Below are 41,599 nucleotides of genomic sequence, written 5' to 3'. Positions count from 1 at the left end.
GCGATGTCGGCTAGCCGTACGAAAGCCTGGAAAGGGTATTACGAAGAACAAAGAGCGCGGGGTTTCAGCACCACTCAGGCGCTGGTGATGCTGGCGCGCAAGCTTGCTCGGGTGGTATTCGCCTTGCTGAAAGGTCAAAGCGAATATCAGCCAAAAGCCAGTTGAGGGCTTTCCCTCAACCATAGAATCTCCCACAGTGTTTGATGCAGACCGGAAAATGGCATAACCGTCATGTCGTTCTAATACTAAGGTCGTCTGGAACCAGTTCCGTAGCCGCATAGAGTGGATAACGTTCCAACTTCATCTGTGCTGCGAGGATAAAAACAATGAACGACAGCATTTACCTCTCGATTCAAAACAGCCCACGCTTCAAGGAGCTGGTTAGTAAGCGAGAAAGGTTCGCCTGGATTCTTTCGGCGATCATGCTTGGGCTTTACTCCGGATTCATCCTTTTGATTGCTTACGGGCCGCATATTCTGGGGGCGAAAATCAGCCCCGAGTCTTCGATTACCTGGGGGATACCCATTGGTGTCGGGCTGATTCTCTCGGCCTTTATCCTGACGGCAATCTACGTACGACGCGCCAATGGCGAATTCGACGACCTGAACAATGCGATTCTCAAGGAGGCTCAGCAATGATCCGGCGTCTAATGGCTCTATTGAGCATCGCAGCCTTTGCACCTGGCGCCTGGGCAGGTGAAGCCCTGACCGGCGAAGTGCAAAAACAACCGCTCAACGTTTCCGCGATCCTGATGTTCGTCGCGTTCGTTGGTCTGACCCTGTGCATCACCTACTGGGCTTCCAAGCGCAATAATTCGGCAGCCGACTATTATGCGGCGGGTGGCAAGATCACCGGCCTCCAGAACGGTCTGGCAATCGCCGGCGACTATATGTCGGCGGCGTCCTTCCTGGGTATTTCCGCCCTGGTGTTCACTTCTGGCTACGACGGCCTGATCTACTCGATCGGGTTTCTGGTGGGCTGGCCGATCATTCTGTTCCTGATCGCCGAGCGCCTGCGTAACCTGGGTAAATACACCTTTGCCGACGTGGCGTCCTACCGCCTTGGGCAAACCCAGATCCGCACGCTGTCCGCTTGCGGTTCGCTGGTGGTGGTGGCGTTCTACCTGATCGCGCAAATGGTCGGTGCCGGCAAGCTGATCCAGCTGCTGTTCGGTCTCGACTACTACGTTGCGGTGATCCTGGTCGGTATCCTGATGTGCATGTACGTGTTGTTCGGCGGCATGCTGGCGACCACTTGGGTGCAGATCATCAAGGCCGTGTTGCTGCTGTCCGGTGCTTCGTTCATGGCGCTGATGGTCATGAAGCACGTCAACTTCGACTTCAGCTTGCTGTTTTCCGAGGCGATCAAGGTTCACCCTAAAGGTGAAGCGATCATGAGCCCGGGCGGCCTGGTGAAAGATCCGGTCTCGGCATTCTCGCTTGGCCTGGCACTGATGTTCGGTACCGCTGGCCTGCCGCACATTCTGATGCGCTTCTTCACCGTGAGTGACGCGAAAGAAGCTCGCAAGAGCGTGCTGTATGCAACCGGCTTCATCGGCTACTTCTACATCCTGACGTTCATCATCGGCTTCGGCGCGATCTTGCTGGTCAGCACCAACCCTGCCTTTAAAGATGCGGCTGGCGCGCTGTTGGGCGGCAACAACATGGCGGCGGTGCACCTGGCTAACGCGGTGGGTGGCAGTATCTTCCTGGGCTTCATCTCGGCAGTCGCGTTCGCAACCATTCTGGCTGTGGTGGCTGGTTTGACGCTGGCCGGTGCTACGGCGGTGTCTCACGACCTTTATGCCAGCGTGATCAAGAAAGGCAAGGCCAACGACAAGGATGAGATTCGCGTTTCGAAAATCACCACCGTCTGCCTGGGTGTGTTGGCAATCGGCTTGGGCATTCTGTTCGAAAGCCAGAACATCGCGTTCATGGTGGGCCTGGCGTTCTCCATCGCGGCGAGCTGTAACTTCCCGGTGCTGCTGCTTTCCATGTACTGGAAGAAGTTGACCACGCGTGGTGCGATGATCGGCGGTTGGTTGGGTCTGATCAGTGCCGTTGGCTTGATGGTCCTTGGGCCAACCATTTGGGTGCAGATCCTGCATCACGAGAAGGCTATCTTCCCGTATGAGTACCCGGCGCTGTTCTCCATGGCCATTGCGTTTATAGGGATCTGGTTCTTCTCGATCACTGACAAGTCGACGGCCGGTGTTAATGAGCGTGCGTTGTTCTTCCCGCAGTTTGTTCGTTCGCAGACGGGGTTGGGGGCGAGTGGGGCGGTTGCTCACTAAGGCTTCAGGCTTGGCTATATAAGCTGCGTTAAACAGAAATGCCCCGGTCGAGAGATTGGGGCATTTTTTATTGGGCGGTTATCGGACCCTGTGGGAGCGGGCTTGCTCGCGAAGGCTGTTTCGCGGCTGGTCGAGATTTTTGATGGTGTACATATCCGTTTCTGCGGTAACGGCTGATTATGGTTTCGCTTTTACAGCGACTCGCTTTTTCAAACGCCAAAAAGTAAGCAAAAGGCTTCGCCCCGGCGTACGGCACTTCGCTAAAGCTCAGTGTTCCCTCGCTACGGTGTCCATCAGGGGGGCATCGCCTACGGTCTGCTTCGCGACGACCTCCTCTCGATGTGTGCGGCTTCGTCGCACGGCGCTACGCGCCTAACCCCCCTGATGAACACCTCTGCTCGGCCTGCCGAAGGGGCGAAAGATCAAAAGCAGGGTCAACATCAAAAGCCAAAGCCAAAGCCAAAGCCAAAGCCAAAGCCAGATCAACAACCTGTCGCTCACTGATCGTTCCCTCGCGTGAGAACGATCAGGTTCATCGCACAAACAAAAACGGCCTCTATATAAATAGAGGCCGTTTCCGGTGCAACTTTAAGACGTTATCGCAAGACAGGTCTTATTTGCGGTCTTCCAGCTTGGTGATGTCACGCGACTCGTAGCCGGTGTACAGCTGGCGCGGACGGCCAATCTTGTACGGGCTGGAGAGCATTTCTTTCCAGTGGGAGATCCAGCCGACGGTCCGCGCCAAAGCGAAGATGACGGTGAACATGCTGGTTGGAATGCCGATCGCCTTGAGGATGATCCCCGAGTAGAAGTCGACGTTCGGGTACAGCGAGCGTTCGATGAAGTACGGGTCGGTCAGGGCGATCTCTTCCAGGCGCATGGCCAGTTCGAGTTGCGGATCGTTGGTAATGCCCAGTTCTTTCAGCACTTCGTCGCAGGTCTGCTTCATGACTGTTGCGCGTGGGTCGCGGTTTTTGTAAACCCGGTGACCAAAGCCCATCAGTTTGAACGGATCGTTCTTGTCCTTGGCCTTGGCGATGTACTTGTCGATGTTCGACACATCGCCAATTTCATCAAGCATGGTCAGAACAGCTTCGTTCGCGCCGCCGTGGGCAGGGCCCCACAGTGCAGCGATGCCGGCGGCGATACAGGCGAACGGGTTGGCACCCGAAGAGCCGGCCAGGCGTACGGTGGAAGTCGATGCGTTCTGCTCGTGGTCGGCATGGAGAATGAAGATCTTGTCCATGGCGTTGGCGAGTACCGGGCTGATCGGTTTGATCTCGCACGGGGTGTTGAACATCATGTGCAGGAAGTTTTCCGCGTACGTCAGGTCGTTGCGCGGGTACATCATGGGTTGCCCCATCGAGTACTTGTAAACCATCGCTGCCAGGGTGGGCATCTTGGCAACCAGACGGATCGCGGAGATTTCGCGATGCTGCGGGTTATTGATGTCCAGGGAGTCGTGGTAGAAGGCCGATAGGGCGCCGACTACGCCGCACATGACGGCCATCGGGTGGGCGTCGCGACGGAAGCCGTTGAAGAAGGTCTTCAGCTGCTCGTGAACCATGGTGTGGTTCTTCACGGTGCTGACGAACTGGGCCTTCTGTTCTGCGGTCGGCAATTCGCCGTTGAGCAGCAGATAGCAGGTTTCCAGGTAGTCCGACTTTTCAGCCAACTGTTCGATCGGGTAGCCGCGGTGCAGCAGGATGCCGTTGTCGCCGTCGATATAGGTGATCTTCGACTCGCAGGAAGCTGTCGACATGAAACCAGGGTCAAAGGTGAAACGGCCCGTGGCCGTCAGGCCCCGAACATCGATAACATCGGGACCAACGGTGCCGGTTAAAATGGGCAGCTCGACGGGGGCTGCGCCCTCGATGATCAACTGCGCTTTTTTGTCAGCCATGTGGCCTCCTATTTATGCTTGAAATCATCAGACAGACCCCCCACGCAGGGCCCGCACCACTATAGTGAGATAAATTTGAATGTCAATTTGCCTAAAGTCTTGCTCCAGAAGGCTTTAACCGGACTTTTTCCTCGAAATTGACTGCCATTTACGCCTTTTATACGACTTGTGCAATGAGCTATTAGGGGAAGGCGATTGCGTTGTCATTAGTAGCCTAACTGTCTATACTCGGCCTCCGACCGCCAGGGGCTTTTGGGCCTGCTTTACTGGGGGTCGCACTCCCTGGGTGGTGGGTACCTGACCAGTGCACTCCCCAACAACTTTGCCCTGATTGTTAGGGGCTCTTCAGTGTGAAAAAAAGCCGTGAATAGCCAACGACCTGTAAACCTAGACCTAAGGACCATCAAACTCCCAGTCACTGCTTACACGTCCATTCTTCACCGAATCTCCGGAATCATCCTCTTTGTCAGCCTGGCCATCATGCTTTATGCATTGGACAAGTCGCTCGACTCGGAAGAAGGCTTCGGTCAGGTGAAAGCGTGTCTGACCAGTCCGCTAGCCAAGCTAGTGACATGGGGCATCCTGTCCGCCTTGCTGTATCACTTGGTTGCCGGTGTGCGCCATTTGATGATGGACATGGGCATCGGCGAGTCGCTTGAGGGCGGCAAACTGGGCTCGAAAATCGTTATCGCCTTTTCCGTGGTGGTAATCGTTCTGGCAGGAGTTTGGATATGGTAACTAACGTCACGAACCTGTCGCGTTCGGGCCTCTATGACTGGATGGCACAACGTGTGTCTGCGGTCGTTCTCGCGGCTTATTTCATCTTCCTGATCGGATACGTCGTTGCCCATCCTGGCATCGGCTACGCCCAATGGCATGAACTGTTCGCAAGCAACTGGATGCGTATTTTCAGTCTCCTGGCCCTCGTTGCCCTCGGCGCTCACGCCTGGGTCGGCATGTGGACCATCGCGACCGACTACCTGACGCCAATGGCGTTCGGCAAGTCCGCGACTGCAATACGTTTCCTTTTCCAGGCGGTATGCGGCGTTGCGATGTTCGCTTACTTCGTCTGGGGTGTGCAGATTCTCTGGGGTATCTGATTCATGTCTACTACAGTTAATACGCTTTCGTTCGACGCCATCATTATTGGCGGCGGCGGTGCTGGTATGCGCGCTGCTCTGCAGCTGGCACAAGGTGGTCACAAGACCGCCGTAGTTACCAAGGTTTTCCCGACTCGTTCGCACACTGTATCCGCCCAGGGTGGCATCACCTGCGCCATCGCCTCGGCAGATCCGAACGATGACTGGCGCTGGCACATGTACGATACCGTCAAGGGTTCCGACTATATCGGTGACCAGGACGCTATCGAATACATGTGTTCCGTAGGCCCGGAAGCGGTCTTCGAACTCGAGCACATGGGCTTGCCTTTCTCCCGTACCGAACAAGGCCGCATCTATCAGCGCCCGTTCGGCGGTCAGTCGAAAGACTTCGGTAAAGGTGGCCAGGCTGCCCGTACGTGCGCCGCTGCCGACCGTACCGGTCACGCACTGCTGCACACCCTGTACCAGGCCAACCTGAAGGCCGGCACTGTATTCCTCAACGAATACTACGGTGTCGACCTGGTGAAGAACGAAGATGGTGCCTTTGTCGGCATGATCGTCATCTGCATCGAAACCGGCGAAACTTCCTACGTCCGCGCTAACGCCACTGTACTGGCGACTGGCGGTGCAGGTCGTATCTACTCGTCCACCACCAATGCCCTGATCAACACCGGTGACGGCGTCGGCATGGCTCTGCGTGCTGGCGTGCCGGTACAAGACATTGAAATGTGGCAGTTCCACCCGACCGGCATCGCCGGCGCCGGTGTACTGGTGACTGAAGGTTGCCGCGGTGAAGGCGGTTACCTGATCAACAAGCACGGCGAGCGTTTCATGGAGCGTTATGCTCCGAACGCCAAAGACCTTGCTGGTCGTGACGTTGTAGCCCGTTCGATGGTTAAAGAAATCATCGCCGGCAACGGTTGCGGTCCGGATGGCGACCACGTAATGCTGAAACTCGATCACCTCGGTGAAGAAGTTCTGCACAGCCGTCTGCCAGGCATCATGGAACTGTCCAAGACCTTCGCCCACGTCGATCCAGCTGTGTCGCCGATTCCGGTCGTTCCAACCTGCCACTATATGATGGGCGGCGTGCCGACCAACATCCACGGTCAGGCAATCACTCAGGATGCCGACGGCGTTGACCAGATCATCCCGGGCCTGTTCGCAGTAGGCGAAGTGGCTTGCGTATCGGTTCACGGTGCCAACCGTCTGGGCGGCAACTCGCTGCTCGACCTGGTGGTATTCGGTCGTGCTGCCGGCCTGTTCCTGGAACAGACCCTCAAAGAAGGCGTCGACTACACCCGCGCTCGTCAGTCCGACATCGACGCTGCCCTGGCACGTCTCGATGGCCTGAACTCGCGTACCGAGGGCGAAGACGTCGCCACCCTGCGTAAAGAGCTGCAAAGCTGCATGCAGAACTACTTCGGTGTATTCCGTACCGGCGAATACATGCAGAAGGGTATTGCTCAGTTGGCTGATCTGCGTGGCCGTATCGCCAACGTCAAGATCAACGACAAGAGCCAGGCGTTCAACACCGCTCGTATCGAAGCTCTGGAACTGCAGAACCTGCTGGAAGTGGCCGAAGCTACCGCCATCGCTGCAGAGATCCGCAAAGAGTCCCGCGGCGCTCACGCCCGTGAAGACTACGAAGATCGCGACGACGAAAACTGGCTGTGCCACACCCTGTACTTCCCGGGTGACAAGCGCGTAACCAAGCGTGCTGTGAACTTCTCGCCGAAGACTGTTCCGACTTTTGAACCTAAGATTCGGACTTATTAAGGGTGGCCGCCATGTTGCAAGTCAGTGTTTATCGCTACAACCCTGATCAGGACGCTGCGCCGTTCATGCAGGAATTTACGGTCGATACCGGTGGTAAAGACCTGATGGTGCTGGACGTGCTGGCCCTGATCAAAGAGCAGGACGAAGGTTTCTCCTATCGTCGCTCTTGCCGTGAAGGTGTTTGCGGTTCCGACGGCATGAACATCAACGGCAAAAACGGTCTGGCGTGCGTCACGCCGCTGTCCGCTGTCGTAAAAGGTAACAAGCTGATCGTTCGTCCTCTGCCAGGTTTGCCGGTAATCCGTGACCTGGTCGTCGATATGAGCATCTTCTACAAGCAATACGAAAAGGTTAAGCCATACCTGCAGAACGACACGCCGGCTCCGGCCATCGAACGTCTGCAGTCCCCTGAAGAGCGTGAAAAGCTCGACGGTCTGTACGAGTGCATCCTGTGCGCTTGCTGCTCGACCTCTTGCCCGTCCTTCTGGTGGAACCCGGACAAGTTCCTGGGTCCAGCTGCTCTGCTGCAAGCGTATCGCTTCCTGGCAGACAGCCGCGACACCAAGACTGCCGAGCGTCTGGCTTCACTGGATGACCCGTTCAGCGTATTCCGCTGCCGCGGGATCATGAACTGCGTCAACGTCTGCCCGAAAGGCCTGAACCCGACTAAGGCCATCGGTCACGTACGTAACATGCTGCTGCAAAGCGGCGTGTGATTCAGCTGTAGTATCCGCAAGACCGCTGTACCCGTAGATGCTACGGCGCAGGCTTCAACCGGCGCCGTAGTTTTAACCTGAGCAGCAGCTTATAAGGCTGCGGCTCTTATTTTGAAGAAATGAGACAAGCAGGGGCATCCGGGCTGGTACCCGGACTATCAGCGTGATCCTAAGTGGCTTGTTTTAGTCGCTGCATTCGGACTTCTGCAAGCGTGCTCGGTGTCGACGCCGGTGGTGTTCCCCTAACCGAGGGTGACCAAGCATGCAAGAAAGCGTGATGCAGCGCATGTGGAACAGCGCCTACCTATCCGGTAGTAACGCTGCCTATGTGGAAGAGCTCTACGAGCTCTACCTGCACGACCCTAACGCTGTGCCAGAAGAGTGGCGCACCTACTTCCAGAAGTTGCCTGCTGACGGCAACACTGCCACCGATGTTTCGCACTCCACAATTCGCGATCATTTCGTCTTGCTGGCAAAGAACCAGCGCCGCGCCCAACCGGTTTCCGCCGGCAGCGTGAGCAGTGAGCACGAGAAGAAGCAAGTTGAAGTGCTGCGATTGATCCAGGCCTACCGTATGCGTGGCCACCAGGCAGCCCAGCTTGACCCGCTGGGGCTGTGGCAGCGTCCTGCACCTGCAGACCTGTCGATCAATCATTACGGCTTGACCAATGCCGATCTTGATACGACCTTCCGTGCCGGCGACCTGTTCATCGGCAAAGAGGAGGCGAGCCTACGCGAAATTCACGAAGCGTTGCAGCAGACATATTGCCGCACCATCGGCGCTGAATTTACGCACATCACCGATTCCGAGCAGCGCCAGTGGTTCCAGCAGCGTCTGGAAAGCGTGCGCGGCCGTCCGACGTACTCCGCCGACATCAAGAGCCACCTGCTCGAGCGTGTTACCGCCGGCGAAGGTCTGGAAAAATACCTGGGTACCAAATACCCGGGTACCAAGCGTTTCGGTCTGGAAGGCGGCGAGAGCCTGATTCCGATGCTCGACGAGCTGATCCAGCGTTCCGGTTCCTACGGCACCAAGGAAATCGTTATCGGCATGGCCCACCGTGGTCGTTTGAACGTGCTGGTCAACACCTTCGGCAAGAACCCGCGCGAGCTGTTCGACGAGTTTGAAGGCAAGAAGAAGGTCGAGCTGGGTTCCGGTGACGTTAAATATCACCAGGGCTTCTCGTCCAACGTGATGACCACCGGCGGTGAAGTTCACCTGGCCATGGCGTTCAACCCGTCCCACCTGGAAATCGTTTCCCCAGTGGTCGAGGGTTCGGTTCGCGCCCGTCAGGATCGTCGTAACGACCCTACCGGCGAGAAGGTTCTGCCGATCTCCATCCACGGTGACGCTGCAATCGCAGGTCAGGGCGTGGTCATGGAAACCTTCCAGATGTCGCAGACCCGCGGTTTCAAGACCGGCGGCACCGTGCACATCGTAATCAACAACCAGGTTGGTTTCACCATCAGCAACCCGCTGGACGCGCGCTCCACCGAGTACGCGACCGACGTTGCGAAAATGATCCAGGCGCCGATCCTCCATGTGAATGGCGATGATCCGGAAGCTGTATTGTTCGTGACCCAGTTGGCCATCGACTACCGCATGCAGTTCAAGCGCGACGTGGTCATCGACATGTTCTGCTACCGTCGTCGCGGCCACAACGAGGCCGACGAGCCAAGCGGCACCCAGCCCATGATGTATCAGCAGATCGCCAAGCAGCGCACGACCCGTGAACTGTATGCCGATCATCTGACCCAGAGCGGTGTGCTGGACGCAGAGCGTGTTCAGGCGAAGATCGACGAATACCGCAACGCGCTGGACAACGGTCTGCATGTTGTAAAAAGCCTGGTCAAAGAGCCGAACAAAGAGTTGTTCGTGGACTGGCGTCCGTATCTGGGCCACGCCTGGACCGCGCGTCACGACACTCGCTTCGATCTGAAAACCTTGCAGGAACTGTCCGCCAAGCTGCTGGAGATTCCGGAAGGCTTCGTGGTTCAGCGCCAGGTCTCGAAAATCTACGAAGACCGTCAGAAAATGCAAGCCGGCGGCCTGCCGATCAACTGGGGTTACGCCGAAACCATGGCGTACGCGACCCTGGCGTTCGAAGGTCACCCGATTCGCATGACGGGTCAGGACATCGGTCGCGGTACGTTCTCGCACCGTCACGCTGTCTTGCACAACCAGAAAGACGCGGGTACCTACATCCCGCTGCAAAACCTGTACAAGGGCCAGCCACGTTTCGACCTGTACGATTCGTTCCTGTCCGAAGAAGCCGTGCTGGCGTTCGAATACGGTTACTCGACCACCACGCCTGAGGCGCTGGTGATCTGGGAAGCCCAGTTCGGCGACTTCGCCAACGGTGCCCAGGTGGTTATCGACCAGTTCATCACCAGTGGCGAGCACAAGTGGGGCCGTCTCTGCGGTCTGACCATGCTGCTGCCGCACGGTTATGAAGGTCAGGGTCCGGAGCACTCTTCGGCTCGTCTGGAGCGTTACCTGCAGCTGTGCGCCGAGCACAATATTCAGGTCGCCGTCCCGACTACGCCTGCTCAGATCTACCACTTGCTGCGTCGTCAGGTGATTCGCCCGCTGCGCAAGCCGTTGATCGTCCTGACTCCTAAGTCGCTGTTGCGTCACAAACTGGCCATCTCGACCCTGGAAGATCTGGCCGAAGGTTCGTTCCAGACCGTTATCCCGGAAATCGATACCCTGGACCCGAAAAAGGTCGAGCGCATTGTTCTGTGTAGCGGCAAGGTCTACTACGACCTGCTGGAAAAACGCCGTGCCGAAGGTCGTGATGACATCGCCATCGTGCGTATCGAGCAGCTGTACCCATTCCCTGAGGACGACTTGAAAGAAGTCCTGGCTCCTTACACCAACGCCAAGCATGCCGTTTGGTGTCAGGAAGAGCCGATGAACCAGGGTGCCTGGTACTGCAGCCAACACCACTTGCGTCGTAGCATCAGTACGCTCAATAAGTCTCTCGTACTCGAGTACGCGGGCCGTGAGGCTTCTGCTGCACCTGCTTGTGGTTATGCATCGATGCACGCTGAGCAGCAGGAAAAACTGCTGCAAGACGCCTTTACTGTTTAACGCCTTCGCGCACCTGAAACCGAATTTAAGGACCCACAGATAATGGCTATCGAAATCAAAGCCCCCACTTTCCCGGAATCGGTTGCCGATGGCACCGTTGCCACCTGGCACAAAAAGCCGGGCGACGCCGTCAAGCGCGATGACCTGATCGTCGACATCGAAACTGACAAAGTCGTACTGGAAGTGTTGGCCACCGCTGACGGCGTACTGGGCGCTATCGTCAAGAACGAAGGCGACACCGTTCTGTCCGACGAAGTCCTGGGCTCCATCGAAGCGGGCGGCGCTGCTGCCGCTCCAGCTGCTGCCGCTGCTCCGGCCGCTGCACAAGCTGCTGCTCCTGCCGCTGAAGGCGAAGATGATCCTGTTGCTGCACCGGCTGCTCGCAAGCTGGCTGAAGAAAACGGTATCAACATCGCTTCCGTTGCCGGCACTGGCAAAGGCGGTCGTGTGACCAAGGAAGACGTTGTTGCCGCTGTAGCTGCCAAGAAAGCTGCTCCGGCAGCCGCACCTGCCAAGGCTGCTGCGCCTGCTGGTGCTGCTCCAGTGTTCGCTGCCGGCGATCGCATCGAGAAGCGCGTACCGATGACCCGCGTGCGGGCCACCGTTGCCAAGCGTCTGGTTGAAGCTCAATCGAACATGGCAATGCTGACCACTTTCAACGAAGTCGACATGACCGAAGTCATGGCCCTGCGTTCGAAGTACAAGGACCTGTTCGAGAAGTCCCACAATGGCGTGCGCCTGGGCTTCATGTCGTTCTTCGTCAAGGCTGCCACCGAAGCGCTGAAACGCTTCCCGGCTGTCAACGCGTCGATCGACGGTGCTGACATCGTTTATCACGGCTACGCTGACGTCGGTGTTGCTGTTTCCAGCGACCGCGGCCTGGTTGTTCCGGTTCTGCGTAACGCCGAACTGATGAGCCTGGCTGAAATCGAAGGCGGCATTGCCACCTTCGGCAAGAAGGCTCGTGACGGCAAACTGTCGATGGACGAGATGACCGGCGGTACGTTCACCATCACCAACGGTGGTACTTTCGGTTCGATGATGTCGACGCCGATCGTCAACCCGCCTCAAGCGGCCATCCTGGGCATGCACAACATTCTGCAGCGTCCTATGGCGATCAACGGTCAGGTTGTTATCCGTCCGATGATGTACCTGGCTCTGTCCTACGATCACCGTCTGATCGATGGCAAAGAAGCTGTGACCTTCCTGGTTACCATCAAGAACCTGCTGGAAGACCCGGCTCGTTTGCTGCTGGATATCTGATTTCGTTGCACGGGCCATCCAGTGATGGACGGCCCTCCTGTAATGACCAGCTTCGTCCCACGACGGTCCTCAAAAGGGGCCGTCCGGTTTGATTCGAGAAGGAATGACACATGACTCAGAAATTCGACCTGGTAGTGATTGGCGCGGGCCCTGGCGGTTACGTGGCTGCCATTAAAGCAGCGCAACTGGGCCTCTCCACTGCCTGCATCGAGAAATACACCGACAAGGAAGGCAAACTGGCCCTCGGCGGTACTTGCCTGAACGTCGGCTGCATTCCATCCAAGGCGCTGCTGGACAGCTCCTGGAAGTTCCACGAAGCCCAGGACGGTTTCGCGATCCACGGTATCAATCACGCTGGCGTGACCATGGACGTACCAGCAATGGTCGGCCGTAAAGCCAACATCGTCAAAGGCCTGACTTCGGGTGTTGCCACCCTGTTCAAAGCCAACGGTGTGACCTCGATCCAGGGCCACGGCAAACTGCTGGCCGGCAAGAAAGTCGAAGTCACCAAGCCAGACGGCTCGGTAGAAATCATTGAAGCCGAGAACGTGATTCTGGCTCCGGGCTCGCGTCCGATCGACATTCCGCCAGCTCCCGTTGACCAGAATGTGATCGTCGATTCGACTGGCGCGCTGGAATTCCAATCCGTACCTAAACGTCTGGGCGTGATCGGCGCTGGCGTGATCGGTCTGGAACTGGGTTCGGTCTGGTCCCGTCTGGGCGCAGAAGTCACCGTTCTTGAAGCGCTGGACACCTTCCTGATGGCCGCAGACGCTGCCGTTTCCAAGGAAGCGCTGAAAACCCTGACCAAACAAGGTCTGGACATCAAGCTGGGCGCTCGTGTTACCGGTTCCAAAGTGAACGGCAACGAAGTAGTCGTGAACTACACCGATGCCAACGGCGAACAGAACATCACTTTTGACAAGCTGATCGTAGCCGTTGGTCGCCGTCCGGTGACCACTGATCTGCTGTCCGCTGATTGCGGCGTGACCCTGGACGAGCGCGGTTTCGTGCACGTTGACGATCACTGCGCCACCACCGTACCGGGCGTTTACGCGATCGGCGACGTGGTTCGCGGCATGATGCTGGCACACAAGGCTTCGGAAGAGGGCATCATGGTCGTCGAGCGCATCAAGGGCCACAAAGCCCAGATGAACTATGATTTGATCCCTTCGGTTATTTATACTCACCCGGAAATCGCGTGGGTCGGTAAAACCGAGCAGACCTTGAAGGCTGAAGGCGTTGAAGTTAACGTTGGCACCTTCCCGTTCGCAGCCAGTGGCCGTGCCATGGCAGCCAACGACACCGGCGGTTTCGTGAAAGTCATCGCTGATGCCAAGACTGACCGCGTATTGGGCGTCCACGTGATTGGCCCGAGCGCTGCAGAACTGGTTCAGCAGGGCGCGATCGGTATGGAATTCGGCACCAGCGCTGAAGACCTGGGCATGATGGTTTTCTCCCATCCGACCCTGTCCGAAGCCTTGCACGAAGCAGCTCTGGCTGTGAATGGCGGCGCCATCCACATTGCCAACCGCAAGAAGCGTTAAGACAAGACAATAAGAAACCACGGCGGAAGGCCCGTCGTGAGCCTTGCGTGCAAGACTCACCGCGGAATGTCCGCCGGACGCAGCCTTGCGTAGTCTCGCCGGTTATCCGGAACACCTACGCAAGCAGCAGTCACAGGTGGTGCGGCACTTGAACAAGTGCAGCACCGAATGCGCAGTACCTAACGAAGACGGTAATAAGCATGAATCTTCACGAGTATCAGGGTAAGCAGCTGTTCGCTGAATACGGCCTGCCAGTATCCCAGGGTTTCGCCGTAGACACCCCGGAAGCAGCAGCAGAAGCGTGCGACAAAATCGGCGGGACCGAATGGGTTGTCAAAGCCCAGGTTCACGCAGGTGGTCGCGGTAAAGCGGGCGGCGTTAAGCTGGTTCGCAGCAAAGAAGACGCCAAAGCATTCGCTCAACAGTGGTTGGGCAAGCGTCTGGTGACTTACCAGACTGATGCCAATGGTCAGCCAGTCACCAAGATCCTGGTTGAATCGTGCACTGATATCGCTAAAGAGCTGTACCTGGGCGCTGTCGTTGACCGTTCGAGCCGTCGCATCGTGTTCATGGCTTCCACCGAAGGTGGCGTGGACATCGAGAAAATCGCTCACGACACCCCTGAGAAAATCCTCAAGGCCACTATCGATCCACTGGTTGGCGCTCAGCCATTCCAGGGTCGCGAGCTGGCATTCCAGCTGGGTCTGGAAGGCAAGCAAGTTGCTCAGTTCGCCAAGATCTTCGTAGGTCTGGCCAAGCTGTTCAAGGATCACGACCTGGCTCTGCTGGAAGTGAACCCGCTGGTGATCAAGGCTGATGGCGATCTGCATTGCCTCGACGCCAAGATCAACATCGACGCCAACGCCATGTACCGTCAGCCTAAGCTGAAGACTTTCCACGATCCGTCGCAAGACGATCCGCGCGAAGCGCACGCTGCCAAGTTCGAACTGAACTACGTAGCGCTGGAAGGCAACATCGGTTGCATGGTCAACGGTGCTGGCCTGGCCATGGGTACCATGGACATCGTCAACCTGCATGGCGGCAAACCAGCCAACTTCCTCGACGTGGGCGGCGGTGCTACCAAAGAACGCGTTACCGAAGCGTTCAAGATCATCCTGTCCGACACTAACGTCGCTGCAGTATTGGTCAACATCTTCGGCGGCATCGTTCGTTGCGACATGATTGCCGAAGGCATCATCGGCGCAGTGAAAGAAGTCGGCGTGAAAATCCCGGTTGTTGTTCGCCTTGAAGGCAACAACGCTGAGCTGGGCGCTAAAGTACTGGCAGAAAGCGGTTTGAACATCATCGCTGCTACCAGCCTGACCGACGCTGCTCAACAAGTTGTCAAAGCTGCGGAGGGCAAATAATGAGCGTCCTGATCAATAAAGACACCAAAGTTATCTGCCAGGGTATTACCGGTTCGCAAGGTAGTTTCCACACCCAGCAAGCCATCGAATACGGCACCAAGATGGTGGGTGGCGTAACTCCAGGCAAAGGCGGCACCGAGCACCTGGGTCTGCCAGTGTTCAACACCGTGAAAGACGCTGTAGCTGCCACTGGCGCCACCGCCAGCGTGATCTACGTTCCAGCTCCTTTCTGCAAGGACTCCATCCTGGAAGCAGCATTCGGCGGCATCAAGCTGATCGTTTGCATCACTGAAGGCATTCCTACCCTGGACATGCTGGATGCCAAGGTCAAGTGCGACGAGCTGGGCGTAGTCCTGATCGGTCCTAACTGCCCAGGCGTGATCACTCCAGGCGAATGCAAGATCGGCATCATGCCAGGTCACATTCACTTGCCAGGCAAGGTCGGTATCGTTTCCCGTTCCGGCACCCTGACCTACGAAGCTGTCAAGCAAACTACTGACGCCGGTTTCGGTCAGTCGACTTGCGTCGGCATCGGCGGTGACCCGATCCCAGGCTCGAACTTCATCGACATCCTGAAGCTGTTCCAGGAAGACCCGAAGACCGAAGCGATCGTAATGATCGGCGAGATCGGCGGTTCGGCTGAAGAAGAAGCGGCTGCCTACATCAAGGCACACGTGACCAAGCCGGTTGTTTCCTACATCGCTGGTGTGACTGCCCCTGCGGGCAAGCGCATGGGCCATGCTGGCGCAATCATCTCTGGCGGCAAAGGCACTGCAGACGAGAAATTCGCTGCTCTGCAAGACGCAGGCGTTAAAACCGTGCGTTCGCTGGCAGACATCGGCAAGGCCCTGGCCGAGCTGACTGGCTGGGCTGTCAAGTAAGCCTCGCGCTTAGCTGACGCTCCACCCAACAAAGGCCACCTTCGGGTGGCCTTTGTCGTTTCCGGGATTTGTACCGGGCTCTTGTGGTGAGGGGATTTATCCCCGTTCGACTGCGCAGCAGTCGTCAAGTCAAGCAATGCAGTGAGCCTGATGTACTGCATTTGATTTGAGGGGGGGCGCTTCGCGACCCAACGGGGATAAATCCCCTCGCCACAGGGTTCTTTGTAGGAAAATTAGATATGTAAACGCGACACGGAAATGTCGCGTATCGGATAGATCGCACCCTAACAGTGCGTTTGTCGGGCAAATTCGTTAGGCTAGCAGCCATTTTTGCGTCCGCGACCCACAAGGTTGCTACGCGCTAAACGGGTCAGTCCTATACGGACCGACAGCATTTCCCTCACCCTCAGGGAAATCCCTCTCTAAATTCCGATTCAGTAGTGTGGTATTTCCTTAATGAAAGTGTTGAAAGGCCAGGACATCCTGGCACTTGGTTTTATGACGTTTGCCCTGTTTGTCGGGGCTGGCAACATCATCTTCCCGCCTATCGTCGGTCTGCAGTCCGGTCCAAACGTCTGGATGGCGGCGCTGGGCTTTCTGATCACCGCAGTCGGTCTGCCGGTGATCACCGTTGTCGCCCTGGCCAAGGTCGGTGGCGCCATGGATGCCTTGAGCAGCCCGATCGGGAAAGTCGCCGGTGGCCTGTTGGCGGCCGCGTGCTACCTCGCTGTCGGCCCGCTGTTCGCGACACCGCGCACCGCCACCGTTTCATTCGAAGTCGGCTTGGCGCCACTGACCGGCGAGAGCCCGCTGGCGCTGTTCCTCTACAGCTCGGTGTACTTCCTGCTGGTGTTTTTCATCTCGCTCTATCCGGGCCGGCTGCTGGATACCGTAGGACGTTTCCTCGCGCCGCTGAAGATCATCGCCCTGGCCGCGCTCGGCATCGCAGCATTTGCATTGCCGGCCGGTGATGTCGGCGTGGCCACCCCGGAATACGTGGCGGCACCGTTCTCCCAAGGCTTCATCAATGGTTACCTGACCATGGATACCCTGGGCGCGCTGGTGTTTGGCATTGTCATCGTCAACGCAATCCGTTCCCGTGGCGTCGAGTCGCCGGTGTTGATTACCCGATACGCGATCATCGCCGGGCTGATTGCCGGCGTGGGCCTGGCGCTGGTTTACGTCAGCCTGTTCCGTCTCGGTTCGGGCAGCCATGAAGTGGCCGCGGGTGCCACCAACGGTGCGGCCGTGTTGCACGCTTACGTGCAACACACCTTCGGCTCTCTGGGCAGCGGTTTTCTGGCGGTGCTGATCTCCCTGGCCTGTCTGGTGACGGCGGTGGGTCTGACCTGCGCCTGCGCCGAATACTTTAGCCGTGTGCTGCCGCTGTCCTACAAGACGTTGGTCATCATCCTGGCGGTGTTCTCGCTGTTTGTGTCCAACCTGGGCCTGACCAAGCTGATTGCGTTCTCGATCCCGGTGCTGACCGCGATCTATCCGCCGTGCATCGCCCTGGTCGCCCTGAGCTTCTGCAAGGACTTCTGGCATGAGCAGGGCCGCATCGTCGGTCCGGTGATGCTGGTGTCGTTCATCTTCGGTTTGATCGATGCCCTCAAGGGCGCGGGTCTGGCGGACTGGATGCCGACTCAGTTGTCCCACCTGCCGCTGAGCGAGCAAGGCCTGGCCTGGCTGGTGCCGTCGGTCATGACCCTGTTCGTTGCAGCGGTTTGCGATCGTCTGCTGGGCAAACGCGAAGAAGCACTGGCTTAAGCCGCTTCATGGCCCGCCACAAGCGGACCTCGAGCACACATGGAAATGCCCCGTATCAATCGATACGGGGCATTTTTTTTGGAGGGGGTGCAGTGTCTTTTTCCTTGAGCTAACGTCGAAGCAGTGCCAAGACCTAATGTGGGAACGAGCCTGCTCGCGATAGCGGTAGATCAGTCAACATATGTGTTGAATGTAAATCCGTCATCGCGAGCAGGCTCGCTCCCACAGGAATTATGTACTCCGCATCTACATCACAAGGACCTGCATGTCGTTCATCCACGCCAACATGATCCACATCCTCGCCGCGCTCTGGTTCGTCATCTGCTGGGGCGGCTACACCCGTTATGCGACGTGGAAGGGCCGCGACACTGCGTGCCTGGCCAGCGTGCTGCACCTTTATCGCGAAGACTGGATGCGCCGCATGCTGTTGCGCGACAACCGCATCGCTGACGCCAGCGTGATCGGTAACCTGGAGCGCAACGCCTCGTTCTTCGCCTCCAGCACACTGATTATCCTGGCCGGCATTCTCACGGTGCTCGGAGCCTCCGAAAGGGCAGTATCGTTGTTGGCGGATATCCCGATGGTGCAGCAGGCCTCTCAAGGGATGTCCGAGATCAAGTTGCTGTGCCTGGCGTTGGTGTTTGTCTATGCGTTCTTTACGTTCAGCTGGTGCATGCGTCAGTACAACTTTGCGGCCATTCTGGTGGGCTCGGCGCCTATGGTCGGTGAGCGTCACGTTTCCGAACAAGAGCGCAAAGCCTTTGCTGCCCGGGCGGCCCGCGTTATTTCCATGGCTGCCAACCAGTTCAACTTCGGGCTGCGCTCCTACTACTTCGGCATGACCATGCTGGCCTGGTTCGTCAGCCCGTGGTTGTTCATGTTGATGAGTGCCGGCGTGGTGCTGGTGTTGTATCGCCGGGAGTTTCATTCCGACGTTCTTGACGTGATGGTCTATACACCTACAGAGGGGCCATTGCCCGAGGCGATTAAAGAGGCTGCTTGATGAGTATTCCGTTCTGGTGTGTATTTATCAGCGCACTGCTGATTTATGTGTCGAGGATTCCAGTCGCCAGGGCGATGAGCGAGCAGGGTGGTTATGACAACCACTTGCCGCGCCAGCAACAAACGCAGCTGACAGGCTTTGGTGCCCGTGCGTTGGCGGCTCATCAAAACTGTTTTGAGGCGTTCATTCTGTTCGCAGTGGGGGTGTTGATGGCGCATACCACGCAGACGGCGGGATGGCTGATCGACTTGCTGGCAATCATCTTCGTGATCACGCGAGTCATTTATTTACTGTGCTATTGGGTTGATCTGGCCTGGCAGCGGAGCCTGGTATGGTTCGTCGGACTAGTGTGTTCGTTGCTGTTGATGATTAGTCCGACTTTTAAAACTATTTTGCTGTAACGCCTGCTTTGCAAAAAACCAGGCAAAAGAAAACCCGCACTTGGCGGGTTTTCTTTATCACGCTAAAAACTGTTTTAGTTTTTAGGTGCTTCTTTTGTGGCTGCTTCGTTCGATTCAGCCTGAGCTTTGGCAGCTTCGGCGTTTTCTTTCGCCGCGTCGTTCACTTTATCCTGAGCTTTGCTCATGTCTTGCTGAGCTTGCTCGGCATGTTTGTTGGCTTCTTGAGCTTTGTCCTCGGATTTTTTATCGCAGGCTGCGAGACCGAGGGTAGCGGTCAACATCAAGGCAATAGCTAAAGTCTTACGCATGGGGTGTTTCTCCTTATGGAAAATATCTACTGACCTTTCGAGCGCAGCCCATCGCGTTAAGTTCCTCAATTCATACAGATATATAAGTTTATTCCGATGGGAACTTTTACTAAAAACGCCTAGTACCTTGCCTGAACACTAAGAAGAGTTTTATCAAAATGGCCGAAATCCCCGTTTTTGAGCGCGCTACACGATTTCTATCGGCGCTGCGACATTGTCAGGTACTTGGGCTGCGGGTTCACAGTGCCAGCAGCGAAGGCCTGACAGTTATCCTGCCATACAGTCCTCAAATTGTTGGCAACCCGCAAACCGGCGTGATTCATGGCGGGGCGCTGACCTCGCTGATGGACACGGCCTGCGGCATGTCCACCCTCTGCGTGCTGCCCGAGTTCGAAGTTTGTCCTACCCTCGACCTGCGCATCGACTACATGCACGCCGCCGAGCCGTATAAAGATGTCTACGGTTTTGCCCAGTGCTACCGGGTGACCACGGATGTGATCTTTGCTCGCGGTTTCGCCTACCAGGACGACCCCGAGCAGCCCATCGCCCATGTGGTGGGCACCTTCATGCGCATGGGTAAAGCCATCAAGGGCACCAAAGGCTTTGGCGGCGTCATCGCCGGAGGTGCGAAATGACTGACGCGTTCAAGGAGCAACTTCAGCAGGCACATGAGCAGGGCGACTACGCCTCGCTGCTGCACCTGATTCCCTATGCCAAATTGATTGGCGTCGAATGTTCGCGGGTGGGGGATGATCTGCTGTTTCGCTTGCCGGCCAACAAGGACAACATTGGTAACCCTTTATTGCCGGCGATTCATGGTGGCGTGATCGCCGGGTTCATGGAGTTGTCCGCAGCGCTGCACCTGTTGATTTTCACCGGTTCGCCGGGTGTGCCGAAGATCATCGATTTCTCCCTCGACTATCTGCGCGCCGGGCAGTTTCGCGACACTTGGGCCAGGTGCCAGGTTTGCCGGCAGGGCCGCCGGGTGGCGAACGTTGCGATTACGGCCTGGCAAAGCACTGAGGCCGAACCGATTGCCACGGCCCGCGCCCATTTCAAAATTGAATAGCCCTTGAAATCCTGAACTCAGCCCCCAACTTTGATGACAACCCGCCGCCGACCCTTCAGGTCGCGGCCACTGCCATCTGATTGGAGTTTGATGACCATGAGTGTGGAAACTCAAAAGGAAACCCTGGGCTTCCAGACCGAGGTGAAGCAACTGCTGCACCTCATGATCCATTCGCTGTATTCCAACAAGGAAATTTTCCTTCGCGAATTGATCTCGAACGCCTCTGACGCTGTCGACAAATTACGTTTCGAAGCCCTGTCCAAGCCTGAGTTGCTGGAAGGTGGCGCCGAACTGAAGATCCGTGTGAGCTTCGACAAGGACGCTAAAACCGTCACCCTCGAAGACAACGGCATCGGCATGAGCCGTGAAGATGCGATCACCCACCTGGGGACCATCGCCAAATCCGGCACTGCCGATTTCATGAAACATCTCTCCGGCGATCAGAAAAAAGATTCGCACCTGATCGGTCAATTCGGTGTGGGTTTCTACTCTGCATTCATCGTCGCCGATAAAGTCGACGTGTTCAGCCGTCGTGCCGGTGCTGCTGCCAGCGAAGGCGTGCACTGGTCGTCCAAGGGTGAAGGCGATTTTGAAGTTGCCACCGTCGATAAAGCCGAGCGCGGCACTCGCATCGTCCTGCACCTGAAATCCGGTGAAGACGAATTCGCCGATGGCTGGCGTCTGCGCAATATCATCAAGAAGTACTCCGACCACATCGCGCTGCCGATCGAGTTGCCTAAAGAAGTGGCAGCCGTTGAAGGCGAAGAGCAACCGGCCGTTGAATGGGAAACTGTCAACCGCGCCAGCGCCCTGTGGACCCGTCCGCGTACCGAGATCAAGGACGAGGAATACCAGGAGTTCTACAAACACGTCGCTCACGACTTCGAAAACCCGCTGAGCTGGAGCCACAACAAGGTCGAAGGCAAGCTCGAATACAGCTCGCTGCTCTACGTGCCTGCCCGTGCTCCGTTCGATCTGTACCAGCGTGAAGCGCCGAAAGGCCTGAAGCTGTACGTGCAGCGCGTGTTCGTGATGGATCAGGCAGAGTCGTTCCTGCCGCTGTACCTGCGCTTCATCAAAGGCGTGGTCGATTCCAACGACCTGTCGCTGAACGTGTCGCGGGAAATCCTGCAGAAAGACCCGATCATCGATTCCATGAAGTCGGCGCTGACCAAGCGCGTTCTCGACATGCTGGAAAAGCTGGCGAAGAACGAGCCTGAGCAATACAAGAGCTTCTGGAAAAACTTTGGCCAGGTCATGAAAGAAGGCCCGGCAGAAGACTTCGCCAACAAAGAGAAAATCGCTGGCCTGCTGCGTTTCGCATCGACCAACGGTGATGACGGCGAGCAAGTGGTGGGTCTGGCCGAATACCTGGCTCGCGCCAAGGAAGGTCAGGACAAGATCTACTACCTGACCGGCGAAACCTACGCGCAAGTCAAGAACAGCCCGCACCTGGAAGTCTTCCGTAAGAAAGGCATCGAAGTGCTGCTGCTGACCGACCGCATCGACGAGTGGCTGATGAGCTACCTCAGCGACTTCGACGGCAAGAGCTTTGTCGACGTGGCGCGCGGTGATCTGGACCTGGGCAACCTGGATTCGGAAGAAGACAAGAAAGCCGCGGAAGAAGTCGCCAAGTCCAAAGAAGGTCTGGTTGAGCGTCTGAAAACTGCACTGGGCGATTCCGTTGCTGAAGTGCGGGTTTCCCACCGTCTGACCGACTCCCCGGCGATTCTGGCCATCGGCGAGCAGGACCTGGGCATGCAGATGCGTCAGATCCTGGAAGCCAGCGGTCAGAAGGTTCCGGATTCGAAGCCGATCTTCGAATTCAACCCGGCTCACCCGCTGATCGAGAAGCTCGACAACGAGCAGAGCGACGAACGCTTCGGCGACTTGTCGCACATTCTCTTCGATCAGGCGGCCCTGGCCGCCGGCGACAGCTTGAAAGACCCGGCTGCCTACGTGCGCCGTCTCAACAAGCTGCTGGTTGAACTGTCGGTTTAACTGCGATGTACAAAAACCCGCTTCGGCGGGTTTTTTTATTCTGGTGCCTCGGGCGTTAACCTCGATGCACAATCTGCTGGATGAAGTGTTTAAAGGCTGATAGCTGGTTTTTGATCTGACATCGTTGGTTTCAGTGCCGGCGTCTTCGCGAGCAAGCCCGCTCCCACATGGGATCGCGGTCCACTGTGGGAGCGGGCTTGCTCGCGAAAGCGGTTTAACTGGCGCTAAATATCTTAAGGCAATTCGATCCGCTCACTTTCCCCCGGCACCGTCGGCCAATCCCCGGCCGCCCAGCGTCGCCGCGCTTCATCGATCAACGCCGGATCGCTCGCCACGAAGTTCCAGTTGATCCGCCGCGGCCCATCCAGCGGCGCACCACCAAACAGCACGGCATGACAGTCGCTTTCAGCGAACAGTGTCATCTCTTCCCCGACCGGCAACACCACCAGCGAATGCGGTTCTATCAGCTCGCTATTCAGTTGCACCTCGCCGTCCAGCACATACAGCGCCCGCTCTTCATGCTCGGTAGGAATCAGCAAGGTGGTCGCCGTTTGCAGGTTCAATTCGGCATACAAGGTAGGAGAAAGCACCGGGACCGGTGACTCCAGGCAAAAGCCTGACCCGGCAATCATCCGGATCTTCACCCCCAGGTTATCGCTGACCGGCAGCGTGGCCGCCGGATGGTGGCTGTAGTGTCCGGGGCCGTGCTCTTTTTCTTTCGGGGAGGCCAGCCAAATCTGCAAACCGTGCATCGTGAAGCCGCTGTCCTTCAACGCCTCAGGTGTTCGCTCGACGTGGGCAATTGCGCTGCCTGCCGTCATCCAGCTGACATCACCGGCCTCCACTACTTGGTCGGAACCGAGGCTGTCCTTGTGCTGGATTTTTCCTTCGAACAAGTACGTGAGGGTCGACAGACCAATGTGCGGATGCTGACGGATGTTCATGCCTTTTCCCGCCTCATAACGGGTTTCGAGCATGTGGTCGAAAAACACGAAAGGCCCGACGCTGCGGCATTTGGCTGACGGCAGTGGGCGAAGAATGGGCTGGCCTTCGACATCTTCGGCGCGGGGACGGATCACGAGCGGAGTGTTCATGCTGCATTCCAGGCTGAGCGGGTAATGCGTGGAGCATAACCCGCTTGCGCAGCCCTTGCCGCTATTGGCTGAAGGCACCTTCAGACAGGTGCGTTTCGATGCTGACGTCGGTGGTGGTCATCAACTTGTGGACCGGGCAACGGTCGGCCACGCGGTGCAGTTCATCGCGCTGAGCGTCGGTGAGCACACCTTTGAGGGTCAGTTTGACGTGGAGGGCATATTTACCTTTCTGCTCTTCGCTGTTGTCACGTTTGACTTCGACGGTGACACCGGTCAGCGGGATGTTTTTCTTCTTCGCGTACATCTTCAGGGTCAGGGCCTTGCAGGCACCCAGGGCCGCGTCGAAGTAATCGTGTGGCTCGGGCGCGGAGCCTTCGCCGCCGGCGAGTGTCGGTACGTCGGCAAAGAGTTGATGGTCATCGATCTGTACGCTGTGACGAAAACCTTCGGTGGAAAGGGTATTGACGGTAACAGGCATGGGAAACCTCGCAGGCAACAGGAAAAGTCATTCGATCAAAAAAGACCTTGAAGGTATAGAGCATTGCGCCTGTTACGCGTTCCACTTTCTTGCTCGCCCGTTCCCGAGCGCTGAATCGTTACCGCCCGGTGACCGAAGCAGTTGAGGCGTTTTGATATGAGGAATCGCCACGGCGTTTACCCTGATCAATGAGCGCAACCTGGTGATCGCCAGCGCCTCAGAGGAACAAGCGGCTGTCGCGCGCGAGGTGGATCGCAACCTGATGAACATCCGCGATCTGGCGTTGCAGACGTCGGCCGGGGCGAATCAAACCAGTGCCGCGAGCCAGGAGCTGTCTCGGTTGGCGGTCGATCTGAATACGATGGTGGCGCGGTTCTCGGTCTGAAGTCCGAGCGGTTTTGTCGTTCCGGCGGCGCTACCGGCTGGCTGTGCAAGGTTGCGGGTGGCGCCATCCCGGCCTATGGTCCAAGCGATACTTTATTTGCGACTGGCGCGTGATGACTCGCCGTCGGTTGCTGTCCATCCAGTGCTGATTTGCCTAGCGAGGTGACGACATGCCCACCGACTCCCGACCCGCCGTGCTCGAACTGATCGGCAATACGCCGCTGGTGCGCGTCAGCCGTTTCGATACCGGCCCGTGCACGCTGTTCCTCAAGCTCGAATCGCAAAACCCCGGCGGTTCGATCAAGGATCGCATCGGCCTGGCGATGATCGACGCCGCCGAGCGCGATGGCAGCCTGCGCCCCGGCGGCACCATCGTCGAGGCGACCGCCGGCAACACCGGCCTTGGCCTGGCCCTGGTCGGTCGTGCCAAGGGTTACCGAGTGGTGTTGGTGGTGCCGGACAAGATGTCCACCGAGAAGGTCTTGCACCTCAAGGCGATGGGCGCCGAGGTGCACATCACCCGCTCCGACGTCGGCAAGGGCCATCCCGATTACTACCAGGACGTTGCGGCGCGGCTGGCGCTGGAAATTCCCGACGCTTTTTTCGCCGATCAATTCAACAACCCGGCCAACCCGCTGGCCCACGAATGCAGCACCGCGCCGGAGATCTGGGCGCAGACTCAGCATGACGTGGACGCGATCGTCGTCGGCGTCGGTTCGGCCGGAACACTGACCGGGCTGACTCGTTTCTTTCGCCGCGTGCAACCGGAGCTGGTCATGGTGCTGGCCGATCCGGTCGGTTCGGTGATGGCCGAATACAGCCGCAGCGGCACCATGAACACGCCCGGCTCCTGGGCGGTGGAGGGCATCGGCGAGGACTTCATTCCGTCGATTGCCGACCTGTCCAGCGTGCGCCACGCCTACTCGATCAGCGACGAGGAAAGCTTCGATCATGCCCGCCAACTGTTGCGCGCCGAAGGCATACTCGGCGGCTCTTCGACCGGCACACTGCTGGCGGCGGCGCTACGTTACTGTCGCGAGCAGACCGAGCCGAAGCGGGTCGTCAGCTTCGTCTGCGACACCGGCACGCGCTATCTGTCGAAGGTCTACAACGATCAGTGGATGAACGATCAGGGCCTGCTGCAGTACAAACATTACGGCGATCTGCGCGACCTGATCTCGCGGCGCTTCGAGGATGGCCGGGTGATCAGCGTGGGCCCGGACGATACGCTGCTCACCGCGTTCCAGCGCATGCGCTTGGCCGATGTATCGCAACTGCCGGTGCTGGAGGGCGGGCAGCGGCTGGTCGGCGTGATCGACGAATCCGACATTTTGCTTGGCATGCAAGAAGATGCTTCGCACTTTCGCGCGAGCGTAGCCAGCGCGATGACCGATCAGCTGCAAACCCTGCCTCCAAGTGCCAGTCTGGCTGAGCTTCGGGCAGAGCTCGACCGTGGGCTGGTGGCGATCATCGCCGACGCTTCGGGCTTCTACGGCTTGATTACTCGAGTCGACATGCTCATTCATCTACGGAGATCCCTTACATGAGTCAACACGATGAAAACGCTGTGCCACGTGCCTTCGCCACCCGTGTGATCCATGCCGGGCAAACGCCCGACCCTTCCACCGGGGCGCTGATGCCGCCGATTTACGCCAACTCCACCTATTTGCAGCAGAGCCCCGGTGTGCACAAAGGCTTTGACTACGGGCGCTCGCACAACCCGACGCGTTTTGCGCTGGAGCGTTGTGTCGCGGACCTCGAAAGCGGCACCCAGGCCTTCGCGTTCGCCTCCGGGCTGGCGGCGATCTCCACTGTGCTCGAACTGCTCGACGCGGGCTCGCACATCGTCTCCGGCAATGATTTGTACGGCGGCACCTTTCGGCTGTTCGACAAGGTGCGCAAACGCAGCGCCGGGCATCGCTTCAGCTTCGTCGATCTGACTGACCTGGAGGGATTCGAAGCGGCACTGCAGCCCGACACGAAAATGGTTTGGGTCGAGACGCCAAGCAATCCCTTGCTGAGTCTGACGGACCTCGCCGCCGTCGCACGCATCTGTCGCTCGCGAGGCATCATTTGTGTCGCCGACAACACCTTTGCCAGCCCGTGGATACAACGCCCGCTGGAGCAGGGTTTCGACATCGTGTTGCACTCGACCACCAAGTACCTCAACGGCCACTCCGACGTGATCGGCGGCATCGCGGTGGTCGGACAAAACGCAGACCTGGCGGAACGTCTGGGCTTCCTGCAGAACTCGGTAGGCGCGATCGCCGGGCCATTCGACGCTTTCCTCACCCTGCGCGGCGTGAAGACCCTGGCGCTGCGCATGGAGCGCCACTGCAACAACGCGTTGGACCTGGCGCAATGGCTGGAGCGTCAACCGCATGTGGCGCGCGTCTATTATCCGGGCCTGCCATCGCACCCGCAGCACGCCCTGGCGCAGCGGCAGATGCGCGGTTTCGGCGGGATGATATCCCTCGACCTGAACTGCGACCTGGCCGGTGCCACGCGCTTCCTCGAGAGTGTGCGGATCTTTGCCTTGGCCGAGAGCCTGGGCGGGGTGGAAAGCCTGATCGAGCACCCTGCGATCATGACCCACGCCAGCATCCCCGCGGATACTCGTGCGCAACTCGGCATCGGCGATGCCTTGGTGCGGTTGTCCGTGGGGGTCGAGGATGTCGAAGATCTGCGCGACGACCTGGCACAGGCGCTGGCGCGGATCTGAATATCAGCAGGCAAAAAAAATCCGGAACCCTTATCGGGTTCCGGATTTTTGTGTCGAGCCGGATCAGCTGCCTTTGACAGCCTTGCCGTTGACCGTACCGTCGAGGAGCATGATGTTGTACTCCTTGCCGTCGGTTTCAACCTGTTGCAGACGAACCAGCAGGTAATCCCAGTCCTTGGCGAACCACAGGACGGTGATGCGCTTGCTTTGCGTCGGGTCGCGCACGCGCTCGACCTTGATTGCATCGATCTGGCCAGCCTTGGTGTCGACCTTTTCCGAACCCAGCACGCGGAAATCATAGGTATCGACTTCACCATCGTCGACGACTTGATAACTCATGCTTTTCTTGCCAGCGGCCACGTCGTGCTGCAGGGCGAGCTGATAAGTGGATTTGTCGACCATGCCGCGGTTGAGCGGGATCTTGACCGGGTCACCGCGATCGGTGCCGGTGACCATTTTGTTGGTCCAGTCGAAATCCAGGTCAGCCTTCTTGGCTTTGCCCAGGCCGCCACGTTCGAAGTGGTAGGACTGCGGCAGCATGGTGTCCTTGTCCAGCGTCAGGGTGCTTTCTTCGGTCAGGCTGGCGATCATCATCGAGGCCTTGAAACTGAGCTTCCAGGCGCCGTTGGCTTGCTTGGTCAGGCTTCGTTCAGCGGTGCCGCTCATGGGCAACTGCTTCCAGTCAGCGGTATAGCTGGCGGAGAAAGGTTGAAGTTCTGCAGCCTGCGCAAATGGCAGTGCGAGCAGAGCGCAAGCGAAGAGCAGGGCACGACGCATAAAATCTCCTAGGTTCGAATCAAGTGGCCGCTGGCCGCGAGTAACTTTCCATCCAGTAAAGCACCTTGCTCGCCGAGTGATAAACGACCTTCAGCAAACCAGCGTACAGCCAACGGGTAAATCAGGTGTTCCTGTGTATGAACTCGCTGCGCCAGACTTTGCGGCGAATCGTGCAACTCTACCGGTATTACTGCCTGTACGACCAGTGGTCCGCCATCGAGTTCCTCGGTGACGAAGTGCACGGAGCAGCCGTGCTCGGTGTCGCCGGCCTCCAGCGCACGCTGATGGGTGTGTAACCCTTTGTATTTGGGTAGCAGCGAAGGATGGATGTTGAGCAGGCGACCCGCGTAGTGACGCACGAAGTCAGCGCTGAGAATGCGCATGAAGCCGGCCAGTACCACGAGTTTGGGGTTGAACGCGTCGATCTGTTCGATCAGCGCGGCATCGAAGGCCTCGCGGCCTTCGAAAGCCTTGTGATCCAGGGTGCGGGTGTCGATACCCGCGTCCCTGGCGCGTTGCAGGCCGAAGGCGTCGGCGCGGTTGGAAATCACCGCAGCGATGCGGGCCGGGCTGTCGCCGGTCCGCGTGCTGTCGATCAAGGCCTGCAAGTTACTGCCGGTGCCGGACAACAGCACCACCACATCACAGGTCTGGGACATCAATGAGCCTTGAGGTTTTTCAGTTCAACCTGGGCCGCGCCTTCGGCAGCGGTGGCGATCTGACCGATGACCCAAGGCTGCTCGCCGGCTTCGCGCAGGACGTTCAGCGCGGTTTCGACGTGCTCTTGAGCAACGCAGATGACCATGCCCACGCCGCAGTTCAGCACGCGGTGCATCTCGTTTTCGTCGACGTTGCCTTTCTCTTGCAGCCAGTCGAACACGGCAGGACGGGTCCAGCTCGCGACGTCAACCACCGCTTGTGCGCCTTTTGGCAGAACGCGCGGGATGTTGTCCAGCAGGCCACCACCGGTGATGTGGGCCATGGCTTTGACCGCGCCGGTTTCCTTGATCAGCTTGAGCAGCGGCTTCACGTAGATGCGGGTCGGAGCCATCAGCAGGTCGGTCAGCGGTTTGCCGTCGAGCTGGATGTTTTCGATGTCTGCACCGGACACTTCGATGATCTTGCGGATCAGCGAGTAGCCGTTGGAGTGCGGGCCGGAAGACGGCAGGGCGAGCAGGGCATCGCCGGCAGCGACTTTGGAACCGTCGATGATTTCGGATTTTTCCACGACACCGACGCAGAAGCCGGCCAGGTCGTAGTCTTCGCCTTCGTACATGCCAGGCATTTCAGCGGTTTCGCCGCCAACCAGGGAGCAGCCGGACAATTCACAGCCAGCGCCAATGCCGGTCACGACCTGGGTCGCGGTTTCGACGTTGAGTTTGCCGGTGGCGTAGTAGTCGAGGAAGAACAGCGGCTCGGCGCCGCAGACCACCAGGTCGTTCACGCACATGGCAACCAGGTCGATGCCGATGCTGTCGTGCTTGTTCAGGTTCAGCGCCAGACGCAGCTTGGTGCCGACGCCGTCAGTACCGGAAACCAGCACGGGCTGCTTGTAGCCGGCCGGGATTTCGCAGAGGGCGCCGAAACCGCCCAGGCCGCCCATGACTTCCGGGCGCGCAGTGCGCTTGGCGACGCTCTTGATGCGTTCGACCAATGCTTCACCGGCGTCGATGTCTACACCGGCGTCCTTGTAGCTCAGGGAGGGTTGCTTGCTCATGATCCAGGCCTTTAGGGGGGATTCAGGGGTAACGACCGAGTCCAGTGGGACCACCGAAACTGACGAAGGCGATTGCCATCCGCGAATTTCAGGGTGCCCGGCTGTTGCCGGTCTGCGAAGGCGCGCGATTTTATCAGGCTTGAGGGGCAGCGGCCATCCTCACGCCGACGGCAGGGGCATATCCGCTTAAAAAAACCTTCATTGCCCGTGTTGGCCGCATCCTTCATGGCTGTATAAGGTATCGCTATTAACCGTCTATCGTTAGGACAGTGCAAAAACTTACCAGGGTCAGGTGAATGTTTTGCTGGGGGGCGTGGTCACAGCCTTGCTCAATCCGGTTCACGCGGCCTGTTCCAGCCGCTCTTGTCGTCAGGAATCCTCCATGCGTTTTTTTTCTAGATTTTTGTTTGCCGGCTGTATGTCATTGGTCAGCCTGGCAAGTCATGCCGAAACCGTAAAAAATCTGTATCAGGTGCGTCAGCCTGTCAGTGGTCAAACACCGGAAGCGCGCGATCAAGCGACCCAGCAAGCGCTGGATACGCTGGTGTTGCGTCTGACCGGCGATCCCAAGGCTGCGCAAAGTCCGGGGTTGGCGGCACTGCGCAAGGACCCGCAGCAAATCATCAGTCAGTACGGCTTTGACGCCGGTCCGCCGGAAGTGCTGAAGGTCGATTTCGACCCGGCCTCCACCGAGCAAGCGTTGCGTCGTGCCGGGCTGTCGTTGTGGGGGGCGAACCGGCCTTCGATCCTCGGCTGGTGGTTGAACGATTCCACCGAGGGTTCAAGCCTGGTCGGTGATGGCCAGGCCAGTGCTGCACCGCTACGTCGAGCAGCACAACACCGTGGTCTGCCGCTGCGCCTGCCGCTGGCAGATCTGAGTGAGCAGATCGTCGCCACTGCGCCGAATCTGGAAGGTACGGACGCGACGCCACTGCGCGGGGCATCGGAGCGTTACAGCGCTGACGCCTTGCTCGCGGTGCATGCCCGTGAAGAGGGCGGCCAGTGGCAGGCCAAGTGGCATTTGTGGCTCGGCGACCAGAAGGAGGCGGGCAGCGTGCAGGGCGCGGATCAGGCCGCGGTGGCCGATGCGGTGATGCTGGCGGTCAGCGAGCGGCTGGCACCGCGGTTTGTCGTCAAACCGGGGGCTTCGGGCGAACAATTGCTCGAAGTGCAGGGCATGAACCTGGAACACTACGCGACGCTTGGGCGTTTGCTGGAACCGTTTGGTGCGCGCCTGCAAAGTGTCGACGGCGACCGGATTCTCTATCGGGTCAATGGCAGCGCCGAACAGTTGAAGGCGCAATTGTCGCTGGCCAGGTTGCAGGAAGTTCCTGCAGGTGAGGCGCCAGCCCCGACCGCCCCCGTTCAACCCGCCGTCGACGGTTCGGCTCCGGCCGTAGCACCAGCGCCGGCACCAGTGCCGCAGTTGCGTTTCCGTTGGTAGGTTTTTCTTTCTTTATATAGATGCATATGGAGTTGTACATGGCCGATACGCGGCGTTGGTTCTGGTTGGGTGGGGTGGTTCTGCTCTGCGTGTTTGTCTGGCTGTTGCATCCGATCCTGACGCCGTTTCTGGTGGCGCTGCTGTTGGCTTATCTGTTCGATCCATTGGTGGATCGGCTGGAGAAGGCCGGCCTTTCTCGGACGTGGGGCGTGGTGGCGGTGTTTGCGCTGTTTACCTTGATCTTCACGACACTGCTGGTGGTGTTGGTGCCGATGCTCGCCAAGCAGCTGTTTCGCTTGTACGAATTGGCGCCGCAGATGCTCGACTGGTTGCAGCACACCGCACTGCCGTGGGCGCAATCGAAATTCGGACTCTCGGATAATTTCTGGAAATTCGACAAGCTCAAGGCGGCAATCAGCGAGCACATGGGCCAGACCACTGACATTGTCGGGGTCGTGCTGAGTCAGGCGACGGCTTCCGGGCTGGCGCTGATCGGTTGGTTGGCGAATCTGGTGCTGATCCCGGTGGTGAGTTTCTATCTGCTGCGGGACTGGGACCTGATGATGGCCAAGATCCGCGGTCTGCTGCCCCGTGATCGCGAAGAGCGCGTTGTGATCCTGGCGGGTGAATGCCATGAAGTGCTGGGTGCATTCGTGCGCGGGCAGTTGCTGGTGATGGTGGCGCTGGGCGTGATCTACGCGGCGGGCCTGATGTTGGTTGGGCTGGAACTGGGGCTGTTGATTGGGATGATTGCCGGTCTGGCGGCGATCGTGCCGTACATGGGGTTCGTTATCGGGATCGGTGCTGCCTTGATTGCCGGTCTGTTCCAGTTCGGTGGCGATCTGTATCCCATGATCGGAATCGTCGCGGTGTTCATGGTGGGTCAGGCGCTGGAAGGCATGGTGCTGACGCCATTGCTGGTGGGGGACCGGATCGGTCTGCACCCGGTGGCGGTGATCTTCGCGATTCTGGCCGGGGGCGAGCTGTTCGGATTTACCGGTGTGCTACTGGCACTGCCGGTGGCGGCGGTGATCATGGTGCTGGTGCGCCATGTGCATGATTTGTATAAAGATTCTGATATGTACAGTGGTGTTGATGAGCCCGAGATTTAAGAGGGCCTGATCAAACATCGCGGGCAGCCTGGTTCATTGCCAGGTTGACCCGAATCCCTCACGCGGCTGTCACATGCGCCGCCAAAGAAACTGGCATAAAACCAGTGTGTTAACGCAAACCTTTGATTTTGCTTGTGGTCTGTCGCATTGTGCGACCCGCCTCACGGGTATAAACTTCGCAAACTTTACACAGAGGCCACTAACGGTTCCTTTGGAACTGTTCAGTCAGCATGAAACCGATTCAGCTGCCCCTAGGTGTGCGTCTGCGTGATGACGCTACCTTTATCAATTACTATCCAGGCGCCAATGCCGCTGCACTCGGCTATGTCGAGCGGCTATGCGAAGCCGACGCCGGCTGGACCGAAAGCCTGATTTATCTCTGGGGCAAGGACGGGGTAGGGCGTACGCACTTGTTGCAGGCGGCCTGCCTGCGCTTCGAGCAATTGGGGGAGCCGGCGGTGTATTTGCCGTTGGCCGAACTGCTTGATCGCGGCATCGCCATCCTCGACAACCTCGAACAGTACGAACTGGTCTGCCTGGATGATTTGCAGGCGGTGGCCGGTCGGGCGGATTGGGAAGAGGCGTTGTTCCATCTGTTCAACCGTCTGCGTGACAGCGGTCGACGTCTGCTGATCGCTGCATCGACATCCCCGCGTGAGCTGCCGGTGAAGCTGGCAGACCTCAAATCCCGTCTGACGTTGGCGCTGATCTTCCAGATGCGTCCGCTCTCCGACGAAGACAAATTGCGTGCCTTGCAACTGCGCGCCTCTCGTCGCGGCCTGCACTTGACCGATGAAGTCGGGCATTTCATTTTGACCCGCGGTACGCGCAGCATGAGTGCGCTCTTCGAGCTGCTTGAGCGTCTCGATCAGGCTTCCCTTCAAGCTCAACGCAAGCTGACCATTCCCTTTCTGAAAGAAACGCTTGGCTGGTAACAAAAGCCGGTAAAGCCAAGGCCCTGGCGGGTTTCGGCATCTTTCAGGCGTCAAGAATTCCGCTTTCCTACAGGGCTGCAGGCTGCGCGAACGTCTAAAACGGGCTTAAGCGCTTAGATGTAAACGCGAAACCAAGAAGTCACATAAAGATCGATTGAATTTGCAAATGAGGTTGATAGTAGGCATAGTCTCGGCTTCTTTAGAACTATCAGCCACGGTCGTGCCCATGCTAAATCGCTTTGCACCCCTCGTGCCTCTCGCACTCGTCACCCTGTTGTTCGGTTGCGCTGCTCACTCTCCAGTGTCCCAGCAAGAGCAACAACAGCAGGTTAAAAATTCTGCTACCGCTCAATCTTCCGCTCTTTATCAGCAAGCTCTTTTCCAGGAAGAAGCGGCCACCGATAAAGAACTGGCAGACTTCGCCGGCGGCAAGTCGTACCAGCTTCCGGTTCTGGCCGACAGCATCCTCGAACGCGGCATGTCCCTGATCGGTACCCGTTACCGTTTCGGCGGCACCTCCGAAGCTGGCTTTGATTGCAGCGGCTTCATCGGTTACCTGTTTCGTGAAGAAGCCGGCCTGAACCTGCCACGCTCCACCCGCGAAATGATCAACGTCGACGCTCCGCTGGTTTCTCGCAGCAAGCTGGAGCCGGGCGACTTGCTGTTTTTCGCCACCAATGGCCGTCGCGGCCGCGTCAGTCACGCCGGGATCTACCTGGGTGACAACCAGTTCATCCATTCCAGCAGCCGCAAAAGCGGTGGTGTACGGATCGATAACCTGGGCGACAGCTACTGGAGCAAAACCTTCATCGAAGCCAAGCGCGCACTCGCGATGGCACCGACTGCGGCCCCGATCGTCACGGCGCGCAAGTAAGCGGACTTTTTGTAAGGTGAACTTAAAGTCTTACTTGAAGTTTGCCACGTAGCAGCTAGAATCCGATCTTATTATTGATGGCAAACCGCCTGCGTCCTGCGCAGGCGGTTTTCTTTTCTGCGCCCCCTGCAGAAAAAGCCGCAGCCAGATCAGGATGCTCTGCATATGTCGATGTCGGCCCGCCTCGCAATCATGTTCTTCGCAGCGCTGCTCAGCGCCTGCGCCAGCCGTACACCGCCACCTGCGCCGGTGGTTCGCGCACCCATTATTTTCAGTTCCTCCCAAGCATTCTCCCCTGAGGCAGAAGACGTCTTGTTCCGCGCGCTCGGCCTGGTGGGCACGCCGTATCGATGGGGTGGCAACACGCCGGATTCGGGTTTCGATTGCAGCGGGCTGATCGGTTATGTCTACCGTGACGTCGCCGGCATCTCTCTGCCGCGTACCACGCGCGAGATGATCAGCATGCAGGCGGCCAGCGTGGGCAAGGAAGGCCTGCAAACCGGTGACCTGATCTTCTTCGCCACCAATGGCGGTTCTCAGGTCAGTCACGCCGGGATCTACGTCGGCGAAGGTCGCTTCGTCCATGCACCGGCCACCGGTGGCACGGTGAAGCTCGATAGCTTGTCCAAAGCTTACTGGCAGAAAGCCTATCTGAGCGCCAAGCGCGTCTTGCAACCTGAGCACTTGGCACGCAATCCCTAAATGGCAGAGGTTGTCATGACCGCTCGCACACTCAATCTCGACGATTCCCTGTATCAATACCTGCTCGACGTTTCCCTGCGCGAAACGCCGTTGCTCAAGCGTCTGCGTGACGAAACCCAGGCGCTGCCCATGGCTCGCTGGCAGGTGGCACCGGAGCAGGGGCAATTCCTCGCGCTATTGGTGAAACTCACCGGTGCCAAGCGTCTGCTGGAAATCGGCACCTTCACCGGTTACAGCGCCTTGTGCATGGCGGCTGCATTGCCGGATGACGGTTCGTTGATCTGCTGTGACATTCCCGGTGACTACAACGCCACCGCGCGCCGTTACTGGCAGGAGGCGGGGCTTGCCGAGCGGATCGATCTGCGTTTGGCTCCCGCGCTGGAAACCCTGGCTCAGCTGGATCAGCCAGAGTCGTTCGACCTGATCTTCATCGATGCCGACAAAGCCAACTACCCACGCTATCTGGAGCACGCATTGCGACTGCTGCGTGTCGGCGGTCTGGCGGTGTTTGATAACACGCTGTGGAGTGGCCGGGTGCTTGAGGACAATCCCGAGAGCGAAGATACCCGGGCCATTCAGGCGCTCAATCGTGCCTTGAAGGATGACTCGCGTGTGGATTTGTCGTTGTTGCCGTTGGGGGATGGCCTCACGCTGTGTCGCAAGCGCTAGGCAGGTGATTTCTGGGTGACATTGAGGGCCTCTTCGCGAGCAAGCCCGCTCCCACACTTGACCTCTGGCGCTCACAAATTTTGTGTTCACTGCAGATCGAATGTGGGAGCGGGCTTGCTCGCGAAGAGGCCAGCAAAGCCACCAAATTTTTCACGGGTTGTCTATTTAACCGCCGACACGCGCCACACCTTGTTGCCCACGTCATCCGCCACCAACAAATCACCCTGCTGATCAATCACCACGCCCACCGGCCGGCCCATGGCTTTTTCCTCGTTGTTGAGGAAGCCGGTGAGCACATCCACCGGCGGCCCGCTCGGTTTCCCTGAGCTGAACGGTCCGAAAATCACTTTGTAGCCACTGTGCGGTTTACGGTTCCATGAGCCGTGCTGGCCGATGAATGCCCCTTCCTTGAATTGTGCTGGCAGTCTGTTGCCTTCAGCAAACGTCAGACCCAACGAGGCGGTATGCGGGCCGACCGCGTAGTCCGGCGCAATGGCCTTGGCCACCAGACCGGGGTTTTGCGGCTCGACGCGAACGTCGACGTGCTGACCGTAATAACTGTAAGGCCAGCCGTAGAACCCGCCGTCCTTCACTGACGTGATGTAATCCGGCACCAGATCGCTGCCGATTTCGTCGCGCTCGTTGACCGCCGTCCACAATGCGCCGCTCCGGGGTTCCCAGGCCAGCCCGTTTGGATTGCGAATCCCTGAGGCGAAGATTCGATGGTTGCCGGTGGCGCGATCCACTTCCCAGATTGCCGCGCGACCTTCCTCCTGATCCATGCCGTTTTCACCGACGTTGCTGTTCGAGCCCACGGTGACGTACAGCTTGCTGCCGTCCTTGCTGGCGATGACGTTTTTGGTCCAGTGGTGATTCAGCGTGCCGCCCGGCAGGTCGATCACCTTCATCGGCTGCGACTTGATTGCCGTCTCGCCGTTTTCATAGTGGAAGCGCAGCAAGCGGTCCGTGTCGGCGACGTACAGGTCATTGCCGACCAGGGTCATGCCAAAGGGTGAATTGAGGTTTTCCAGGAACACCGTGCGGGTTTCGGCGATGCCGTCCTGGTCCTTGTCCCGCAGCAGCGTGATGCGGTTCGGGCTCGGTACGGCAGCGCCGGCACGGCCCATGACTTTGCCCATGACCCAGCCACGAATACCTTTGCCGTCATCGGGTTTGGGTGGTGCGTTGGTTTCGGCGACCAATACGTCGCCGTTGGGCAGCACGTAAAGCCAACGCGGGTGATCGAGACCTTCGGCAAATGCCGCCACCTGAGTGCCTGTCGCGGCGATGGGTTTCGCACCGTCCGGCCAGCCAATCGCCGGGGCGATGTTCACCGTCGGGACCAGGGTCTTATTCGGTTCTGGCAGCTTGGGCGATGGGCCGGTGCCGTCGGAGACTTGCAGCCTGGCGGTTTCACCACAGGCTGCAAGCCCTCCGGCGAGCATGATGACGAGAGCGAGCGGGGGTTTGCGCATGCTGATCTTCCCTAATGAATGCATTGACCTAATCAATAGAGAAGAGCAGGTGTGCGATGGTTCAACCGGTCAGCCGCGGGCTTCCTTGAACAGCATGGCTATGCCGGGGTGATAGTTGCCGGCTTCGTTGCGCAACTTGCGATAGGCATAGGGGAAGTACCAGGCCACGGCGCAGGTGTGTTCTTTTTGCAGGTCGTCGACCATGTCCTGGAGTTCTTCCGGGGTGGCGCTTTGTTGGGCTTTTTGCGGCGCAACGAACAGGCAGCCGAGTTTCAGGTCGCTGGCGTAGCTGATGCGTTTGGCCTCGCTGGTGATGTCCTGCAATGCTTGAGTCAGGTTCAGGCTGTTGACGCGTGGCCAGCGTTGCGTCGCCTGAAGGTAAGCGCGTTCTTCGCTGGTCGCGATAAACAGATCGGCGCGGCCATTGCGTTCGCCTTCTTCGACCTGTTTACGGGTCGGTGTTTGTTGCAACGTGACCATTTCCGCCATCCAGGCCGCGGCGGACAGCAGGCTCAGATTGGCTTTTTCGTCGAACCAGTAAGGCGTGTCGTTATCGCCGCGCACGGCGTTGTAGCGGTCGATACAGTCAAACCAGCGTTCCAGCACCGGGCGCAGGAATTCCAGCTTCGGATTGCTGATGATCATGCCTTGCATGTGGCTCACCCTTGTTATTGTGTTGTGAGATTGTGGCTCTTTGATATCACCGCTGAGAGTGTGGCACAAGATTGGCGTCAGATAATTGATCGGCGGCAGTTATTCGCTCGCAGGCTGCCCGTCTTCAATTGACGCTCCATCCCCAACCCTCTAACCTTCCCGGCTTGTTTCAGGTGCTCTGTGACCTTGGTCGACAGAGTGAAACAGGGAAGCCGGTGAGTGATTCTCTTCAAGCGACGAAGAGCCATGATCCCGGCGCTGCCCCCGCAACGGTAAATGAGTGAAAACTGCGCCTTGAGCCACTGTGTCGTCGACATGGGAAGGCGCGCAGTCAGGCCAGCGCCGCTCATGAGCCCGGAGACCGGCCTGATCCATCCAGCGGCATCACGGTGGGCGATGCCAGGCTTCTTGCCGTCTATTCTTGTGCCTGCCCGCCGTTATCCAGCCTCAACGGAGAGCTCCCCCATGACTGATACCCCCGATCGTGACGAACGTCATCTGGCGCGCATGCTGCGCAAAAAAGCCGTGATCGACGAACGCATCGCCAATTCCCCGAATGAATGCGGCCTGCTGCTGGTGCTGACCGGCAACGGCAAAGGCAAAAGCAGCTCGGCCTTCGGCATGCTCGCCCGGTCCATGGGCCACGGCATGCAGTGTGGCGTGGTGCAGTTCATCAAGGGGCGCAGCAGCACCGGCGAAGAACTGTTCTTCCGGCGCTTTCCGGAACAGGTGCGTTTTCATGTGATGGGCGAGGGCTTCACCTGGGAAACCCAGGATCGCCAGCGTGACATCGCCGCCGCTGAAGCCGCATGGGCGGTGTCCCGCGAATTGTTGCGTGATCCGTCGATCGGTCTGGTGGTGCTGGATGAATTGAACATTGCGCTCAAGCACGGCTATCTGGATCTCGATCAGGTGCTCAGCGACTTGCAGGCCCGTCCGCCGATGCAGCACGTCGTGGTAACCGGTCGCGGCGCCAAGCCGGAGATGATCGAACTGGCCGACACCGTCACCGAAATGGGCGTGATCAAGCACGCGTTCCAGGCCGGGATCAAAGCGCAAAAAGGCGTCGAGTTGTGAGCTGCACTTTATGAATAGCCATCGTCAATGCCCGGCGGTATTGATTGCCGCACCGGCCTCCGGTCAGGGCAAGACCACCGTCACCGCCGCGCTGGCCCGTTTGCATCGCAATCAGGGGCGCAAAGTGCGCGTGTTCAAATGCGGCCCGGACTTTCTTGACCCGATGATTCTCGAGCGCGCCAGCGGTGCGCCGGTGTATCAACTGGACATGTGGATGGTCGGCGAGCAGGAAAGTCGTCGACTGTTGTGGGAAGCGGCCGGCGAAGCCGATCTGATCCTCATCGAAGGCGTCATGGGGCTGTTCGACGGTACGCCGTCCAGCGCTGATCTGGCGCGGCACTTCGGTGTGCCGGTGCTCGGTGTGATCGACGGCACTGCCATGGCCCAGACCTTTGGCGCATTGGCGTTGGGGCTGGCGAAGTATCAGCCGGACTTGCCGTTTGCCGGTGTGCTGGCCAACCGCGTCGGCACCCTGCGTCACGCGCAATTACTGGAAGGCAGCCTCACTGAAGGCTTGCGCTGGTACGGTGCCTTGTCCCGGGAAACCGGGATCGAATTGCCGAGTCGGCATCTCGGGCTGGTTCAGGCCAGTGAGTTGAACGATCTTGACCTGCGTCTCGATGCAGCAGCTGACGCACTGGCCAGCAGTTGCGAGGTCGCGCTGCCACCGGCGGTGGAATTCGCCGCGCCTGATGTGATCGCTGCAGAACCGTTGCTGGCCGGCGTGCGTATCGCCGTGGCCCGTGACGAAGCGTTTGCCTTCACCTACGGTGCAAGCCTGGACTTGCTGCGAGCCATGGGCGCCGAGTTGTCGTTTTTCTCGCCGATCCGAGACACCGCGTTACCGGAAGCAGACAGCCTCTATCTGCCGGGCGGTTATCCCGAATTGCACCATGTAGCGCTGTCACAGAACACCACGATGCTGGCCGCAATCCGCGCTCACCATGCGGCGGGTAAACCGTTGTTGGCCGAGTGCGGCGGCATGCTGTATCTGCTCGATTCGTTGACCGATGTCGAGGGCACTCGTGCTGAACTGGTCGGCTTGCTGGCGGGGGATGCGGTGATGCAAAAGCGTCTGGCCGCGTTGGCGTTGCAGGCAGTCGAGTTGCCGGAAGGTTTGTTGCGCGGGCACACGTATCACCATTCGTTGACCAGCACAGAACTTGAGCCGATTGCTCGTGGCCTGAGTCCTAACGGTGGGCGTGGGGCGGAGGCGGTTTATCGTGAGGGGCGGATGACAGCTTCTTATGTACATTTCTATTTTCCGTCCAATCCCACTGCTGTAGCCGCGCTGTTTGTGCCTGACCATAAGGACGCCATCGCGAGCAGGCTCACTCCCACATTGGAAAGTGGTTTGCCTGAAGAAACGCGGTCCACTGTGGGAGCGGGCTTGCTCGCGAAGAGGCCATGACTGACAATGCATTCAGCCAAGCCGAACGCGAAGCGGTCTACCGAGCCATCGGCGAACGCCGCGACATGCGTCATTTCAGCGGTGGCACGGTCGAGCCCGAGTTGCTGCGGCGCCTGCTCGAAGCCGCGCATCAGGCGCCGAGTGTCGGCCTGATGCAGCCCTGGCGGTTCATCCGCATCAGCGATCGAGCCCTGCGCGGCAAGATCCAGTCACTGGTGGAAGAAGAACGCATCCGCACCGCCGAAGCCCTCGGCGAGCGCACCGACGAATTCATGAAGCTGAAAGTCGAAGGCATCAACGACTGCGCCGAGGTGCTGGTCGCCGCGTTGATGGACGACCGTGAGCGTCATATCTTCGGCCGTCGCACCTTGCCTGAAATGGACATGGCCTCGCTATCCTGCGCGATTCAGAACCTCTGGCTGGCCTCCCGCGCTGAAGGATTGGGCATGGGCTGGGTCTCGCTGTTCGAGCCGCAAGCACTGGCGGACTTGCTGGGTTTGCCCGCCGGAGCCAAGCCCTTGGCCGTTCTTTGCCTGGGGCCGGTCAAGGAATTCTATCCGGCGCCGATGCTGGTACTCGAAGGCTGGGCGCAGGCGCGTCCGCTCAGTGAGCTGCTGTATGAAAATTATTGGGGAGTGAGTCAATGAGTGTGGCGTTGTTGAGTGTCGCCGCGGTTGCGCTGGATGCGCTGCTGGGTGAACCCAAACGCTGGCATCCGCTGGTGGCGTTCGGCCGTTTTGCCGACCGCATCGAGCAACGTTTCAACGGTGAAGGTCGCGGCTGGCGCAGTCATGGCGTCACTGCCTGGGTGATCGCGGTGTTACCGCTGACCCTGCTGGCCACGGCGTTTTCCTGGGCGCCTTATGTCGGCTGGATCGTCGAAATTCTCGTGCTCTATTGCGCCCTCGGCATGCGCAGCCTCGGTGAACACGTCGAGCCAGTGGCTAAGGCGCTGCGCAGTGATGATCTGGACGAGGCGCGCAAACGTGTCAGTTATCTGGTCAGCCGCCAGACCAGCGAACTGGATAAAACCGAAGTCGCCCGCGCCGCCACCGAATCGGTGCTGGAGAACGGCAGCGATGCGGTATTCGCTGCGCTGTTCTGGTTTGCCGTGGCTGGCGCGCCTGGCGTGGTGCTCTACCGTTTGAGCAACACGCTGGATGCGATGTGGGGCTACCGCAATGAACGCTTCGAGCGTTTCGGCTGGGCGGCTGCAAAGATCGACGATGTCCTCAACTATATTCCTGCACGCCTGGTGGCGCTGACCTACGCGCTGCTGGGCAAAACCCGCTTGGCGCTGAAATGCTGGCGCACCCAGGGCCCGACCTGGGACAGCCCGAATGCCGGTCCAGTGATGGCGGCCGGTGCCGGAGCGCTCGGTGTCGAGTTGGGTGGGGCGGCGATTTATCACGGCGAACTGCATCAGCGTGCGCAATTGGGCGAAGGCGAACCGGCGGACGCCGACTCCATCGACCGCGGCTGGCAATTGGTCCATCGCGGGGTATGGTTATGGTTGCTGATCCTCTGCGTGGGGGCTGAATTCTATGCTTGAGCACGGTGGTCGGTTACGCAAGGCGGC

Annotated in this window: 39 protein-coding genes, 2 pseudogenes and 1 riboswitch (1 of these 42 cut by a window edge); of the genes and pseudogenes, 32 read left to right on the top strand and 9 right to left on the bottom strand. The window is 58.7% G+C overall.

From position 1 onward, the window contains the following. The 3 genes and pseudogenes from DFS28_RS30895 to DFS28_RS17325 all read left to right on the top strand — a co-directional run. Nucleotides 1-165 (top strand): annotated as a pseudogene (locus DFS28_RS30895) (IS110 family transposase); the annotation flags it as partial. Between the two features lie 161 nt (nt 166-326). Beyond that, nucleotides 327-638 (top strand): DUF485 domain-containing protein, encoded by a 312-nt coding sequence (locus DFS28_RS17330; protein ID WP_017337238.1) that lies wholly within the window; start codon nt 327-329, stop codon nt 636-638. Further along, the gene (locus DFS28_RS17325) at nt 635-2,293 is read left to right on the top strand and encodes a cation acetate symporter (protein ID WP_111450760.1); all 1,659 of its coding nucleotides are present in this window, start codon (nt 635-637) and stop codon (nt 2,291-2,293) included. The genes DFS28_RS17330 and DFS28_RS17325 overlap by 4 nt, the downstream gene beginning before the upstream one ends. A gap of 613 nt (nt 2,294-2,906) precedes the next feature. Here the strand turns inward: DFS28_RS17325 and gltA are convergent. Continuing rightward, entirely contained in the window at nt 2,907-4,196 is a 1,290-nt protein-coding gene (gene gltA / locus DFS28_RS17315) for a citrate synthase (RefSeq protein ID WP_008148584.1), read from the bottom strand. A gap of 363 nt (nt 4,197-4,559) precedes the next feature. Here gltA and sdhC point away from each other — a divergent pair, with 363 nt between their 5' ends. The 12 genes from sdhC (at nt 4,560) to DFS28_RS17255 (ending at nt 19,117) form a co-directional block, all read left to right on the top strand. After that, nucleotides 4,560-4,934: a succinate dehydrogenase, cytochrome b556 subunit gene (sdhC, locus tag DFS28_RS17310; RefSeq protein ID WP_111450758.1), complete on the top strand. Its 375-nt coding sequence runs from the start codon at nt 4,560-4,562 to the stop codon at nt 4,932-4,934. Then, nucleotides 4,928-5,296, top strand: coding sequence for a succinate dehydrogenase, hydrophobic membrane anchor protein (gene sdhD / locus DFS28_RS17305; protein ID WP_027922414.1), 369 nt, complete (start codon nt 4,928-4,930; stop codon nt 5,294-5,296). Before sdhC ends, sdhD begins: the two co-directional genes overlap by 7 nt. Before the next feature lie 3 nt (nt 5,297-5,299). After that, nucleotides 5,300-7,075: a succinate dehydrogenase flavoprotein subunit gene (gene sdhA, locus DFS28_RS17300; RefSeq protein WP_046048042.1), complete on the top strand. Its 1,776-nt coding sequence runs from the start codon at nt 5,300-5,302 to the stop codon at nt 7,073-7,075. A gap of 11 nt (nt 7,076-7,086) precedes the next feature. Beyond that, nucleotides 7,087-7,791: a succinate dehydrogenase iron-sulfur subunit gene (locus DFS28_RS17295; RefSeq protein WP_111450757.1), complete on the top strand. Its 705-nt coding sequence runs from the start codon at nt 7,087-7,089 to the stop codon at nt 7,789-7,791. A 262-nt stretch (nt 7,792-8,053) separates the two neighbouring features. Continuing rightward, complete coding sequence (locus tag DFS28_RS17290) at nt 8,054-10,885, top strand: 2-oxoglutarate dehydrogenase E1 component (RefSeq protein ID WP_111450756.1); 2,832 nt, start codon at nt 8,054-8,056, stop codon at nt 10,883-10,885. A gap of 42 nt (nt 10,886-10,927) precedes the next feature. Next, nucleotides 10,928-12,148 (top strand): 2-oxoglutarate dehydrogenase complex dihydrolipoyllysine-residue succinyltransferase, encoded by a 1,221-nt coding sequence (odhB, locus tag DFS28_RS17285; protein WP_008148598.1) that lies wholly within the window; start codon nt 10,928-10,930, stop codon nt 12,146-12,148. A 110-nt stretch (nt 12,149-12,258) separates the two neighbouring features. Beyond that, the gene (lpdA, locus tag DFS28_RS17280) at nt 12,259-13,695 is read left to right on the top strand and encodes a dihydrolipoyl dehydrogenase (protein ID WP_111450755.1); all 1,437 of its coding nucleotides are present in this window, start codon (nt 12,259-12,261) and stop codon (nt 13,693-13,695) included. 200 nt (nt 13,696-13,895) lie between these two features. Beyond that, on the top strand, nt 13,896-15,062 hold the full coding sequence (gene sucC, locus DFS28_RS17275) for an ADP-forming succinate--CoA ligase subunit beta (protein ID WP_008148602.1): 1,167 nt from the start codon (nt 13,896-13,898) through the stop codon (nt 15,060-15,062). Then, a complete protein-coding gene (sucD, locus tag DFS28_RS17270; protein WP_003172813.1) occupies nt 15,062-15,943 on the top strand; it encodes a succinate--CoA ligase subunit alpha in 882 nt (293 codons plus the stop codon). Before sucC ends, sucD begins: the two co-directional genes overlap by 1 nt. 456 nt (nt 15,944-16,399) lie before the next feature. Then, nucleotides 16,400-17,713 (top strand): branched-chain amino acid transport system II carrier protein, encoded by a 1,314-nt coding sequence (gene brnQ, locus DFS28_RS17265; RefSeq protein WP_111450754.1) that lies wholly within the window; start codon nt 16,400-16,402, stop codon nt 17,711-17,713. A gap of 265 nt (nt 17,714-17,978) precedes the next feature. Further along, entirely contained in the window at nt 17,979-18,716 is a 738-nt protein-coding gene (locus DFS28_RS17260; protein WP_111450753.1) for a DUF599 domain-containing protein, read from the top strand. Continuing rightward, nucleotides 18,716-19,117, top strand: a complete 402-nt coding sequence (locus tag DFS28_RS17255; protein ID WP_111450752.1) for an MAPEG family protein — start codon at nt 18,716-18,718, stop codon at nt 19,115-19,117. Before DFS28_RS17260 ends, DFS28_RS17255 begins: the two co-directional genes overlap by 1 nt. Before the next feature lie 74 nt (nt 19,118-19,191). Here DFS28_RS17255 and DFS28_RS17250 read toward each other — a convergent pair whose 3' ends face one another. Then, nucleotides 19,192-19,425 carry a hypothetical protein gene (locus DFS28_RS17250; RefSeq protein ID WP_111450751.1) on the bottom strand — a complete coding sequence of 78 codons (234 nt, stop codon included), beginning with the start codon at nt 19,423-19,425 and terminating at the stop codon, nt 19,192-19,194. A 158-nt stretch (nt 19,426-19,583) separates the two neighbouring features. On the opposite strand from DFS28_RS17250, the gene DFS28_RS17245 reads away from it, so the two are divergent. The 3 genes from DFS28_RS17245 (at nt 19,584) to htpG (ending at nt 22,495) form a co-directional block, all read left to right on the top strand. Then, a complete protein-coding gene (locus tag DFS28_RS17245) occupies nt 19,584-20,060 on the top strand; it encodes a PaaI family thioesterase (protein ID WP_111450750.1) in 477 nt (158 codons plus the stop codon). Then, nucleotides 20,057-20,494, top strand: coding sequence for a PaaI family thioesterase (locus DFS28_RS17240; RefSeq protein ID WP_111450749.1), 438 nt, complete (start codon nt 20,057-20,059; stop codon nt 20,492-20,494). Before DFS28_RS17245 ends, DFS28_RS17240 begins: the two co-directional genes overlap by 4 nt. A gap of 96 nt (nt 20,495-20,590) precedes the next feature. Continuing rightward, nucleotides 20,591-22,495 carry a molecular chaperone HtpG gene (gene htpG / locus DFS28_RS17235; protein ID WP_111450773.1) on the top strand — a complete coding sequence of 635 codons (1,905 nt, stop codon included), beginning with the start codon at nt 20,591-20,593 and terminating at the stop codon, nt 22,493-22,495. A 233-nt stretch (nt 22,496-22,728) separates the two neighbouring features. Here htpG and DFS28_RS17230 read toward each other — a convergent pair whose 3' ends face one another. Continuing rightward, a complete protein-coding gene (locus DFS28_RS17230) occupies nt 22,729-23,589 on the bottom strand; it encodes a pirin family protein (protein ID WP_111450748.1) in 861 nt (286 codons plus the stop codon). Between the two features lie 61 nt (nt 23,590-23,650). Further along, a complete protein-coding gene (locus DFS28_RS17225; RefSeq protein WP_111450747.1) occupies nt 23,651-24,067 on the bottom strand; it encodes an OsmC family protein in 417 nt (138 codons plus the stop codon). A 181-nt stretch (nt 24,068-24,248) separates the two neighbouring features. On the opposite strand from DFS28_RS17225, the pseudogene DFS28_RS17220 reads away from it, so the two are divergent. The 3 genes and pseudogenes from DFS28_RS17220 to DFS28_RS17210 all read left to right on the top strand — a co-directional run. Continuing rightward, nucleotides 24,249-24,452: pseudogene (locus DFS28_RS17220) on the top strand (methyl-accepting chemotaxis protein); the annotation flags it as partial. A gap of 169 nt (nt 24,453-24,621) precedes the next feature. Further along, nucleotides 24,622-25,998, top strand: coding sequence for a pyridoxal-phosphate dependent enzyme (locus tag DFS28_RS17215; protein WP_111450746.1), 1,377 nt, complete (start codon nt 24,622-24,624; stop codon nt 25,996-25,998). Further along, nucleotides 25,995-27,173, top strand: a complete 1,179-nt coding sequence (locus DFS28_RS17210; protein WP_111450745.1) for a cystathionine gamma-synthase — start codon at nt 25,995-25,997, stop codon at nt 27,171-27,173. The genes DFS28_RS17215 and DFS28_RS17210 overlap by 4 nt, the downstream gene beginning before the upstream one ends. Before the next feature lie 63 nt (nt 27,174-27,236). Here the strand turns inward: DFS28_RS17210 and DFS28_RS17205 are convergent, their stop codons facing one another. Genes DFS28_RS17205 through purM form a run of 3 tightly spaced genes read right to left on the bottom strand, consistent with a single transcriptional unit; the run spans nt 27,237 to nt 29,667 of the window. Beyond that, entirely contained in the window at nt 27,237-27,950 is a 714-nt protein-coding gene (locus DFS28_RS17205) for a DUF3108 domain-containing protein (protein WP_008148635.1), read from the bottom strand. A gap of 8 nt (nt 27,951-27,958) precedes the next feature. Continuing rightward, the gene (purN, locus tag DFS28_RS17200; RefSeq protein ID WP_111450744.1) at nt 27,959-28,609 is read right to left on the bottom strand and encodes a phosphoribosylglycinamide formyltransferase; all 651 of its coding nucleotides are present in this window, start codon (nt 28,607-28,609) and stop codon (nt 27,959-27,961) included. Then, the gene (gene purM / locus DFS28_RS17195) at nt 28,609-29,667 is read right to left on the bottom strand and encodes a phosphoribosylformylglycinamidine cyclo-ligase (RefSeq protein ID WP_008013877.1); all 1,059 of its coding nucleotides are present in this window, start codon (nt 29,665-29,667) and stop codon (nt 28,609-28,611) included. Before purM ends, purN begins: the two co-directional genes overlap by 1 nt. Nucleotides 29,668-30,049: 382 nt before the next feature. Here purM and DFS28_RS17190 point away from each other — a divergent pair, with 382 nt between their 5' ends. From DFS28_RS17190 to DFS28_RS17165, 6 genes are all read left to right on the top strand, one after another. Next, on the top strand, nt 30,050-31,111 hold the full coding sequence (locus tag DFS28_RS17190; RefSeq protein ID WP_111450743.1) for a DUF2066 domain-containing protein: 1,062 nt from the start codon (nt 30,050-30,052) through the stop codon (nt 31,109-31,111). A 38-nt stretch (nt 31,112-31,149) separates the two neighbouring features. Continuing rightward, nucleotides 31,150-32,223 carry an AI-2E family transporter gene (locus DFS28_RS17185; protein WP_111450742.1) on the top strand — a complete coding sequence of 358 codons (1,074 nt, stop codon included), beginning with the start codon at nt 31,150-31,152 and terminating at the stop codon, nt 32,221-32,223. Nucleotides 32,224-32,453: 230 nt separating this feature from the next. Beyond that, nucleotides 32,454-33,158 carry a DnaA regulatory inactivator Hda gene (gene hda / locus DFS28_RS17180; RefSeq protein ID WP_008148645.1) on the top strand — a complete coding sequence of 235 codons (705 nt, stop codon included), beginning with the start codon at nt 32,454-32,456 and terminating at the stop codon, nt 33,156-33,158. 226 nt (nt 33,159-33,384) lie between these two features. Further along, nucleotides 33,385-34,032: a C40 family peptidase gene (locus tag DFS28_RS17175; protein WP_111450741.1), complete on the top strand. Its 648-nt coding sequence runs from the start codon at nt 33,385-33,387 to the stop codon at nt 34,030-34,032. A 165-nt stretch (nt 34,033-34,197) separates the two neighbouring features. Continuing rightward, entirely contained in the window at nt 34,198-34,734 is a 537-nt protein-coding gene (locus DFS28_RS17170) for a C40 family peptidase (RefSeq protein WP_111450740.1), read from the top strand. A gap of 15 nt (nt 34,735-34,749) precedes the next feature. Next, nucleotides 34,750-35,403 (top strand): O-methyltransferase, encoded by a 654-nt coding sequence (locus DFS28_RS17165; RefSeq protein WP_111450772.1) that lies wholly within the window; start codon nt 34,750-34,752, stop codon nt 35,401-35,403. A 161-nt stretch (nt 35,404-35,564) separates the two neighbouring features. Here the strand turns inward: DFS28_RS17165 and DFS28_RS17160 are convergent, their stop codons facing one another. Together DFS28_RS17160 and DFS28_RS17155 are read right to left on the bottom strand one after the other, a co-directional pair. Next, nucleotides 35,565-36,878, bottom strand: a complete 1,314-nt coding sequence (locus tag DFS28_RS17160; RefSeq protein ID WP_111450739.1) for a sorbosone dehydrogenase family protein — start codon at nt 36,876-36,878, stop codon at nt 35,565-35,567. 69 nt (nt 36,879-36,947) lie between these two features. Beyond that, a complete protein-coding gene (locus DFS28_RS17155; RefSeq protein WP_111450738.1) occupies nt 36,948-37,532 on the bottom strand; it encodes a hypothetical protein in 585 nt (194 codons plus the stop codon). A gap of 154 nt (nt 37,533-37,686) precedes the next feature. After that, nucleotides 37,687-37,917, top strand: a riboswitch (cobalamin riboswitch). Between the two features lie 80 nt (nt 37,918-37,997). Between DFS28_RS17155 and cobO the strand changes: the two genes are divergently transcribed. The 5 genes in view from cobO to cobD are tightly spaced (at most 10 nt apart) and all read left to right on the top strand, a layout consistent with a single transcriptional unit that may run on beyond the window. After that, on the top strand, nt 37,998-38,609 hold the full coding sequence (cobO, locus tag DFS28_RS17150; RefSeq protein WP_046048017.1) for a cob(I)yrinic acid a,c-diamide adenosyltransferase: 612 nt from the start codon (nt 37,998-38,000) through the stop codon (nt 38,607-38,609). A 10-nt stretch (nt 38,610-38,619) separates the two neighbouring features. Beyond that, nucleotides 38,620-40,020, top strand: a complete 1,401-nt coding sequence (locus DFS28_RS17145; protein ID WP_111450737.1) for a cobyrinate a,c-diamide synthase — start codon at nt 38,620-38,622, stop codon at nt 40,018-40,020. Beyond that, on the top strand, nt 40,017-40,667 hold the full coding sequence (gene bluB, locus DFS28_RS17140; protein WP_111450736.1) for a 5,6-dimethylbenzimidazole synthase: 651 nt from the start codon (nt 40,017-40,019) through the stop codon (nt 40,665-40,667). Before DFS28_RS17145 ends, bluB begins: the two co-directional genes overlap by 4 nt. Then, the gene (gene cbiB / locus DFS28_RS17135; protein ID WP_111450735.1) at nt 40,664-41,572 is read left to right on the top strand and encodes an adenosylcobinamide-phosphate synthase CbiB; all 909 of its coding nucleotides are present in this window, start codon (nt 40,664-40,666) and stop codon (nt 41,570-41,572) included. Before bluB ends, cbiB begins: the two co-directional genes overlap by 4 nt. Further along, nucleotides 41,565-41,599: the 5' end (the start) of a threonine-phosphate decarboxylase CobD gene (gene cobD, locus DFS28_RS17130; RefSeq protein WP_111450734.1), read on the top strand. It continues 958 nt past the right edge of the window; only the first 35 of its 993 coding nucleotides appear in the window; the start codon lies at nt 41,565-41,567; the stop codon falls past the right edge of the window. Before cbiB ends, cobD begins: the two co-directional genes overlap by 8 nt.

Origin of the sequence: Pseudomonas sp. 478, assembly GCF_003254125.1 — a bacterium.
Taxonomy (GTDB): Bacteria; Pseudomonadota; Gammaproteobacteria; order Pseudomonadales; family Pseudomonadaceae; genus Aquipseudomonas.
Note: the sequence above shows the minus strand (reverse complement) of the source record. Positions and strands in the feature narration are given on the sequence as shown.

What these genes read in the sequence shown, in the direction of transcription:
- DFS28_RS17240 (WP_111450749.1), top strand. Translation starts at nt 20,057, where the DNA reads ATGACTGACGCGTTCAAGGAGCAACTTCAGCAGGCACATGAGCAGGGC.
- sdhD (WP_027922414.1), top strand. Translation starts at nt 4,928, where the DNA reads ATGGTAACTAACGTCACGAACCTGTCGCGTTCGGGCCTCTATGACTGG.
- DFS28_RS17190 (WP_111450743.1), top strand. Translation starts at nt 30,050, where the DNA reads ATGCGTTTTTTTTCTAGATTTTTGTTTGCCGGCTGTATGTCATTGGTC.
- DFS28_RS17250 (WP_111450751.1), bottom strand. Translation starts at nt 19,425, where the DNA reads ATGCGTAAGACTTTAGCTATTGCCTTGATGTTGACCGCTACCCTCGGT.
- DFS28_RS17160 (WP_111450739.1), bottom strand. Translation starts at nt 36,878, where the DNA reads ATGCGCAAACCCCCGCTCGCTCTCGTCATCATGCTCGCCGGAGGGCTT.
- lpdA (WP_111450755.1), top strand. Translation starts at nt 12,259, where the DNA reads ATGACTCAGAAATTCGACCTGGTAGTGATTGGCGCGGGCCCTGGCGGT.
- htpG (WP_111450773.1), top strand. Translation starts at nt 20,591, where the DNA reads ATGAGTGTGGAAACTCAAAAGGAAACCCTGGGCTTCCAGACCGAGGTG.
- DFS28_RS17325 (WP_111450760.1), top strand. Translation starts at nt 635, where the DNA reads ATGATCCGGCGTCTAATGGCTCTATTGAGCATCGCAGCCTTTGCACCT.
- DFS28_RS17260 (WP_111450753.1), top strand. Translation starts at nt 17,979, where the DNA reads ATGTCGTTCATCCACGCCAACATGATCCACATCCTCGCCGCGCTCTGG.
- DFS28_RS17170 (WP_111450740.1), top strand. Translation starts at nt 34,198, where the DNA reads ATGTCGATGTCGGCCCGCCTCGCAATCATGTTCTTCGCAGCGCTGCTC.
- brnQ (WP_111450754.1), top strand. Translation starts at nt 16,400, where the DNA reads ATGAAAGTGTTGAAAGGCCAGGACATCCTGGCACTTGGTTTTATGACG.
- hda (WP_008148645.1), top strand. Translation starts at nt 32,454, where the DNA reads ATGAAACCGATTCAGCTGCCCCTAGGTGTGCGTCTGCGTGATGACGCT.
- DFS28_RS17255 (WP_111450752.1), top strand. Translation starts at nt 18,716, where the DNA reads ATGAGTATTCCGTTCTGGTGTGTATTTATCAGCGCACTGCTGATTTAT.
- purN (WP_111450744.1), bottom strand. Translation starts at nt 28,609, where the DNA reads ATGTCCCAGACCTGTGATGTGGTGGTGCTGTTGTCCGGCACCGGCAGT.
- cbiB (WP_111450735.1), top strand. Translation starts at nt 40,664, where the DNA reads ATGAGTGTGGCGTTGTTGAGTGTCGCCGCGGTTGCGCTGGATGCGCTG.
- sucD (WP_003172813.1), top strand. Translation starts at nt 15,062, where the DNA reads ATGAGCGTCCTGATCAATAAAGACACCAAAGTTATCTGCCAGGGTATT.
- DFS28_RS17145 (WP_111450737.1), top strand. Translation starts at nt 38,620, where the DNA reads ATGAATAGCCATCGTCAATGCCCGGCGGTATTGATTGCCGCACCGGCC.
- DFS28_RS17175 (WP_111450741.1), top strand. Translation starts at nt 33,385, where the DNA reads ATGCTAAATCGCTTTGCACCCCTCGTGCCTCTCGCACTCGTCACCCTG.
- DFS28_RS17225 (WP_111450747.1), bottom strand. Translation starts at nt 24,067, where the DNA reads ATGCCTGTTACCGTCAATACCCTTTCCACCGAAGGTTTTCGTCACAGC.
- DFS28_RS17210 (WP_111450745.1), top strand. Translation starts at nt 25,995, where the DNA reads ATGAGTCAACACGATGAAAACGCTGTGCCACGTGCCTTCGCCACCCGT.
- sucC (WP_008148602.1), top strand. Translation starts at nt 13,896, where the DNA reads ATGAATCTTCACGAGTATCAGGGTAAGCAGCTGTTCGCTGAATACGGC.
- DFS28_RS17245 (WP_111450750.1), top strand. Translation starts at nt 19,584, where the DNA reads ATGGCCGAAATCCCCGTTTTTGAGCGCGCTACACGATTTCTATCGGCG.
- gltA (WP_008148584.1), bottom strand. Translation starts at nt 4,196, where the DNA reads ATGGCTGACAAAAAAGCGCAGTTGATCATCGAGGGCGCAGCCCCCGTC.
- DFS28_RS17215 (WP_111450746.1), top strand. Translation starts at nt 24,622, where the DNA reads ATGCCCACCGACTCCCGACCCGCCGTGCTCGAACTGATCGGCAATACG.
- DFS28_RS17290 (WP_111450756.1), top strand. Translation starts at nt 8,054, where the DNA reads ATGCAAGAAAGCGTGATGCAGCGCATGTGGAACAGCGCCTACCTATCC.
- DFS28_RS17230 (WP_111450748.1), bottom strand. Translation starts at nt 23,589, where the DNA reads ATGAACACTCCGCTCGTGATCCGTCCCCGCGCCGAAGATGTCGAAGGC.
- DFS28_RS17295 (WP_111450757.1), top strand. Translation starts at nt 7,087, where the DNA reads ATGTTGCAAGTCAGTGTTTATCGCTACAACCCTGATCAGGACGCTGCG.
- odhB (WP_008148598.1), top strand. Translation starts at nt 10,928, where the DNA reads ATGGCTATCGAAATCAAAGCCCCCACTTTCCCGGAATCGGTTGCCGAT.
- purM (WP_008013877.1), bottom strand. Translation starts at nt 29,667, where the DNA reads ATGAGCAAGCAACCCTCCCTGAGCTACAAGGACGCCGGTGTAGACATC.
- bluB (WP_111450736.1), top strand. Translation starts at nt 40,017, where the DNA reads ATGACTGACAATGCATTCAGCCAAGCCGAACGCGAAGCGGTCTACCGA.
- DFS28_RS17165 (WP_111450772.1), top strand. Translation starts at nt 34,750, where the DNA reads ATGACCGCTCGCACACTCAATCTCGACGATTCCCTGTATCAATACCTG.
- DFS28_RS17205 (WP_008148635.1), bottom strand. Translation starts at nt 27,950, where the DNA reads ATGCGTCGTGCCCTGCTCTTCGCTTGCGCTCTGCTCGCACTGCCATTT.
- DFS28_RS17185 (WP_111450742.1), top strand. Translation starts at nt 31,150, where the DNA reads ATGGCCGATACGCGGCGTTGGTTCTGGTTGGGTGGGGTGGTTCTGCTC.
- DFS28_RS17155 (WP_111450738.1), bottom strand. Translation starts at nt 37,532, where the DNA reads ATGCAAGGCATGATCATCAGCAATCCGAAGCTGGAATTCCTGCGCCCG.
- sdhA (WP_046048042.1), top strand. Translation starts at nt 5,300, where the DNA reads ATGTCTACTACAGTTAATACGCTTTCGTTCGACGCCATCATTATTGGC.
- cobO (WP_046048017.1), top strand. Translation starts at nt 37,998, where the DNA reads ATGACTGATACCCCCGATCGTGACGAACGTCATCTGGCGCGCATGCTG.
- DFS28_RS17330 (WP_017337238.1), top strand. Translation starts at nt 327, where the DNA reads ATGAACGACAGCATTTACCTCTCGATTCAAAACAGCCCACGCTTCAAG.